A 57671-nucleotide genomic window follows, 5' to 3' on the forward strand; every position below is an offset into this window, starting at 1 on the left:
CCCCTGGCTTCACCACAGCCCGTTACCGGACTGAATGCAAGGTTCAGTTCTGAGGTGGTGGCTAACCGTTCCTCAGGTTGGACTTTCACCAAACTGGATAGCATGGTCTTTCTCGGCGCACCTATGTTGAGGTTTTCAAAGACGTCTCCTTCGGGATCGCACCGCTGAGCGCCAGGGATGCGATGGCCATGTTCAAGGCGGTGAAGGCATACCGGATATTAAGGGGCACGAGAGGCGAGCGCGCTGCCGACATCGGTTCGCTGGTTGACCTGCTCCTGCGGTTCTCGCAGCTCAGCATCGAGTTCCCGGCGATACTCGAGGCCGACCTCAACCCGGTCAAGGTCTTCGCAAAGGGGAAGGGCTGCTGCGCGATCGATTTCAAGCTGGTGCTAGAAGAAAGGAAAAGAGAAGATGAAAAGCTTACTGGTTTCCTCGATTGAGGAGTATTCGGGCAAAAGCGCGGTGATCATCGCACTGGGACAGATACTCAAGGAGCGCGGATTTAGCGTGGGTTACTTCAAGCCATTCGGCATCGGCATCACGCGGATCGGTGATCGATTCGTTGACGAAGATGTGTACAACACCGCCACCGTTCTTCAGACGGGCGATGCGCTCGATGATATCTGTCCGGTCACCCTTGACAAGCCGTACGTGGAATTCGCGCGCTCTGCAGATCTTCCAGAACTGAAGCAGCGCGTACGGGAGTCGTACACACGCGTGGCCGCGGGCAAGGACATCGTGCTTGTGGAAAGTGCCGGCGAGTACAAATTCGGGAAAGCACTGGAACTCTGTGACTTTAACATCGCGTCCATGCTCGATCTAAACATCCTCCTCGTCGTGAAATATACGAGCGATTTCGTCCTCGATAAGATCCTGGCGGCACGCGAACTCCTCGGCGACCGGCTCAGGTTCATCATCTTCAATCAGCTCTCGGGCTATAAGACCGCATACGTCGAGGAGCTCAACGAGCGTTTCTTTAAGCAGAATGGGATAACGCTCCTGGGAACACTGCCCTACAGCCCGCTGCTCGCCGGGCTCTCTGTTCGCGAGATCGCAGACGCCTTGCACGGTGAATGGCTGATCAGGGGCAAGCGGGGAGAAGAGGTAATCATTGAGGAGTTGTTGATCGGAGCGATGTCTCCGCCCGCCGCGCTGAAGTACTTCCGGCGGGTGCGGCACGCGGCACTGATCACGGGCGGCGATCGCGCGGATTTGCAGAATCTCGCACTGGAATCGGGCACTATCGAGTGCTTGCTGCTGACCGGTAATCTGGAACCAGCGGCCACGATCATCGGGCGAGCAGAGGAACTGGGCGTTCCGATCATCCTTGTCGCGGATGATACGCTCACGACGATCGAGCGATTGGATGAAGCGCTGGGTAAAGCGCGAATCCGAGGCGCGGCGAAGGTGAAGAAGGTGAAAGAGCTCGTCGAGCAGTTTGTTGATCTGGACCTACTCATCGCACATGCTGACTGAACGAGTGCGCGCGCGCCTGTGCGGAACCAGCCACAGATTTTTTTATGACTATGACTTTTAATAGAATTGTGCGGGCTAGCCTGGAGGGTTAGGCGTCCTCTGTCACTCGAAATCGCCGATATGCGAGGGGCGAAGCCTGAGGAAGGCTCTGTAGTTGTCAGCTTCAGCTCATGGTTGGACGAGGAAGCACCGCCCTGCGGGGTTGACGGTGGCCTGGCATCAGGCTGGAGGGCCTGGTGCCTTGCCTTTGCCACGGATACCGGTTTAGGCCCGGAAGGGAGCGGACTCACTGTGGGCGTTGGCGCTCGGAGGATAGCGGTGTGGAGAAAGACCATGAGGGTCTGGTTGGCGGCTTAGGGGTCGACCAAGGGCGTGCCCGCACAAACCTTTTCTTTCCAAGAAAAGGTTTATCAAAAGAACGTATTTACCGTTACTGGATCGTTGATTCAAAGAAACGTTTAGATTTTCTTCCTTGTGTTTGCAGAGAAAGTTCAAACCGCTTTTTCCCCGTATAGCCAGACACAAAAACAGTTTCTGGTAAAATGATGTTACAACGATTTTCCAGGGCGATTCTTAGAGCGGTGATGTCTTTGCAACCCCTATTTCCTGATTACAGCTGTGCTAAGTAAGGCCGAGTAATCTCCTTCGCACTTAAAATGGCTCGAAACCTTTGGTGAGCACGCGAACGAGCATCAAAACCGGAATGATCTCCAGACGACCAATCCACATGTTCATGATCAACATTACTTTTCCTGCATATGGCAGCCCCGTGCTGGTGATGCCCGTGGAGAGTCCGACATTGCTCTGCGCCGAGACCACCTCGAAGATCACCTCGTTGAGCGTGTAGCCTGGGATACCCGCAACGGTCAAGACACTCACGCCAACGAGGAGGAAAAGGATCCAGAGAATGATGATCAATTGGCCTCTGCGCCGATGCTATTTATCTCCTCGTCATTGAGCAAGCGCTCACCAAAGCGGAAGGGCTTGATCGCGTTTTTGGGTAACAACGCCTTGACCAGCGACCAGTTGAGCCCTTTCCAGACGATCACTGCTCTGATGAGCTTTATTTCGCCCGCGGTCGAACCTGCTCCACCGCCGATGAGCATCGCCATCCAGACCATGCTGAGCGCTTGACCGGACCACAGATGCACGTTCGCGGTCTGGAAGCCCGTGCAGGTGAGTCCTGAGACGATTTGGAACGGCGAGAAGCGGAGCGCCGCGAACGCCGAGCTATAAAAACCGGTATAGTTCACAATGAATAAGAGGGTGAGTAATACCAGCAAAAGCATGAAAAGAGCACGAATCTGCAGATCTCTGAAAAACGCGCGTACGTCACCTTTGAGCAACTTGTAGTGAACGATAAAGGGAATTGCGCCGAGTATCATCATGGGTATGACGGCGAGTTCGATAAGCGGGCTATCATAAAACGCCATGCTGGTCTCGGTGATGGTGAACCCACCGGTGCCCAGAGCGGTCATGCTGTGGTTTATCGCCTCCCAGAAGCTCATCCCGGCGAAGTAAAAGAGAACGATCGCAACAGCGGTAAGCAGCAGGTAGATCCACCAGATGATCCGCACGGTGGAGATAATACTCGGCCGAATCTTCTCTTCGCGCGCTTCCGCGCGATATAACCGGAAGGCACCCGTTCCGGGGCGTGCTAAGATCGTCACCATCAGCACAATCACCCCGACGCCGCCCACCCACTGCATCGTACTTCGCCAGAACTGCATCGTATGGGTAAGTGATGATGGATGCGCGACCATAGTCAAGCCGGTACCCGTCCACCCGGACATTGCTTCGAAGAAAGAATCGAGCGGGCTCATGCCTTCAATGAAGATAAACAGGCCTGAACTAACTGCGGGAACGATGAGCCATGCTATTGCTGCCGTAATCATCGCATGCTTCCGCTGTGGCTCTTTCTGCCCTCTGCAGGTTAATCTCAGCAGTGCGCCGATGCCGATGGTAACCATGGCCGTGAGCAGCAGGACCGAGACAACGAAGAGCTCCCTGAACGCGGCGGAGACAATGAGCAGTACCGTCATGAGTACACCAACCAGCATCAAGATACTGCCGAGATCCACAAGCACAATTCTCACATTGGTAAACACGTTACCCCTCCGATCACTCCACAGTCTAGACCTGCATACGTAAACGAAGCGCCCTCAGCACAACCGATTTCGTTGATCTCGATTACGGGTCTCTGTGCTTTATATCATTCATTTTTTATCGATGTATCTTCTGGTTTTTTCTGTATGCACGGATTCTCTTCTGTAACGGGAGAATCGAGGGAGATGGACAAGCGGATTATCTACGGCGGTATTGGGAGCATCGTGAAATACCTCGGCATCTTAATGGTTATTCCGCTCCTCGTAGCGGTCTGGTACGGTGACCGCACCATATCGCCGTTTATTGTGACGACCTGGCTGATCCCGCTCGGGATCACCATCACCTGTGGCATCATCCTGGAGAAACGGCTCGGCACGGTGGGCGTGATCAAGCGTCGCGAGGGTTTTGCGATCGTGGGCCTGGGCTGGCTCGCGGTGGCCTTATTCGGCTCGCTCCCCTACATCTTCTCCGCTACACTCGGACCGATCGACGCCTTTTTTGAATCAATGTCTGGATTCACCACCACGGGCGCCACGGTGATGCTTGAGCTTGAACAGATCGACCGGAGCATACTATTCTGGCGCAGCTTCTCGCAGTGGATCGGCGGCATGGGCGTCATTATCCTCTTCATTGCGATCCTTCCCACCTTCGGCATCGCCGGGAGTCAGCTCTTCGACCGCGAGTTCCCGGGGCCCATGGCCGAACGAATTCGACCGCGCGTTCAGGTGACCGCCCGTATGCTCTGGTCCATTTACGTCGTGTTGACCGGCGCGGAGATAATCTTGCTCTATTTCCTCGCGCAGATGACGCCCTTCCACGCCTTCTGCACCGCGTTCAGCACCATGCCGACCGGCGGCTTCTCACCGCTCTCCGCCAATATCGCCGGGTATAACAACCAAACCGCGGAGTTCATCATCATGCTCTTCATGTTCCTCGGCGGCATGAACTTCATTCTGCACTACTCGTTGATCCGAAAACCCCAGCGGGTCATCGCAAACAAGGAGTTTCAGGTCTATTGCGCCTTCATCTTCGCCGCGATCGCGATCATCGTCACGGATCTCTACAGTCATGGCTATTATGCGTCCTTCCTCGAGGCATTTCGGTATGGCGGCTTTCAGGCTATCTCCTTTATGACCACCACGGGCTTCACCACGGCCAACTTCGATGCCTGGACGCATTTGTCGAAGATCATCCTCCTGAGCCTGATGTTCGTCGGCGGCTGCGGCGGGTCAACAGGCGGGAGCATCAAGGTTATCCGCGTCTATGTGCTGCTCAAATACATCGGGCAGCGAATTCGCCATATCCTTTATCCACACGCGATCTTCGTGCTGAAGAGCGGCAGGAAGCCGATCTCCGACGATATCATCCAGGGGATTGCCGCGTTCATCTTCTCCTATTTCTTGCTCTTCGTTATCTGCTCCATCCTCATGACCGCGATAGGGTTTGATATCCTGAGCGCAGCATCTGCAGTAGCTGCGACACTCGGTAACGTGGGTCCCGGTTTGGGGCTCGTAGCTGCTAATTATGCCGCTGTTCCGGTGACCGGTAAGATCATACTCTCGTTTTGTATGTGGATCGGGCGGCTGGAGCTCTTCACCGTTCTGGTGCTGTTCACCCCCGCGTTCTGGAAAGGGTGAACCGCAGCCCACTCGTTGCGCCGTGTGGTAACGTTGCCAGATAACGTTCAGAAAGCGAAAGCCGTTACGCTACACGTAAACGGGGATCTTACCTCTAAATCTGTTGTTTAGTTCAGGGCGAAAAGAGCGCGTTAATTTTATCTGCTTCTTTTGCCTTCGCAAAGACCGTGACGTGATCGCCCGCCTGAAGCGGTATGTCGCCACTCGGCAGGATGAGCTCGTCATTCCGCTCGATTGCCACCACCGTCCCGCCCTTCATGTTCAGCTCTGAGAGCTCCTTGCCCACGGCACGTGAATTTTCCGAGACCACGACCTCGAAGATGTCCGCTTTGCCGCGACCGATGGTGATGAAATCCTTTATCCGTGGCCGCTTCGCCGAGATATACAGGTGACGAGCAACGGTCATATCGGGGTTCTCGAGCATTACCACGTCCGCTTTCTTGAACATCTCCACATGCTCTTCCTGATTCACGATCGCAACAGTGTTCTTCGTACCCAATTCCTTGGCCGTGAGCGCCATCATCAAGTTATCCGCGTCGTCCGAGGTTGTAGCAATGAGCGCGTCCGCCCGCTGCGCGTTCGCTTCCTCCAGGGTTGACTTCTGCGTGGCGTCGCCGACGATCGTGAGTACGTCATACTGCTCTGCGATCTCCTTGCAGCGTTTCTCGTTCTCGTCGATGACCACGACGTCGTTCTTGTCTCTGGTGGCGATATTCACCAGATTCTTGCCGATTCCGCCCAGTCCCACGATTATCAGATACACGCCACGCATCCTCAGTAACTCTTCATCATGGAGTATAATATCACTTTCTATTTTTCCCGTAGCAGGGCCTCGAGAAATCGTAATCCTGCCTCACGTGCTTCATCCACGAGCTCCACGTGCTCGCCGCCACCCTGTGCGAGCTCCGCTTTGCCACCGCCACTGCCGCCGAGCGCGCCAGATACGTTCTTGATGAGTTCGCCCGCATGCAGTTTATCACTGAGTGTTCGGGGCACAGCGGCAACAGCCGATACACGAGCCTCGCCCCTGTTGAGCAAGATCGCCACGTAGTTATCATCAGCGAGCTGAGACGCGATCTTCAGCATCCCCTTGGCATCGGCCCCGGGCAGCACCGCGGCAATTACGTTCACTCCGCTGATCACCTGCACATTGCCCTTCAATCGCTCCAGCTCCAGATCCGCTAGCTCGCCGCGCAATCGCTCGGTCTCTTTCCGTAACTCTTTCCACTCCTCGAAGAACCGCGCAACGACCCCGGGCAGCTTCTCCAGCGGCACTTTGAGCACCGCGGCGGACTCCTTTATCAGCTCTTCCTGTGCCTGGATTGCCTCAATTGCTGCTTCTCCTGCCGCGTACTCCAACCGCTCAACGCCGTCCTGGATACGATCGATGCGCAGGAGTTTTATCGGGCCGACTTCGCCCGTCTTCGCGAGATGCGTGCCCGCACAGGCCTGCACATCCAGATCATCACCGATCCGCACGATTCGTATCTGCTCACCAACAGGCACGCCGCCCTGGTAAATACGCGAGCCATAGCGCTGCTCCGCCTCGCTCCGGTCCACAAAGCCCGTCGTGATGGGGAGATCGTCCATAACGATTTTATTGGCGAGCATCTCGATCGCCCGCCGCTCATCATCGGAAATCCGTTTGAAGTGCGCGATATCAATTCTTGCCCGCTTTTCTGTCTTCTGCGCACCCGCTTGCCACACGTGCTCGCCCAATATTTTACGTGCCGCAGAGACAACGATATGCGTTGCTGTATGGTGCTTCTTATGCGCCATTCGCCGGGTAAGATCTAGTTTACCCGTTACGGTAGCGCCCTTCGGTATGTTCCGAGCTCGCATATCTGCCAGTTTATGGAGAATAACACCCTCAATGCTCTGCACATCAACGACGCTGAATCGTTCTTGCTCCAGGATCAGGTAACCTGTATCGGCCGGTTGACCGCCACCTTCGGGGAAGAAGAGCGTCTGATCCAGAATGACCGAATCGTCGAGTGTCTCCAGGACCGTAGCCGTGAATTCCACCGCGTGCGGCGTTTCGTAATAGAGCTTCTTCGTCGCCGGTATGCCTTTCGTCTCTTCTTGCAGGTGCTCCACAAACGGCGTCAGCTCCTCCTTCTGTTCCTCGCTGTGCAGCTTTGCCACCAGCGTATAGAAGTTCTCGGGGATATTCACCGCCAGACCTTTGCTCTGCGGGCCCAATGCAGTGACCACTTCCTTCACAAATTCCGGCGGGAGCCCGTGGGTATCGTATAAATTGATGAGATGATCAACGGGAACTTCTCGCTCAGCCTTCCCGGTAAAGTCCTTAGCGAGCTGCTTGACGATTCGCTCGCCCTTCACGAGGGTCTCATCGTACCGCTGCTTCTCGAGGGAGACGATCTCGATGATTCGCTCTACTGACCGCTCCAACTCAGGGAACGAATGCCTGAGCGTCTTTATCTGCAGGAGAATGAGCTCTTCCAGGGGCGTCTCGATCCCCAATGATTTCACCATCCGAAAGGCCCGTCGCAGGACGAGCCGTGCGAGATAGCCCTCCTTCGCATTCGAGGGAACGATCCCGTCAGCGAGCATGAAGGTCAGACATTTCGTGTGGTCGGCAATTGCATACACGGTCTCGATCGGCTCCAGAATGCGCGTCAGCTCGTCAAAGGGTAGCCCGACCCGCTGCGCGATCTCGCGTCGGTTCAGAGCACCGGAGAGGCTCGCCTGCGTGCGTATAAGCTCAGGATATAGCTCCAGCGGGTGCTCGATCCCCGCGGCATTCACCAATTCGGTAATTACCGTCGGAAACAGGGCGTCATAGACCGTCGGTGTGCCCGTGGACGCCCAGACGAAACGTTCCAGACCGTAACCGGTATCCACGATATACGTGTCCATCTTCCCATAGCGCTGTCCGGCGATCTCGATCTCGCCGTGTGGTGAGAGCTCGAGATCCATGAAGACGAGCGTTGCGAGCTCCAGACCGCCCGTAATGACTTCGAGGCATGGACCTGCATTCCCACCGCCATACCAGGGCGCCTCTTTATAGGTTATGCTCTCACGCGCCACACCAAGCTGTTGCAGGAACGCATCGCAATACGCCACCGTCTCATTCTTCCAGTAAATCTCCTCACGGCCTCGCTTGTTGAACGCATGATGTCCCATCATCTCGAAGGTGGTGAGATGGCGACCGGTTCGCCCGATAGACTCAAGATCCTCGAGTCGTATACAGGGCTGCGAGATGGCGAGTGGATTCGCCGGTGGCGGGACTTTGCCGGAGGTTACAAAGGGTTGAAAATCAGCAATGGAGGCGATCGTGAGATAGATATCATCACGCCAGCGCGCAACCACGGGATACCTGCTCAGTCGCGTATGAGAGCGCGCTTCAAAGAATGAGAGGAACAATTCGCGCATCTCGTCCGGACTCCGCTCACTGAAGATCGGCGCGCCAATAAAGGAGTAAGTCGCACAGGGTGCATCACCACAGATCGCCTGGTTGGGATCGCGAGTCCAGAAAAAGGACCCACACTTCTTGCACTGACACCTCACGAAATCGTGCTCCCTGAAGTACTCTAAATCGTATTCCTGGTTCCCCATTTTGTCTTATGCACATGGGAAATCGAGGCATAAATAGTTATGTGGTTTCACGTCGGCGCTGCGCTGCATGATGTACCAAAAAACTATTCTACTAAGAGAACATTTATCACGTAGAGATGAATGGTGTACTTTCGGGCGATCGGATCGTACTGGCCGCCGCCGACGCGGAGGGTCATGAGCAGAAAGGCTTCAAAGAGCCGCGGAGCCACAGCGGGCGACGAGCGACCCCTGAAAGAACGATCTCACTCTCACTGGAAGAGGCAGCGTATCTACTCGAAACAGGCAAGCTTCAGATCATGGCGAACGAAGCCGAGGGAGTTGCGTTAACGCTTGAGGAGTTCTTTCTGTATGCACGGGAAATCCAGCCGAACTTCAGCGCCCGATACATCGTCTTCAGGGATTTACGTGAGCGTGGCTATGTGGTGCAGCCCGGCGAGCGCGAATTTTTGCTCTTTCCGCGTGGCACCAAACCGGGAGTGAAAGCCGCGAGGCACTTCATTCGCATCTTCTCGGAACGTGAGTGCTTAGCGGCAAAGGAGATTCTGCAGCTCCTGCAACGAGCGCAGAACATGCGAAAAGAGCCTATAATTGCGGTGGTCGATGACGAGAGCGATGTGACGTACTACGAAGTGCGGGAATTGCCGCTCGAGTGGGGTGAGAAACGCGAAGCGCGCGAAGGAATTGCGGGTCCTGAAAAGGAAGGAGGAGCCATCTCGCTGCTCGAGGACAAGGTCGTTGTCTGGGACACTCAGCTAGCTGAGCACCTTCACGTGACAGCGTTCTACGGTAACTTGACGAAGGAAAAGCGGCTTCTACTCTCGCTGATTGAGGCGGCGTATTTGATAAGAACGGGCGTGCTGGCCGCGGATAGCGAGCAGTTCGGAGCTCATGCAGCTCTGGTAGACCGCGAGTTCCAGTCGAAATACCAGATCTATGCTGATTTACGTGACCGGGGACTGGTGCCGAAGACGGGCTATAAATTCGGGACCCACTTCCGGGTCTACCGGGGAGCACAGCAGACGCATTCCACGGAATTGATCCACGTGCTGCCCGAAACCCATGTGTTCTCGCTACCGGCGCTGGCACGCGCAGTTCGATTAGCGCACGGCGTGAAGAAACGGATGATCTTCGCCTTCATCGCGGGAGAACGTCGGCTGTATGTGGGTGTGGGACGGAAAAAGCTGTAAGCGCTGGCTGCTTCACGGACTCACCACGGGCGCGGCTGCGATCGCCGTGATTCTTGCGCTCATTTTTCCGCTTAGCATATTCGATTCGATGTAGACTTTGCCGTCTTCTTTTGCGGCTGCTGTACGGGCCGCGGGTTCATGGAGTCGCGTGGGTCTGGAAAGGGGGATTTCCATAACGCTCATCCTTTTTCGCTGCGTCTCACCCAACAGCCGATTTGCATCGGATAGTGCTTTTATATAAATAGACTCAGGGGCAATGTAGTGGCGAAGACGTACAAGTGCTCTGCGACGTACGGGTAACGACGATGAAGACGGTAGTAACGGGTGGTGCGGGCTTTATTGGCGCCAATCTTGTCGCCGCATTGCTCCAGGATGGACACGAGGTTCACATTATCGATAATCTCTCGACCGGTAAGCGCGAGAACCTCGTTGAGCTCGTTTCACAACCTGATTGCACCTTCATTGATGGTACCGTCACCAATTTGGACCTGTTACGAGCGGTTTTCCGGGATATCGACTGCGTCTTCCATCAAGCGGCGATACCCTCGGTGCAGCGCTCGGTCGAAGATCCCCGTGCTACAAACGAGGCAAATGTGAACGGGACGCTGGCAGTCTTAATCGCAGCACGTGATTGCGGCGTGAAGAAGGTCGTGTATGCATCCTCATCTTCCATCTACGGCGATACTCCCACCCTCCCGAAAACGGAAGAGATGATACCCAATCCGAAATCGCCCTATGCGGTCACGAAGCTGACGGGCGAATATTATTGCCGGGTCTTCTCCGAGGTGTACGGCTTGAAGACGGTCTCTTTGCGCTACTTCAATGTCTACGGCCCGAAACAGGATCCTTCTTCCGATTATGCCGCAGTGATACCGCGATTCATCACACGGGCGCTCGAGCAGAGACCACCCATTATCTATGGTGACGGCGCCCAGACGCGGGACTTCACGTTTGTCAGGGATGTTGCGCACGCCAATATCCAGTCTATGAAGCAGGAGGTAGAGGGTGTCTTCAATATCGCCTGCGGTGAGCGAATCAGTGTCAACAAGCTCGCAAGGATCATTATGGAGCTGGTCGGCGTGGACCTCGGGATAATCTACGATGAGCCGCGCTCAGGCGATATCAAGGATTCGCTGGCAGACATCTCGCGGGCGCGGAAAGAACTCGTGTATAATCCGGAGTACTCACTGACCGCGGGTCTGGAGGAAACGATACGCTGGTTCCGAACCGCTCAGACCTGAGAGGCGGTTTTGAGCTTGCTTTGCGGTAGCCGTCGAAGAGCAAATCCGTTAATTAAGAGTCCATGACGAGACCCTGTCTGACTTCTCGCGCTTTCTGCTTGCCCACCAGGAGCTCCACCAGGCTGATCGCGAATTCGAGCGCGGTTCCTGGACCCCTGCTCGTGACGACGTTACCATCGACGACCACCGGATCGCTGACTGGTTCAGCCCCAATGAGATTCGCCTCCATCCCGGGAAAGATCGTCGCTCTCTTTCCGCGCACGATACCCAGCTTTCCCAAAATCGAGGGGGCGCCGCAAATGGCAGCTACGAGCTTACCCGATTCGTAGGCCTTCGTTACCATCTTCAATACCCGCGCATCTGCTCCGAGGTTGATATAGCCCGGGGAGCCACCGGGTAAGATAACGGCATCGAAATCCTCGACCGTGAGCTCATCGAGCTGGCGGTCAGGAATCATTTGAACGCCGCGTGAACCGGCGATAGGGCCCTTCTGCAGGCCTGCAAGAACAGTCGTTACCCCGGCCCTTCGCAGGGTGTCCACCACACACATTGACTCAATCTCCTCGAATCCGGTCGCTAAAAACAGCAAGGCTTTCACCATCTCAAAAGACTCACCTACCTACCTACCTTCGCCTTTAGGTATAACCAACGAACCGGAACTAGATATAGATTTAAAGTGAGCGGGGTGTATTGTATATAGCACGCGCCCGTAAGGGCCTATAAGAAGCCGCAGATTGCGCTCATCGTGCATCCCTTTCAGGTGTATGCTGGTTTGGAGCAGCATAGTACCCGCGACTGTGGAAAAAGAGGCGATAACTGGATAGAGAGAAAGAGATGAGAGCATTATATGTGGGACGATTCCAGCCTTACCATCGTGGCCATCACGCGGTAATAGCCGCGGTGGCGGCTGAGGTCGAGGAGCTCATTATCTGCATCGGTTCGTCACAGCGGAGTCATGAACTGGATAACCCCTTTACGGCTGGTGAACGCTATCTCATGATCTCGAAGTCCTTACGCGATGCGGGTATTCTCACCGTTTATATCGTGCCCGTGCTGGACGTGAACCGGAATGCCGTGTGGGTCTCGCACGTGGAGTCACTGATCCCGCCTGTGGACGTTGTTTATGCGCACAACCCGCTGACTGAGCGTTTGTTCAAGGAACGAGGCTATGAGACACGCGTTCCTCCGCTCTTCAACCGCTCAGAATACTCGGGCAGTGAAATTCGCCGCCGGATCTTGAAGAACAAGGACTGGGAGCATTTAGTGCCAGATGCCGTTGTCGCGGTCATCAATGAGATAGAAGGGGTAAAGCGGCTGAAAGATCTGGCACGAACCGATACTGAGTGAAGCAGCTACAGGTGGTCAGAGACAGCTAAAACGCCCAAATCAGCCTCCGAATACCAGATGTCTGTTACTTTCACCGTCTTTCAACCGGCGTGCCAGGCCAGATAGCCGTCTTTAGGGTGAGCTTCTCGCCGCATTCCGCCAGCAGCCGTATCAGCTTCCTGCAGCCCGAAGTAACCTGGACACCGGTGCTATTGCTTGGTAGTTCAGCCATGTTTATCACGGTAAAACGGTAATGCGTGGATGCATAATGAGCATTTACTGTATCCGAAGCATGGGACTGCATCAAAACCACTGTGTGAGTCTCTTCTGCGCCGTTTCCGTCACCGGGGGTGTATGGAACCCTTCCAGCGTACGCTGTGCACCCTCTTCGAACGATGAGCGCTCGTATCCGAAGAGCTGCAGCACGCGATGCGCAACCGGGATAATCTGATGCCGGATATAATATTCGCTATCGATCTGATAGTCCTGTCCATCTGCGTAGAGCTCAATCCCGTTGCTGCGCTCAATGATATCAACGGGAAACGCGCGATCACTCGTCTTTCCCGATCCTTTTATGATGACATAGGGTATCTTCGAGCCCACTTCATAGACGATGCGGGCAGAAGAAGCCGCTGCTCGCGTGGCCGCTACGACGTGGGCCTGCTTCGTTTCGTAGCCATCAATTCGCCGTGTAAGCGTCTTATGTATGACCAACTCATCTAACGGTATGCTCCCAGCTTTTAACTGCTGGATGATGCCTTTCACGCATTTCATCGCCTGCTCATGGTCTTTCTCGACCAGGATGAGTTGAATCACCTCGGTCTGTACCGCCTTCGCTAATTCGCACCAGTCGCCACGGCGCACTTCCAGGCCACGCACGACGATTTCGCCTTTGTCGGTTAGTGCGGCATAGCGCTTCTTCTTACCCGTGAAGAAGATCGTCCTGAAGAAATCCTGGAGTTCGAGCTCGAGCGGAAGCTCCTTTGAGATTCGTAATGAAAGCTCGTTCGCCTTCTTCAGCGTCGCTTCACGTCTGGCTGAAGCAGCAGTCGCAGCATTGGTGCCTGCGTTTGCGAGTTTTGCGAAGATGCTATCCGTATCGCTGTAGATAACCTGGAAGCCCTGCTCTTCTGCCATCTGGATCGCCTGCTTGATGAAGTATCTGCCCCATGCGGTCGTCGCCTCCGCGCATTCGCGCTTGTAGAACTTCGCGGCACTCCAGCCGGTATAGCCGTAGAAGCTATTGGTGAGTATCTTGATCGTCTGCTGTTGAATATCGAGGATCCGATACTCGGTGCTCGTCCTTTCATGGTGTTTCATCGCCTGCTTAAGTGCTCGTCTTCGGGTGATCAGGTCGCTCATGATGCTCTTGAAGAAGCCCTCCGGTTCCTTTTTGAAGGCATGACCTACCTCAGGTGCGCGATAGAGTTCTTCGTCTTCCGCAGGAACAGCCACGTAGGTGTCTGGCGAGACGTTAAAGGAGATCATTATGGTTGGATACATCGAGGAGAAGTCGAGCGCGATGACATCTTCATGCAAGCCTTGCTCGGGTTGAAAGACAAACGCGCCCTCGAAGGTCTTCTCCGTTCCACCCTTGGCCGGCACGAGTTCGTTCCGTTTGAACGCCTCTGCGGTCAGAAATGCTTCCACCTGACGACCCCGACCCATTTTGGCGACGTCATCCAGCGGATAGCCGACCATCCGGGCAAGCTCGATCTGCAGCGGGAGCATCTGTTCTGCGATACCAAGGGTGCTCACCACATCTGCTTTCGCGTACTCGTAGAGCCGCTCGCGTACTGCTGCAGCGAACCAGCATTCGTTAATTTCGCGTGGTGACAAGTCCACACGCTCGCTCTTCAGCATCACGCCGAGGAAGTCCGCGACATTCTCCAGCGTCTTCACCTTTACGCTCCCCAGGTCGCGTTTGGCGAGCTTAAAAAGATCTACGTTCAGTCTGCCCGCGATATTGAGACCCGGCAACATCCCGCCTCGATCGAACTGGATCGTGCTGCCATCAGCGCCCACGGTTAATCGAATGCCGTGCATTCTAGCCCGTTCATGGATATACGGCCAATCAAAGGCGTCAGAATTGTAGCCCACGATGATCTCTGGCGCACGGTCACGGATATAGTCCAGAAATTCGCGGAGTACCCGCGCATCGTCCCCTGCCTCGAATTCATCGTCACGCAACACGAATAACTGCGACGTGCAGGTCTCGACGTCAGAACAGGCAACGGCGATAATGACGATCGGATCACGGCTCGGTGAAGGCATACCGTGTCCACCTCTTGTCACCATCTCGCAGTCGAATGCGAGCACCTTAAGCGCGGGCAGCTCGGTGCCGCTCATTGCTTTATACTCAACGTGATCAGCACGAATTGCCGTTCTCCCACCGGTGTTCTGGTGATCTGTCTCGATCACTTCACCGGTCACGTGCACGCCGTCAAAGGGTCTGAGACCTTTATCGATCAGGTAACGAATGGCGAAGAGGATGTCGGCCTCTAGAGCAATAAGCCCACATTTGCGCACTTCCTCGCGGAGCACTGGCACGTCGCGCGGCAGTGCGGTCACGATTTTATAGCAGTTCCTGGTAGCCCCCAGCAACTTCTTCTGACAGTACTCTACACGTTTAACGCGAATCTCCTCATCGTTTCTGAACGCTACAAGCCCCTCTACCAGGCTCTTTGACTCTTCCAGATCTACCTGGCGACCGTACACGGACGGGTAGTTGTGCGAGAGCGCATAGAAATACGGCTCGAACGTGCCATCGAGGATCACGAAATCTTCAGCGTCCGTGCTCTTGCACCACAGCCGAATCACCGGCTTTTCAACGCCTGCTGCGTCCTTTTCCACGAGATAATCAGCGTCCAGTAAAAAACCCTCTTTCTCCATGCTCGTTCGGTTTGCGGAAGCTCTAAGCGCAAATGAGTGATCGTTGCCGCTGTTTGTTTGTATCTTACCACTGCACTCACTTAAATTAAATGGTTCAAGCGCATCGTTCACGCAATATGCGCGCGCGGTGCGTCACGAGGGATGACGGCGTCCTGAAGCTCCGCAGCGCTAAAACTTCTTTTGCCTGCAGCCGTTATGTACAGTACGTAATCAGTATCTGTCAGACAGACTGTGGCAGATAGTGTACGGGGAGAACTCGACGAGGATGGCTGAGAAGACCATATACATCATTGACGTGACCAATAGAGACGGGGTGCAGACCTCGCGATTGGGGTTAGCGAAGCTGGAGAAGACCATGCTGAACCTCTACCTGGACGAGATGGGTGTGTTCCAGAGTGAGTTCGGCTTCCCGACCACACGGCACGAGACGAACTATCTGAATGCGAATCTCGATCTTGCAGAGATCGGTGCGCTGAAGCGTATTTGGCTGAGTGGGTGGCTCCGGGCAGTGCGAGAGGACGTAGAGGAAGCGTTCAGGCTGGTACCGGAGCTGAAGCACGTCAACTTGAGCATCTCGACCTCACCGCAGATGATCGAAGGCAAGTTCAGGGGCAAATATGGATGGCAGGACATCGTGGCACTGATGTGTGATGCGGTGGACGCAGCCAAAGAGCACGGTGCACAAACTATAGGGGTCAATGCCGAGGACGCATCGCGAACCGAGCTCGCGCAGTTGCTCGAATTTGCCGTAGCGGCACGGGAGCACGGCGCGGACCGGATACGCTACTGCGATACGCTCGGGTATGATGATCCCTTTACCATCTATGTGAAGATCAGAGCGCTCGCCGAGGCGGTCAAGATCCCCATCGAAGTGCACTGCCATAACGATCTGGGCATGGCGGTCGCTTGCTCCATTGCAGGCGCAAAGGGCGCGATCGATGCGGGTGTCGATGCGTATGTCACGACGACCGTGAATGGATTGGGGGAACGAGCGGGTAATGCGGACCTTGTTTCAACGATCCTCGCGGTGCAGAAATCCAGCGGGTTTGCCCGCACATACTATTTGGACGAGCATATCGATTTGAGCCACGCGTGGAAGATCTGCAACTATGCCTCGCTCTCTTTCCGTGTACCGATCCCCGTGAATCAACCGGCCATCGGTGCGAATGCGTTCGCGCATGAATCGGGTATTCACGCGGACGGTGCGCTGAAGGACAGCAGAAACTATGAGTTGTACGATTTCACGGAGGTTGGCCGAGGCCACATTGAGCTGATCGAGACTGGCCGGCTGATAACGACCGGCGAATACTCCGGCATTACGGGGTTCCAGAACGTTGCGGGTAAGTGTGAATTGCGATTCCGGAACGAAGATGAGGCGCGGGAGATCCTCGAACTCGTCCGGTACGCAAACGTGCACACCCAGAAGCCGGTGACGGAGGACGAGATGAAGTTCATCGCGAAGTATCCACGGCATGCAAAGCTGATCATGTCCGTGCAGCCATAACACCGGTGTGTCTGCTCGCGGAAAATATCGAAAATTTGATATAGGCGGGCCCAGTTATTTACAACGGGATTACCATGTCAGGAACCGTTACGGAAAAAATACTCGACACACATATTGTCGAGGGCACACGAGCCCCGGGTGAAGAGGTTGCGCTGAAGATCGATCAGACGCTTACTCAGGACGCAACTGGCACGATGGCGTACTTACAGTTCGAGGCCATCGGGATCCCGCGCGTGAAAACGGAGCTCAGTGTGAGTTACGTGGATCACAACACGCTACAGACGGACTTCAAGAACCCTGATGACCACCGGTACCTCCAATCCGTAGCCATGAAGTACGGTTTGTTCTTCTCACGGCCCGGAAACGGCATCTGTCATCAACTCCATCTTGAGCGGTTCGCACGACCCGGTAAGACGCTCATTGGGTCAGACAGCCACACACCAACGGCCGGTGGGATCGGCTCGTTCGCGCTCGGTGCCGGCGGGCTGGACGTCGCGGTGGCGATGGCCGGTCTGCCGTATCGGATCAAGTATCCGGAGATCGTGGGCGTGAAGCTCACCGGAAAGCTTGCGGACTGGGTTTCGGCCAAGGATGTCATCCTGGAAGTGCTCCGCAGGATCGACGTGAAGGGTGGCGTCGGCAAGGTGCTGGAGTACTTCGGGCCGGGGGTGAAGACACTGAGCGTCCCGGAACGCGCGACGATAACGAATATGGGCACCGAAACAGGCGCGACCACCAGCGTCTTCCCTAGCGACGTGGAGACCAAATCCTTTATGGACGCACAGGCACGCGGAGATCAGTGGATTCCGCTCGTTGCCGATGCCGATGCGGCATACGATGAGCTCATAGAACTTGATTTGAGCGATGTGGAGCCGCTGGTTGCCCTTCCGCACAGCCCGGGCAACGTGAAACCGGTACGAGAAGTCGCGGGGTTAGAGGTGCAGCAGGTCGCGATAGGCTCCTGCACGAACTCGTCACTGCGCGATCTGAAAATCGTCGCGAATATTCTGATGGGAAAGACCCTCGCCCAGAATCTACACCTCACCATCAATCCCGGCTCACGGCAGGTAGTCGAGCACCTGATAGCGAGCAACGAGCTGCAGTATCTCGTCGCGGCCGGTGCGCGCATGCTGGAGAACGCTTGCGGGCCCTGCATCGGCATGGGTGCCGCACCGTCCTCGCACGGCACGTCGGTGCGCACCTTTAACCGTAACTTTGAAGGGCGGAGCGGTACGAAGGACGCGGACGTGCTCCTGGTGAGCCCTGAGGTAGCCGCGGCCACGGCGATCACGGGCGTACTCACCGATCCGCGCGATCTTGGCGCATATCCACGCATAGAGATGCCGCAGCGGTTTATTATTAATGATAACCTATTCATCTCACCGCTCCCGCCTGATGAGGCAGCCCGGGTTGAAATTATTCGAGGTCCGAACATCAAGCCGCTGCCGGATTTCCCACCGCTACCCGAGACGCTCCACGGCGAGGTGCTCATCAAGGTCGGCGATAATATCACCACAGACCACATCATGCCTGCGGGGGCGAAGATCCTCCCGCTCCGAAGCAACATCCCTGCGATCTCGCAGTATGTCTTTGAAGTGATCGATCCCGAGTTCCCGGTACGGGCACTGGAGAGGGGCGGAGGATTCATCATAGGCGGCGAGAACTACGGCCAGGGCTCGAGCAGGGAGCACGCGGCGCTTGCACCTAAATACCTGGGTATTAAGGCTGTGATCGTCAAATCGTTTGCACGCATTCATTTAGCGAATCTCATTAACTTCGGCATCGTGCCGTTGACCTTTGCGGATCCTAGGGACTATGAGTCCATCGCGCAGGGCGATGCAGTAGAGGTACTCATCGGGGATCTACGGAGCAACGTGCGGCTCAGGAATCTAACGAAAGGTACTGAGATTGGGCTTACACATACGCTCTCGCAGGGTGATGCTGAGATCTTGAAGTCCGGGGGAAAACTGCCCTGGGTCAAGACGAAGCTCTGAAAGAGGAGAGAAGAGGAGGGAGTAAAAGATGGCGCAACGTGGTATTAGAGAGTATGACGCGAAGCGGATTTTGGCCCGTCATATAGAGCGGTTTTCGGGCGGAACGGTCATTTACCAGGGAAAAGTCGCTCTGGTGACACCGGAGCAGAGCATCGAAGCACTGAGTAAAGAGCAGCCCTGGCTAAAGACAGAAAAACTGACGGTGAAGCCCGACCAGCTCTTTGGTAAACGTGGCAAACACGGGCTCCTGCTGGTGGAAGTAGACTATGACGAGGCGAAGCGATGGCTCGCGGAGAAGATGAACACTGAAGTGACGGTGGGTAACTCCCGGGGTAAGCTGACGCATTTCCTCGTCCAGCCCTACATTGAGCTGGCGAAGGAGTATTACCTGGCATTCGCCGGTCATCGTGGCGGCGACTACATCCATTTCTCGACTGCCGGTGGCATGGACATCGAAGCGAACTGGGATAAAGTTACCACCGTCACGGTGCCCATTGCTGCGACGATTGAGGACGTTGATCTCACCCCAATCCTTGAGTTCGTGCGCGATGAGGACAGAGCTGCACTCAGGAACGTCGTAGCCGCGCTCTTCCGGTTCTATCGCGAGCTGCACTTCGGGTTTCTAGAGTACAATCCGTTCACCTGTACGGGCAGCGAGTTCCGGCCGGTTGATACCGTGGCGCGATTGGACGATACCGCGCAGTTCCTCTGCTCCGAGGACTGGGGCGAGGTTGAGTTCCCTGTTCCTTTCGGCCGCGAATTGCGCGCGGAGGAGCAGTACATAAAGCAACTGGATGAGAAGAGCGGATCGTCACTGAAACTGACGATACTCAACCCTCAGGGGCGCGTATGGACGATGGTCGCCGGTGGCGGCGCCAGCGTGATTTACGCAGACACCGTTGTTGATCTGGGGCTTGGCGATGAGCTGGCAAACTATGGCGAATACAGCGGCAATCCCACGACGGACGAGACTTACGAGTACGCGAAGACGCTGCTCGATCTCATGACGCGTGAGAAATCGGAGACCGGGAAGGTTCTGATCATCGGTGGTGGGATAGCGAACTTCACGGACGTGGCGAAGACCTTTGACGGAATCATCATGGCGCTGGAGCAGTACGCGGCGAAGCTCAAGGAGCATGGCATCAAGATCTACATTCGGCGTGGCGGGCCGAACTACGAGGCGGGCCTGGCGAAGATTCGCGCGGCCGGCGAGCGGCTGGAGCTCGATATGGCAGTGCACGGTCCTGACATGCACATGACGAAAGTGGTGAGTATCGCCTTGGCTGATTTAAAGGAGGTTGCTTAGCATGGCCAAGCCGGATTATGTGTTGTTTGATAGGAATACGACCGCAATCGTATTTGGCAACCAGCAAGCGGCGGTGCAGCGGATGCTCGACTTCGACTATCTCGCGGGGCGCGAGAAGCCCTCTGTTGCGGCCGTTATCAATCCCAGTGGCGGGCGCCGGGAGTACATGAAAGTCTTCTTTGGCAGTCAGGAGATCATGATCCCCGTGTACAATACGCTCGAGGCGGCCGTCGCGGAATACCCTGATGCGGACGTGGTTGTCAATTTTGCCTCATCCCGCTCGGCGTACACCGTCTCACGTGAGGTGCTCATGTGCCCGACGATCAAGACGCTCGCTATCATTGCCGAAGGTGTACCCGAACGGCAAACCCGGGAGCTCATTGCGCTAGCACAGCAGCAGGGCAAATGGATCATCGGACCGGCGACCGTGGGCGGGTTTGTCCCCGGCGCGTTCAAGATCGGTAATGCCGGTGGCGCGCTCTCCAACCTCATCATGTCGAAACTGTACCGACCAGGGAGTGTTGGCTTCGTCTCCAAGTCGGGCGGTATGCTGAACGAGATGGCGAATATGATCTCGCTGAACTCGGACGGTGTGTATGAAGGCATAGCAATTGGCGGCGATAAGTACCCCGGTTCAACGCTGATAGAGCACCTGCTGCGGTATGAGGCGAATCCGAAGATCAAGCTGATGGTCGTGCTCGGCGAAGTCGGTGGCCGGGACGAGTACGAGATCGTAGCTGCTTTGAAGGCCAGTAAAATAACGAAACCCGTGATCGCCTGGGTTACCGGAACGTCGGCGAAGATCTTCCCCACCGAGGTGCAGTTCGGCCATGCGGGCGCGATGGCACGCGGCGCTGCTGAAACAGCGGATGCGAAGAACGCGGCACTGAAGGAGGCAGGCGCGTTGGTGCCGAACTCCTATGATGATTTCGATGACCTGATTCGAACGGTCTATGAGGATCTTAAGGCCAGCGGCGTGATAGAGGAGCGGGCTGATGTGGAGCCGCGCGCAATACCGGAGGATTACGACCCGAAGAGCATGCGGCGGCCGACCAATATCGTGAGCACCATCTCGGACGATCGAGGCGAGGAGCTGGTCTACGCGGGCGTGCCCATAAGCAAAGTCATTCGTGAAGGCTTCAGCCTGGGCGATGTGATCTCGCTGCTGTGGTTCAAGAGGCGTTTGCCGAAGTACGTCACCGACTTCTTAGAGCTGGCGTTACGAATAACGGCGGATCACGGGCCCTGTGTGAGCGCAGCGCATAACGCGATAGTTACCGCGAGCGCAGGCAGGGACCTGACCGCTGCGGTAGCATCCGGTGTGCTGACCATTGGGCCGCGATTCGGGGGCGCAATCGATGATGCAGCCCGGTACTTCAAGGACGCGCGTGAGCGGGGCTTAACCGCGCGACAATTCGTCGACGAGATGAAAGCCAGGAACATCAATATACCGGGGATCGGCCATCGCGTGAAGAGCGTGCAGAATCCTGATATGCGCGTCAAACTGCTCGAGGAGTGGGCGTTTACGAACCTTCCGAAGCACGAGCTGCTCGACTTCGCGCTCGACGTGGAGCAGATAACGACCGCGAAGCGGAACAATCTCATCTTGAACGTGGACGGGTGTGTCGGGATCGTCTTCGTCGATATTTTGCACTCGACCGGTATTTACAGCGAGGAGGAGATCGATGAGATCATCAGCATCGGCACACTCAACGGCATCTTCGTCCTGGGCCGTACGATCGGGATGATCGGGCATTATTTGGACCAGAAGCGGCTCCACTCACGTTTGTACCGGCATCCCTGGGACGACGTGCTGTATATGCTGCCCGAGGAGGAGGATGTGCTGAAATACCGGGGATCTGACTGATTGATACCGTGGAGGCATGAACATGGCAAGAAAGATAGAGATGAAGACGCCGCTCGTGGATATCGACGGCGACGAGATGACGAGAGTCATCTGGGCGATGGTGAAGGAGCAGCTTCTCATGCCCTATATCGAGCTCAAAACCGAGTACTACGACCTCGGGCTGAAGAAGCGTGACGAGACCGAAGATCAGATAACTATAGAAGCCGCGGAGGCGATCAAGAAGTACGGCGTGGGCGTGAAGTGCGCGACGATCACGCCAAATGCCGCGCGCGTAAATGAATACAACTTGAAGCAGCAGTGGAAGAGCCCCAACGGCACGATCAGAGCGATCCTGGACGGCACGGTATTCCGCGCGCCAATTATGGTCAAGAACATCAAGCCGGCGGTACGGAACTGGACAAAGCCGATACATATCGGCAGGCACGCCTATGGCGATGTGTACAAGAACGCAGAGTACCGTGTGCCGGGCCCGGGCACGGCCGAACTCGTCTTTACCGACGCGCAGGGCACGGCGGTACGGGAAACGATCGAGACGTTCGATGGCCCCGGCATCATCCAGGGCATCCACAATACCGACGCTTCGATAACGAGCTTTGCCGAGGCCTGTTTCGCCTACGCGCTCGATCAGAAGGTGGATCTGTGGTTCGGTGCGAAAGATACGATATCCAAGACCTACGACAGCAATTTCAAGCGTATCTTTGACGAAGTTTACGAAGCGGAATACAGAGCAAAGTTCGACGCGGCGGGTATCGAGTATTTCTATACGCTTATTGACGATGCCGTGGCGCGGATCATGCGGTCCGGGGGCGGTATGCTCTGGGCATTGAAGAACTATGACGGCGACGTAATGTCCGATATGCTCGCCTCGGCGTACGGCAGTCTCGCAATGATGACCTCCGTGCTGGTCTCGCCACACGGGCACTTCGAGTATGAGGCCGCGCACGGCACCGTGCAGAAACATTACTACAAGTACCTCAAGGGCGAGAAGACCTCGACCAATTCAGTGGCGTTGATATTCGCGTGGACGGGCGCGTTACGGAAGCGTGGTGAGCTCGATGGTATACCCGAGCTGGTACGATTTGCGGATATGCTGGAGGCAGCGACGCTCCAGACGATTGAGGACGGCGTGATGACCGGCGACCTGGCAAAGCTGGCTGAGCCCGCAGCAAAGCGAATAGTATACACGGAGGAGTTTATTGCTGAGGTGCGGCAGAGGCATGAAGGGCGCGTTCAGTAACGCTTTTTTTTGATCGGTTACGTAGTGAAGTGAGCGAACGGCACAGTTCCGTGTATGCGTGGAGTGCAACCCTGATTTCTGGCATATGGCCCTCCACTAAAAGACCTATTCGGATACAAAAATTCGCGTACTTCCTTTCCTCATTGATCCCGATTTTTCCGCGCGGATCTCCGTACCCGTTTTCATCAGTAACTCGTTCTAACGCAGCACTTACGGTGACTTCTGTTGTTCCTGCTGCACCTTTTCAACGGCCAGGGCTTTAGCAATCCTATCGCCGTTCTTGGCGAGGAGCGAACCGATGATGGGGAGGAGGATCACGTAGACCACGATGGTTACTATCCATCTTAGTACTCCGCGGGAAAATATAAGGATTGGGAACGACCGAGCGATGAAACGGCCGGCTAAGGTCACGGGCTAGAAAAAGAGTATATATGACCGAAATGCAGGTAACTAACTACTGTGCAGGAGCAGAGCTCTCTCTGAGTGGCAGGCGAAGAAGATCATGGAGATCGAGCAGTTAAGCGCGCGTGGAAAAGAACGGACGAGCAGATTCGGGGATGATGGTCTCAGTGACAACTGCTCTTGGCGTGATTTTGCAGCACGGGGCGTGCGCGCTCGACTCGAGCGGGCACGCGAGCACTATAAAAATTTAAGTACTGAAATCACTGATATCTTTAAAGCACTGGCAAAACGGGAGATACTGAAATGGGCTTAAGTGACTTCAGTGAAGAACTCAGATCCACATTAAAATCGCTTTTACCAGCAATAGCGCTGATATTTATCTTTCAGATTTTGTTCATAAGAATGCCACTTCGAGAGTTTAGCCAGATAGTTCTGGGATTACTCTTTGCGGTAGTCGGTTTTGTACTATTTCTACAAGGTGCAAAAATAGGACTCTTACCGATGGGTGAACGCGTTGGTACTTCGCTAATAGAGCGGCATGCGCTCTCCCTGATCTTGCTATTCGGCTTTCTATTAGGGATAATGCTCACCATAGCAGAGCCAGATGTACGGTTATTAGCCTATCAGATAGAAACAGTGATGGTATCTGATATCTCACGTACTGAGATCATCTCTGTCTCAGCACTGGGACTGGGAATATTTGCACTCATCGCCCTGCTCAGGATCGTGTATGATACCCCGATCGAGTATATCCTCGTTCCGGGCTACCTCATCTGCCTGGTTCTGGCGCTCATAGCGCCTGAGGAGTTTCTGGTCAATGCTTTTGATATGGGCGCGGTGACCACAGGTCCCTTGACTGTTCCCTTTCTGATCGCCCTTGGAGTAGGCATGGCCTCCGTTCTTGGCGGCAGGACTCGGCTCAAGGCCGGGTTCGGGATTCTCGCTGCGGGCTCTATAGGGCCGATCATGGCGATCTTACTCTGGGGCATCATCCGGGGGTGGCTATGATCGACCAAGCACTTGACGTTCTGCTCGAAGTAGGTGGTGCTATACTACCGGTACTGGGTTTAATCCTCTTCTTTCAGCTCGTGGTGCTGCGAAAGATACCTCCGGACATCAGAAGTATGCTGGTTGGCGTGGTGATAGCGGTTTTCGGCTTCTTCCTGTTCCTGCTGGGTGCGAAGATGAGTCTTTTACCTATGGGCGCGCGGATAGGAGCTTTTCTCTCCGGGTGTGCTCTGCGGTGGGTGGTTCTCTTCACCCTGGTCTTCGGGATCATCGTTATTTTGGCGGAGCCGGCCGTAAAAATTCTTGCATACGAGATAGAGGAGGCCTCGTCAGGCTCTATACGCAAGAATTTCGTTCTCCCGCCCATTTCACTCGGGGTGGGATTTGCTCTGGTCTTCGGGACGTTACGGATTTTCCATGAACTCCCGTTTGTGTATATCCTGATACCCGGGTACCTGCTCGTGCTCCTGCTAACCATTTTAACACCCGCGGATTTTGTGCCGATCGCCTACGATGCCGGTGCGGTGGCTACCGGACCTATTGCTACCACCTTTGCCCTTCCGATGATGACCGGTATGGCGATCGGGTTAAAAGGCAGCGGTGCGGGCATTCTGGGGCTGGGAACGGTGGGCTTGATAGCGATGTGTCCCATAATCTTTATGTTAATCCTGGGTATTATCATAGATCTGAGGACGAAAAAGAGGAATGCATAGCGAGTGCACGTTTCAGGTAATCGTAGCTGTTGTCGAAACAGGGCGCGCGAGTGCTCTTATGGAAGTGGCGAGAGCAGCAGGTGCTGAAGGCGGTACGGTACTTCACGGTAGGGGCACCGGCGTGCATGAACATAGTAAGTTCCTGGGCATTCCAATCGAGCCGGAAAAAGAGATACTTATGATCCTGATCGAATCTACCACTACCGAATCAGTGCTTAACGCATTGGTGGTGGCTGGTGAATTGAATGAACCGGGCAAAGGAATGGCATTTGTGCTGGATGTCTCCAAGGTCGCGGGAATTTGTCACCGGGGGGATAAAGTATCTTCGTTCAGCGATTTGTTGTCATCTCGCTTCAGGGATTGGTTGTCCTCTCGCGGCCACCATCAGGACACCGACCAGCACGAGCAGCACTAGATCGGTACAGCACCAGCACTAAGGGGGAGCATCATCACGTTGTTATGCGTGGTCTACCGTGTGCCTCATCAGAATGATCTCCGATGATACTCGTCTTGCAACCCTTCAAATGGTGGAGTTGAATACCCCTAAAACAATCAGTTAACTGTTGCAGGTGTTTTTCAGGCTCCTGCAGCCCTTCTTCAAGCTCCTCAGGGGCCAGCCAGGTGATAGCATAAGTAACCAGGAGCGTTCGCGGGCTGGTCGTGACGCTCGTCGCGTCCTCGTCACTGTAGACGTAGATGCACAGTACCCCTGCCGAATCGATCAGGACGAGCACGCGCACCACCACTGTTTCCATCGCCGCTGTTTCCGTATCGAGTGCTTTTTTCACGCTCTGCAGCACGCCACGTAGCTCCGCGAGACGAGGCCGAGCACGAAATTCTGCCGTATCGCCGCATTGATGACGACACAAATCATTCTCCCTGCTTCAGCATAATGGTATGCTTGATCAGGTCGATTTCGGCTATTCGCCCCGTGACCTCGCGCGTCTCGCCCAATATCCCGGTGAGCCTGATACGGTCGCCCTCGACAACAACGCGCACGACCTCCTCCATCACTAATTCTCGGGTCTCCGTCCCCGCGCATTCTATAAAGACATTTGATTCACACATCGTTGACACCCCTCGCAATTTGTCGGTTATGAACTCTTCTCACGCCATCCAAGATATAGCTTACCGGGGGGAGGGGGTTTGCGGAAGTTTATTATATAAAAAATTATAATAATTATGCGGCTCCTACAGGAGGATTACCATCCATGAAAAATTACCAGCAGAAATTGGAAGAGGCGAAGACGCTCGCTGACGTCTTCGAGATTGTTAAGGACGGCGTTCGGAAGGTACTGCATACCGGGAGGGCGGGATTGACGCTCGGGCTCGCGGATCTCGGCAGCGATGCCAGTACCTGGGTTGGGGCATTCTATCCCATCGGCTCGAACACGATTGTGATGAACCGAACGCCCTTACAATGGATCACAAGGATGCATCCGCAGTTGTTCACCGCCTACGCCTTTCACGTTCTACTCCACGAGTATATTCATGCATTGGGGTACCCCGAGGAGGTACACACCCGCAAAATCGTCTTCTGGATCTCCCGTGAGCTCTTTGGCGAGGAGCACGTAGTCACGCAGATGTCGCGCGATATGAGCGCTTTTATTCCCCCGGTTGCGTATTCCACGGAAGAACCCATTCAGGAGAATCTCGAAGGAGTAGAACTTGAGATGGTGCCCGATTTCGATCGCTCAAGTGTCACGTATATCAGGTGATCACTTCGCTGCAGGCCCGCCCGCGCCTCCCGAGTAGGCGCGGGACGCGCTATTGCTGAGCGCTGTACGTAACGATGGCGAGTCACATCTTCTTGAGCTCGCCAATCACCTCGTTCACCTTATCAGTCACCCAGTACCGCTTCAGCGCCTTGCCCTTTGACTTCGGCTGCTCTGAGATCTCGTACTTGCTCTTCACGAATCCGTGATCTTCCAGGATACCCAAATGATAGGAGACCAGCTTCTTCTTCTTCTCCTCAAGCGCTTTACTGATCGCATTGATGTGCATCGGCTGCTCCTCAAGCAGTTCCACGATCCGAAAGCGGATGGGGTGCAAAAGGACATGCGCTTCCTTCACCAGCTCGTCATCCAGTTTCATCGTCTATCCTTAGTAACTAAAAGTATAAAAACATTTTATATCACATTCTCATTTGTCATGGGGGTCACTCATTAGTATACCTGCCCGAATTGGGGCAACAACTATAATATGGGTCGCCACCAAAGGGGAATGTGGATCTGAAAGTGGAACAGGAAAGAAGCGAACGCATGAAAGTCGTTATCTCGCTGGGAGGCCTATTCTTCTCTGAGGTCGAGAAACTCAAGGACGTGGCGGCGATTCTAGATGAACTTGCTCGCTCGTGCACGCTCTGCGTCGTTACGGGTGGCGGCGCTCATGCCCGAGAGTATATCGCTCGCGCGCGGGCGCTGGGCGCGAACGAAGCATTCTGCGATTATCTCGGGATCGCGGTCACCCGGATCAATGCGAAGTTGCTCATTGCCGCGCTGCACGATGCTTATCCCGAACCGTTCCGTGATTATAAAGCGGCTGCCATGGCGCACCGGAGTGGCCCGGAGCGGCGAATAGTAGTGATGGGCGGTGTAAGCCCCGGTTACACCACCGATGCGGTCGCGGCGCTCCTCGCCGACTATCTTCATGCCGAGTTACTCCTCATTGTAACCTCGGTCGATGGCGTTTATGATAGTGACCCGCAGGTCAATCCGACCGCGCGGAAATACGATAAACTCAGCCCGACCGAGCTCGTGGCACTCACGATGAAAGCAGAACTAAAGGCCGGCTCACGCATCGTGATCGACCCGGTTGCCGCGAAGCTTATAGAGCGGAGCGGGATACGGACGATCGTGATCGACGGTCGCAATCCCGGCGCGATCATCGATGCTGTGCACGGCACGCATCATGGCACGGAGATCTCGGAATCTCGGTGAGCTTACGTCCGTGACGGATTGAGCACGTGGAGGCCACGCTCTGCCGCAGCCGTTTCGATATCGCCGCGCTTGCGCTTACCCACCGTCGCGGCAATTCGGACGGCAGTGCCCGCTGCCGCCGCCTGGAGCTCTTCGGCGTTATGAACGAGCAGTTCCCGAACGCCAGAAGGATGCAAACCGCGATCTTCCTTCTTTCGCCGATAGCCCACTGTCACGCGCGGACCCTTCGCCGCGATGTGCTCCCGCATCTTGTTATCATGCCCGCGGGGCCTTCGCCAGCTCTTGCTCAGCTTCTTCTTCGTGCGCCATCCATAACGCTCAAATTTGATCCTTCTTCGCTTCGTCATCGCGCCGCTTCCTTCTCATAAACAGGAGGTTATACAAAAAGAACTTTTCATCTCTGAGGACGACCCTGCACCGTCACACACGCAAACTCACAGCCGCACGAGCGTGATGTCCGCGATGTGGTTCACGTGCTTTATCTCGTCTATAATCGCCTCACTGACCATACTGTCCACATTGATCACCATAACCGCGTCGCCACCGATCTTCTCTCTTCCCACCTGCATCCCCGCGATGTTGATGCCGTTATCACCGAGAATCGTGCATACCGGGCCGATCACCCGTGGTTTGTCGATAAAGGAGCAGATGAGCATGTAGCCGGAGGGCACTGCATCCACCCGGTGTCCGTTAAGCTGTACGATGCGTGGATCATCCTTTCCGAAGAGTGTGCCGGCCACCGTCCGCTTCAGTTCCTGGTCTTTCGTCCGCGTGGTCGTGATTAGACTGATCAATGAGCAAAAATTCACAATCTCTTTCGTCTTGCTCTCGATTACTTTGATTCCGAACTTCTTCGCGATCACCTCAGCGTTGAGGTAATTCACGCCATCGGTGAAGAGCGAGAGAAAGCTCTTCAGGATCGCCAGGGTCAGGAACCGTGTGTTCTTCCCGATGCCCGTTTCCGCAGTTCCCAACTCGCCCTCATAAGCGATCTCAAATTGCTCGATACGTCCCGCTGGGGGGACCAGTTGCGCCGCGAGCAGGCCCAGCTTCTCGCCCAGGTGTAAATAGGGCTTTAAGGCGTCCATGATCGCCTCGTCGACATAGATCATGTTCACCGCGTTCCGGACCGGTTTGTTCTGCAACGCCGCGATAACCTCATCTGCAATGACGAGAGCTGCGGTCCTCTGCGCTTCCGTCGTTGACGCGCCCAGATGCGGCGTCACCACCACTTCCTCCAGCTCCAACAATTCACGCTCCTCCGGTGGCTCCTGCTCGAAGACGTCGAGCGCCGCGCCGGCTACCTTGCCGCTCTTGATCGCCTCTTTCAAGGCCTTCTCATCAATAACGCCACCGCGTGCACAGTTCACAATGCGGACACCGTCCTTCATCATCGCGAATGCCTCGGCGCCGATGAGGTGACGGGTATCTTTGTTCAGGGGCGTATGAAGGCTGATGAAATCCGCAGCCTTGAGGACTTCGGATAAACTGGCGAGCGTGATACCGAGCTCCTTCGCCCGCTCCTCGGTTATGAACGGATCATAAGCGAGCACCTTCATCGCAAGACCGGTAGCGCGCTTCGCCACTTCACCCCCCACGCGGCCCAGCCCGATGACGCCCAGCACTTTGCCGTTGACCTCGGTGCCCATATACTGCTTCCGGTCCCACTTCCCGGACTTGAGCGATAGATTCGCGGCCGGGATCTTCCGTGCGAGACTGAGCATCATGGCAATCGTGTGCTCAGCCGCGGAGATCGTATTAGCTTCCGGTGAGTTCACCACCAGAATGCCCTTCTCCGTCGCTGTCTCCACAGCGATGTTATCAACGCCGACGCCCGCTCGCCCGATCACCTTCAACCGGCCAGCGCTTCCTGCATCCACGATCTCCTGCGTCACCTTCGTGCCGCTCCGGATAACGATCGCGTCATAGTTAGGGATACGTTCTTTCAATTCCTCTTTGCTTAATCCTAATGCTACATCAACATCGGCAAACTCTTGCAGCTTGGTAACTCCCTCTTTTGAGAGATTATCGGTTATAATCACCCTTTTGGGTTCCTGCTCTTTTCCTTCCATCTACCCTCACCCGCTCGTTGCTCTCACGATCTAACACCAGATAAGAGACCGAGTAAGATATAAGTTCGCGGAAGAAGATTCTTACGCTGCGGGAAGACAATGCCCTGGAGCTGTTCTCAGGTGCGTCCGCGAGTGACTGGAAGGGTAAACCTAAAGGCAAGTAGTAATAAGTACCTAACTACAGTACAGACTGGACGGCGAGGTTGGTATGATGACGGTAATTGAGATAAGAGATCTTAAGGCGCGGGAAATTCTGGATTCGCGGGGGAACCCGACCGTAGAGGTGGATGTGCGCACGGCGAGCGGTTTTGGCCGGGCGAGCGTGCCTTCAGGAGCATCAACGGGTAGTAAAGAGGCGGTAGAGAAGCGAGACGGCGATAAGAAGCGCTACAACGGTAAGGGCGTGCTCAAGGCGGTGGAAGCCGTGAATACCGTGATCAAAAATGCGCTCACGGGCGAGAACGCGCTCGATCAGCGCGGAATCGATATGCTGCTGCTCGAACTGGATGGCACGGAGAATAAAGCGAAACTCGGTGCCAACGCGATAATAGGCACCTCGATGGCGGTCTGCAAAGCCGCGGCAGATTCCGTACAGAAACCGCTCTTCACGTACATCGCGGAAGATGTTGCGGGCATGCACCTCACGCATGAGCTTCCGGTGCCGATGATGAATGTGATCAATGGCGGTCAGCACGCGGGTAACGAGCTGAGCATCCAGGAGTTTCTCATCCTGCCCATGGGCTTCGAGCGCTTCCGGGACAGCTTACGGGCAGGTGTAGAGACCTATCATGCGCTGAAACGGGTGTTGGGCGAGCGGCACGGTAAAATCGCGACGAACGTGGGTGATGAGGGCGGCTATGCACCGCCGATGCGTGAGACGCGGCAGCCACTCGATGCGATAACGGACGCCATAGCCGAAGCGGGCTATGCTGAGCATGAGATACGGTTGGGCATGGACGCGGCCGCATCGTCGTTCTTCGACGCAGGAACGGGGAAGTACCAGATCGATGGCGTTCTGAAGGAGGGCACGGAACTCCTTGACGTTTATAAAGAGCTGGTGGCGAGCTATCCGATCGCGCTGCTCGAAGACCCGTTTGAAGAGGAATCCTTCGCGCTCTTTGCCAAGCTCACCGCGCAGCTCCCCGGGACCATCATCGTCGGCGATGACCTCTTCGTAACGAACGTCAAGCGGCTGGCGCAGGGGGTACAGCAGCATGCCGCGAACGCCGTTCTCCTGAAATTGAATCAAATCGGAACGATCTCGGAGACGCTGGATACGATCCGATTGGCAAATCAAAACGGCTACAAGAAAGTGGTGAGCCATCGCTCGGGCGAGACAGAGGACTCAATGATCGCGGACTTCTCGGTCGCGATCAATGCGGAGATCATCAAGACCGGCGCGCCAGCACGCAGCGAGCGAACGAGCAAATATAATCAATTACTGCGCATCGAGGAGGCGATGGGCGAGGCAGCACGGAGTAAAGGGCCATCTTTACGTCACTGAACGAGGCACGTCACACGTCACAACAAGTAAGCAAACAACTATGCGTGTAAGCTATCCCTTCGATGGTGCGCGATACGAAGCGGCATCGCACTGTCAGCGTGAATGGGGCATTGAGCTCGTCCAGGAGTTACCGCTGAGCGGGGACGAAGCTATTCTTGACCTTGGCTGCGGAAATGGTATAATTACACGAGCACTTGCCGATCGCGTTCCGCACGGCCGCGTGGTCGGTGTTGACAGCTCGCCATCAATGCTGAAAGCGGCGGAGGCGCATAAAACAGCCAATATGGAGCTCAAGCTACTCGACATTGCTGATATCGCCTTTGCTGCGGAATTTAACGTGATATTCTCAAATGCGGCACTACACTGGGTTCTGGACCATGGGAAACTGCTGAGGCGGATCTGCGAGGCGCTCAAACCCCGCGGCTTCGTGCGCGTGCAATTTGGCGGCGCGGGCAACATTGTTCATCTCATCGCAATAGTGAGAGAAGTTCTGAGCGATCCCGAGTACGCTCCGTGGTTTGTGCTGTTTCGCTGGCCGTGGTATATGCCGTTTGTTGAGGATTACGAAGCGCTGCTGGCGCAGACCGAGTTCCGGCAGTATCGCGTGTGGATGGCGAACAGGGACCGGCAGTTTACCGACGAGCAGGAACTGATTCATATGGTGGAGGAGGCGGGGCTCGTTCCGTTTCTCGCGGCGCTGCCAGATGAGAAGAAGCCGCGTTTCCGGGACACGGTCATCGAGCGCCTGATCGCGCGGACAAGACAGCCGGATGGGCGTTGTTTTGAAACGTTTCGGCGGATAAATGTATATGCAGAGAAATGAGGTCTGTCGAAGCGAAGAGACCGGGAACTAGGGCTGGATGCTCTTAAAGACGCTCACACTGCGGAACTATCGGAAGTACAAGGATGCTTCGGTTGAGTTCCCGGATGGCGTTATCGGCATTATTGGATTGAACGGCGTGGGGAAGACCACGCTGGTAGAAGCGATCGGTTGGGCGCTATTCGGCCATCATGCGGCGCGAACGACGAAAGAGCTGATCAAGCGCGAGGGGGCGTCACCGCACGAGCCCTGCCGTGTGACTTTGGAGTTTGAACTCGAAAGCGATCGGTATGCCGTTGTCCGTGAGATGGCGGGCAAGACGCTGGTGCCGAAGGCGAGCCTGAAGATTAACGGCAAGCTCGTTACGAGTAATGCCGATGAGGTCACCGCGGTACTCCGGGATAAGATCGGCATGGATTATCTGGCCTTCTTCACCTCGGTCTTCGCGCGGCAGAAGGAGTTGAATGCGCTCTCGGTAATGAAAGCGGCGGAGCGGAAGAAGCTCGTGCTGCGTATGCTCGGCATTGAACGGATCGAGCAGGGCATCCAGAAGATACGGGAGGAGAAACGCGGCAAGGAGAAGCGGATCGAGGGCATCAGATCGGCATTACTTGATAAAGAAGGTCGGAAGAAGCTCGACGTGCTCACCGGCAAGCAGGAGGATCTGGTGCAGGAGCATGAGCGGCTCATGCCGATTATCGCCGAACTTGAAGCGGCGACGCGCAGGAAAGAAGCGGAAGTAGCGGACGCGAAGAAGATCTTAGAGATCGCAACGAAGACCTACGAGGAGTATATCGAGCTGAGCACGAAGTTACGTGCGTGTGAGATGGAACTGAGGACTATTAGGAAACAGCGTGCGGAGAAGGCGCGTGAGCTCGCCGAGTTGAACCTGAAGCAGAACCGGCTGGAGACGATAGCCGGTAAAGAAGCGCATTATTTCCAGATCCGCGATCAGAAGGCGCAGCTGGAGACGCAGCGTGAGCAGTATCAGCGGAAGCAGGAATTAGAAGCGCGAGATCGGAAGACGGCGCACGAGCTTCAGAACCGCACTGAGAAGCTCAAAGGACTGCAGGAGCAGGTAACCACATTTCACGGTGTTGAGGATGAGCTGAGATCGGTCAAAGCCGAATTGGAGACGCTCCAGAAGCAGAAAGCGCGGCTTCACACGGCGCTTGGCGCGCTTAAATCGCAGCTACTCCAGGTGAAGAAGGAGATCGAAGAGCAGACGAAGAAGCAGCAGCGGATTGCTGATTTAGGTCCGGAGAGCGACTGCCCGCTCTGCGAGCGTACTCTGGGCACGCACTATGAAGCTTTACTCACCAAACTCGAAGGCGAGCTGGAAATCAAGCGTAACGCCTTGAAATCGCTCTTTACGGCGTACAAGCGCGAGAAAGTAGAGCTCGCGGTGACGGAACGAGCAGAGGAGACTCAGACGAAGGAGTTGAGCGCGCAAGAGCACCGCATGACTGAGCTGCGTGCTCTGGAGATGCATATCGCCCATGAAGCGCGCGAAGTAACAAGATGGCAGGCAGAGCTGGCATCGATCCAGAGCGATTTGAGCCCGTTAAAAATGCTCCAATTCGATGCCGCTGCGTATACGGATGTCCTTACGAGATTAACCGAGCTCGAAGTGGTGTACCGCGAACTACTGGGGTTGCGAGCTGAGACAAAACGGATCGCGGGGGTGGAACAGGCCATTCACGAACTCGCGGAGCTGGAAGAAACGACTGAGCGAGCTCAGGCAGCAGTACAGCAGCAGATAGCTGATTTGGGCTTCGACAAGCGTGATTATGAGGTGAAGAAGGCTGATTACGAACGTACAAGGGACGAACTGAGCGACTCAAAGCTCGCGTTATTAGCAAAGCGGAATGAGCTTGAGAACGTGCGTCGCGAAGCGAACCGTGTCTCGGAAGAGATCGCGGAGCAGCAGCGGCTCATGGCCGAGCAGGAGCAGGAAGCGACCGAGGTGAGTTATCTCAGCGTGCTGGAGCAGCTCATGAGCGAGTTCAAGCTCTTCATGGTCGGGCGAATCCGGCCGATGCTCTCTGATTACGCGTCCGATATGCTGCGACGGTTGACAGACGGCAAGTACAGTACGATGGAGCTGGATGAGAACTACGATATTTACCTGTACGACGAAGGCACGGCATACGAACTCAATCGGTTCTCAGGCGGTGAGGAGGATCTGGCGAACCTCAGTCTCCGGTTAGCGATCTCCGCGGTCGTTACCGAACGCAGCGCGATTCAGACCAATTTCATCATTCTGGACGAGATCTTTGGCTCGCAGGACGCATTCCGTAAGCGGAACATCATCCAGGCGCTGAACGCGCTCTCGAAGAAGTTCCGCCAGATCTTCCTGATTACGCATATCGAGGACGTGCGGGATTATATGGAGCACGTGCTGCGGGTGACGGAGGATGAAGACGGGGTGAGCTGGGTGAGCTGGGGCGAATGAGCTATGTATGAGCTTTTGAGCTTTTTGCACGTACTGCCATCAGAGTACGATGAGCCGCGCGCATCACCACGGCCCGTACTCAGTTCTTGCTGAATTCCGCAGCGATCGCGTCTCTGAAGAGCTTTGCAAAACGATCGAGCCGTTCTTCTTTCTCTTTCCGGCTCTTCTCCCCTAAGTCCTGGCGCGACTTCTCCACGATCTCATCAAAAACTGCCTGATCGCGAATATCAACGCCTTCTCGGTCGTAATAGAGCAGAAGCGTTTTCAGGTGGATCTCCGGAAACTGCCGGCAGCCCGCATAATACGCGATGAAACGCACCTCGAGGATATGGTGCACGGGATCGATATTCACCACCTCGAGATTCTCATGGCCCAATTCCTGGAGCAGCTCACTCAATTTCTGCTTGTAGCGCTTCAAGAACTCCTTATCGGTTTCGATCTGCTCGATGAGCTCAGGAGGCAATTGAGAGGGCTCATAGCGGAGCCTATACCCGATCTTGACCGCTTTATACACTTCCTTCGAGATCACGCTATCGAGCAGCTCATCCAGTTGCATTCGCTCTTCTCTATAGTGCTGGTATTACGAAAGGAGTACTATCCTCAAGTAACAGAACCGCAACATCTCAACTACAGCTGGTCTGTTTTACCCGTTTAAATAATTTTCCTTTGCCTTCAGTTTCAGATATAAGAGTTCTCCACGGCCACGCGTCTTGATGATCATCGTCTGCACCCAAAGCGCGTTCTTAATATGCGGATTCCAGAGTAAGGAAAAGAGCAAAGTGTTTTTGCCGCACCTTCATAGCTTTGCGTTCATTCCCGTGAAATCGTAGGTATCCCGTCTTCGTGCCGCTTGCCTGAAAAAGTATCTCTCGGATGTACCAAAACGAGTTCGCCACCGCTTCAATCGCATAGACCGCTTCGTTCTTCACCTTCCCGAACTCGCGCCTTAGGCGTCAACCGGGAAAAACGCTGAAGAGGCGTAAAAAACAGTTAATAGATCAGAAAGAGACAAAAGGCCATAGGACAAAAAAATTTAGGTCGTATTTATAAAAGATTAAGTCGTAAAGCGTAACACGGAAAAAGCGGAGGCGATGAAAAGTGGCAGAAGAAGTGGATGAAAAAGGTGAAAGAGGCGCGGATTCCGCGGTCGTTTTGATAGGGCACGGTAGCACGCTGCCGTACAATAAAGAAGTCCTTGAAGAGCTAGGGAAGCGGATAGAGATGCGAGAGATATATAAAACGGTCAGGGTGGCCTTCATGCAGTTGAACTCCCCGAACATTGAAGACGTGCTGAGAGACCTCGCGGAAGAAGGAACTAAGAAAATAGTGGCCCAACCCGTTTTTTTAGCCGACGGGGTCCATACAACGGAGGACATTCCGGAAAAGTTGAAAATAGCCTTTGAAGGTCCATGGGCGAATTTGGGCAGAGATGTTAAGCTCGTTTACGCAAAGCCAATAGGTGCGGATGAGCGGATCGTGGATATCTTGCTGGATCGTCTGAAAGCAGCTATGGGCGAGTGAAGGGGTGACGATTAACCGTTAAAGACCAAATCATTCAGCTACGAAGTTGATAAGACACCCCGTTTCCTTTTATTCTATTTTTTGCTCTTCTCCAACTGTAGTAACGAACAGAGGAGATAAAACTACAGCGGGAGAAGTTATTTTTGAGGGAAGATACCTCGACTGAAGCTCTCTCCCTTATTCAGAAACCTCTTTAATTTTCGCGGTTTCACGCTCTGCCACCTCCGCGAAGACAAGCATCGGGTGCCAAGTTTGGATCATACACGTACGACTGCCGATTGCCCCGTCTGTGATAAGTAAGCGCTGCGCTTCCCGTGCGGATACTCCATCCGGTGGATCAGCGACCTCGATCTCAGCCCGAAGCCGTGCTTCCTCCTCTTCACTGCGCTGAACGGAAGATCCGGTGCCGTCCGGCTCCGACTACGCGGCGTCGAGCACCTCGACTTCGTGGGACAGGTGCAGACCCTCTACCAAGCCCTTTGAGGACCACCTGAGCGTGCTCTGCGAGGAGACCTGGACATCAGACGCGACGTCTGGGTCGGCGAGACGCGGCGGACGGAAGCGCTCGCTCGACACCCATTCCCTAAAATCGGCGTAGTAAGAAAAAAATAGAAAAGCTTATATGTATCCTCGACATTCTGAAAATTACGTGACACTTTTAGAGCGAAAATATAAAAAGTGTCGGATAGATGCGATACGAAAAACAAAAGGAGGTGAAAAAGAAGATGAGCATCCGGTGGTTCCGCGACCTCGATCTCGGCCCGAAGCCGTGCTTCCTCCTCTTCACTGCGCTGAACGAAAGATCAGGTGCCGTCCGGCTCCGACTACGCGGCGTGGAGCACCTCGACTTCGTGGACAGGTGCAAACCCTCTACCAAGCCCTTTGAGGATTACCTGAGCGTGCTCTGCGAGGAGACCGGGACATCAGACGCGGCGGACGGAAGCGCTCGCTCGACACCCACTCCCTAAAATCGGCGTTGTAAGAAAAAAATAGAAAATTTTATATGTACCCTCGACATTTTAAAAATAATGTGACACTTTAGTCATAAGATATAAAAAAATGTATAAAGGAGGTAAATAGATGCATATACCTGACGGATTTTTGGATCTTTGGATATGCGCTGTGATGTATATCATCTCAGCGACGGTGATTGGATATTCAGTCAAGAAACTGAAAGATAAGTTGGAGGCCCCACAAGTCCCGTTGATCGGTATAGTAGGGGCGGGAATTTTCGCAGCACAGATGCTCAACTGGCCAATTCCTGGAGGGACAAGTGCGCATTTCGTTGGAGGAGCGATTGCGGGGATACTCCTTGGACCCTATGCGGGGTGCTTATCAATGGTTTCGGTCCTGACTATTCAATGCCTGGTGTTTGGAGATGGCGGGATTACTGCACTTGGAGCGAACATTTTCAACATGGCGATAGTGGATGTATTCGTCGGCTACGGGATCTTTAAAGCGCTACGGCGATACAACCAGGATGTATCACTATTTTTGGCTGGTTGGATCGGGATTTGGCTTGGTGCACTTGCTGCTGGCGTTGAGATAGGAGTATCTTCGATCTTCGCATATGGACTAATGACCACTGTACCAGTGATGGGCATCTGGCATGGCGCTCTGGGAATCATCGAAGGAATCATCACCATGCTGGCGGTCAGATATGTCCTCGTTAAACAACCAGACTTTGTCCCCTTACCAAAGGAGGTGAGGGGATAGGCATGGAAGTAAAAGAAGGGCTGCGCAAATGGAGGAAGGTGCTCATCGTTATCGCAGTGATGATCTTGTTATCGCCATTTTTTGCATGGGCAGCGGAGGTTGTAGGATACGCAGAACCGCTTGAAAGTGCTGCAGAACACTTGGGGGCGATGGAACACGAATCCGCAATAATATCGGGGCTAATCCCGGATTACACAATCCCGGGGGGTAACCCTTATGCCTCAGCGATAGTAGCGGGCATAGTGGGTTGTCTCATTGTTCTGGGTCTGGGTTTGGTGCTGGGCAAAGTGCTCGAAAGGAGGGAAAATGGTCGAACTCGCTGGCACGATTAAAGTAATCTCGAAATTGCTCAGGGATTTCCTGGTTGCGGAGGAATATGCATACAGAGAGGGATTCCTCCAAGGTGTGGATCAAAAAGTGAAATTAATGGCGATACTTCTGCTGATCGTGCTGGCAGTTTCGACACAAGACATCTTTTTCCTCCTTCTTCTTTTTTTATTCTCGCTTGCAATGGTTTTACGCTCAAATATATCGTTGAAGATGTATCTTCCGCGGTTTGGGTTTATTCCACTCTTTGCGTTCATCATCGTTCTTCCCTGGATTTTTTTGATACCCGATCAGCCGATCTTCACATTGCTTGGACTTAACGTCACGATGCCAGGCATCATGTATGTGATAACATTCACGCTCCGGGTGACGGCATGCGTATCCTGTGTATCTCTTCTGTTATTCACCACCAGGGTATCAGATTTGCTCCATACATTAAAATCGCTGAAAATTCCTGATCCGTTGGTGGATATGTTTGGACTGGTATATCGCTATCTCTTCACTTTTCTATCTGAATTAGAGAGAATGCTTCTGGGAAGGGAATGTAGGGTAGTTTCTGATCAAAGGCTGCTCAAGAATTGGAGGGACGGTGGTAACGTGGTTGGCAACTTCTTATCTCGGACGTTTTCTCGTGGTGAGAACGTTTATAAGGCGATGAGGGCGAGGGGATATGACGGGAGTTTCAAAACATATCCGCGAAATGATAAAATCGGAAAAAAAAGTATAGTTTTTATGGCTTTGGTGGGGATAATGGTGGGAATATGGCTCGTGACAAGGTTATAGAAGCAAGGAACCTGAAGTATCGGTACCCGGATGGGACTATTGGCATAGAGAAAGTGGATTTTGAGTTGTGGAGTGGCGAGAAAGTAGCGATTATCGGTCCAAATGGCTCGGGGAAGAGCACCCTTTTAGAAGTCCTCGCGGGTTTGATAGAGCCTACCGAAGGATATGTGAAGTTCTTTGGAAAGGAATCAATAGACCAGTACGAATTGAGAAGGCGTGTGGGTGTAATGCTCCAAAATCCTGACGACGTTTTATTCAATCCAACGGTGAGAGAAGATCTGGAGTTTGGGCCGGCGCAACTCCAGATACCAAAAGAAGAGTTTAATAAGATACTTGAGGAGATCTCGCAACTCCTGGACTTGAAGCCTTATCTAAATAAGCCGCCATTCAGACTGAGCAAGGGTGAGAAACAGAAAGCTGCGCTCGGAAGTGTTTTAGCACTAAAGCCTGAAGTTCTTCTCTTGGACGAGCCGTTCTCCGCTGTGGACATCGGCAGTAAGCAATCCATGATACGATATCTGAACCGCTTGAATGAGGGCGGAGTTACCATCGTAGTGACCGCACACGATCTTACGACAGTTCCATTAATAGCGGACCGCGTTTACCTCCTGAACAAGCGCGTAATGGCAATGGGTTCCACCAGAGATACCCTGACCAATGCAGAATTGCTAAAAAATAACGGGCTTGAGGTTCCCCCGCTTGTGGAACTCGGGCTAAGGCTCGGCATAAATACGATGCCGTTAACCGTTGACGAAGCCGTGAAAAGGTTGCAGGAGGAATTTGATAAGAGCTAACCGTGTAACCACCGCCTCTTTGGAATAAGAGTTGAATGAATCAAAAGCTGCTTTAGTAAGAAAAATAGAAAAACATATATATATATCGTTATATAAAAAATATTAAATAGCATCTATGGTATGGAAATGATGGAGAAAAGTATGAGAACCCTTGCAAGGTTAGAAGTCTTGAAGGAAAAAAGAGAGGTGAAAAATGAAAGAGCAAGGTGAAAAGATACTATTTAGAGAAGAGATAGAGGATTTAATAGAAAACGGGGATCTAAAGGGCTTGCTTGAGAAAAGCGGTGAATTGCATGGCCATTTGTGTAGCTATTCAGCATACGGAGTCAAGGCGGGCTATATTGCCATGTGCGAGTTGGGGTTCAGAAATAGAGGCATGGAAGAACTTGTGGCAATTGTCGAAACCAATAATTGCTTCAGTGATGGCATTCAACTCGTAACCGGCTGCACTTTCGGAAATAACGGGCTTATATTCAGAGATTATGGGAAAACCGCCGTAACCGTAGCGAAACGGGACGGGACTGCGATAAGAATCGTTTTAAGCCCTGATGTTGACGCTCGTCGTGCACAAGAGTATCCAGAAGCACATGAGCTGTTCGATAAGATCGTGGCTAAGCGCGAAAAGGCAACACCCGAGGAGCATAAAAGGTTGATGCAGCTATTTGCAGAAATCTCAATCGCGGAATTGGAAAAACCCGCGGATGAAATTTTTCTCATAAAGCGCCTGAACATTAGAGTGCCTGAGTACGCCCCAATATTTGATTCGGTGACGTGTTCGATTTGTGGCGAGAGCTTGATGAAAACGCGTGCTGTAATCGAGAATGGGAAATATTTTTGTATCCCGTGCTCCAACCGTGAATTCTATCAGATGGACGGGTCTGGCATTTCCTTCATGGACAAGGGGGGTCGGCAACGATGAAGAATAAAGCCATTCCATTTTTAACGCTAGTATCAGTTTCAATTCTCCTGATCTCTTCAGTACCGGGCTTGTCCGTCGCCAGCGCAGGTCCTGAAGATGCAAAGGCTGGTGAAGTGAGCTACACAATTGCGGATCCCACGGGTGATTACGGCTATCCCTCTCCTTATGGACACTATCCACGGGGTCCGGGGTACGTAAGAATGAGTTTCATCTTCGACACCTTATTATGGAAGAATGCAGAAGGCTTTGTGCCTGCTTTAGCTGAAGATTGGAACTACATCGCAGCCGAGAATGCGTATGTTTTCCATTTACGTAAAGGCGTTACCTGGCACGATGGGGAGAAGTTTTCGGCAGAGGATGTCGCTTTCACCTTTAATTATGTTAAGGAACACCCCAGTTGGTGGGTGGACATTCCCTATGTAAAGCAGGTAGAGGTACTTGACGAATATACGGTAAAAATTTACTTGACGGAGCAAATCGCTTCCTTTCTGAACGATGACGCAGGCCAATTAGCCATTCTTCCACAACATATATGGCAGGACGTCAAGAATCCTAGCAAATTCATGGAACCGGAAGCGCTGATAGGGACAGGGCCCTTCAAGCTTGTTGATTACAGCAAAACTCATGGTTCCTACCTCTTTGAAGCTTACGAAGATTACTATCTGGGAAAACCTGAAATAGAGCGATTGATGTTTGTCAAAATCAGTGAGGAGATGGCTTCTACTGCATTAATAAGAGGAGTAGTCAACGCTACTGCAATACCACCGGAAACCGTGGAAAAGGTTAAAGGGAAGGACTTCACGTTAATAAGCCAATCAGGGGATTGGAATGTCAAGCTCATGATAAACCACGAAAAGGAGCCAATGTCTTCTAAAGAGTTCAGACACGCCCTCGCCTATGCAATAAACAGGAGTGAACTGGTGGAAATCGCACAACGAGGTCAAGCTATTCGAGGAAGCCCCGGCTTACTCTCTCCTACCAGTCCGTACTACAACCCGGACATCGTAACGTATGACTACAATCCAGAGCGTGCAAAAGACCTTTTGGAAAGCATGGGGTACCAATTGAAAGACGACGGCTACTACTGGAAAGATGAAGAAATGCTTGAACTCGAACTCATAACGACCCCGCAAATGGGTTTTGAACGTGTTGCCGAGATAATGGCGCAGCAGTTGGAGGAAGTAGGCATAAAAGTCAATATCAGGAGCCTTGAATCGAAAACACTTGATAGCAGGGTCATAAACCGGCAATTCGATGTGGCTATAAACGGACATGGCGGGATCGGCGGCGATCCGTCAATCCTGAACAAAGTCATTCTTGGCACGTTTGGCTACAGTGCGAATTACACGAAAAATGAGACCTTGAACCAGTTGCTCGAAGCACATTTGCATGAGATGGACGAGGAAAAGAGGAAGGAGATAGTGCGTGAAATTCAGGCGATTTACGCAGAGGAACTCCCTGCTTTGACGCTTTACTATCCGACGTGGTACTGGGGACATGACGGCAGCGTTGACATTTATTACACCAGGGGCGGTATTGCAAGGGGAATACCCATCCCTCTGAACAAGCTGGCTCTTATGGACTACAAAGCAACGGCGAATACTCCGGCATCCACAGCCACGAAAGCACCAGTACCGGGATTTGAACTCGCGCTTTCGCTACTTGTACTCATTACAGTGGCGTTTCTGAAAAGAAGACGGTGATAGCGTTGCCCGTAAAAATAGGAGCACCAAAAATTGGTAACTATGTTATAGCCTTCCTCACAATACTGGCTCTCAATTTTTTACTCCCGAGGATGATGCCAAGTGACCCGCTTACCGCCATCTGCGGCGAAGAAGTTTTTGTGGAGATGACGCCGGGAACTGAGAACCGAACTCATGCACCGTTTTGCTTTGGATGAACCACTCTGGAGACAGTTCTTCGTTTATCTCACAAGCATTCTACGTGGCGATTTTGGATATTCCTACTACTATAACGCACCGGTATTGGACGTGATCCTTGAAGCTCTCCCCTGGACCTTACTGCTTCTTGGCTCATCGCTCGTTCTTTCCACGTTACTGAGCATAATTATGGGGATAGAATCCGGCTGGCGACGAGGCAGAAACAGTGATAAATTCTTGCTCACCGCAACCATGATTATGAATGGTTTTCCGAATTTCTTCATTGGCATTATTCTGCTGCTCTTGTTTGGCGTTTATCTTGGCATTCTACCGCTTCAGGGCGCCCAAACCCCTTATTCCGATCTATCAGGTCTCACGCTCCTGCTTAATAGAGCCACGCACCTTGTCTTACCTCTTACGGCATTGACCTTAGCCCAGATCCCTAGCTCTTATCTCCTAATGCGGAATACGATGATTACAACGCTAAAAGAGCCTTTTATCCTGACCGCAAAAGCAAAAGGTCTATCAGAGGCGTCAGTGCGGTATAGACACGCGGGTAGAAATGCAATGCTTCCGATTGTCACCACGACGGGCGTAAGAGTGGAAGTGATTGTTACGGGTGCGCTTTTCATCGAAACGATCTTCTCCTATCCTGGTGTGGGACTGTTGATATACAACTCGCTGCTTATGCGGGATTATCCGATTCTGCAAGGCGCGTTCTTCATTGTAACGGTTTTTGTTATAGCTGCCAACTTCTTCGTTGATTCGCTCTATACAAAGATCGATCCGCGAATAGGGATAGGAGATAGCGTAGAACATGCACATTAACTACTGGAAAGAGCTGAAAAAGAGCACCTTTGGAATGATCGGGTTAGCTCTGCTTATCTTAATCGTCATTATTGCGGTATTGTCGCCTCTTCTTGCTCGATATGACCCGGGTGAGCCAAGCCACGCAGCCCTTAAACCCCCGTCCAACGAGCATTGGTTGGGAACAAACGATGTGGGACAGGATATTTGGAGTCGTCTACTTTACGGGGCGAAAAACACGCTCTTAGTGGCTCTAGGTGTGGGCGTGCTAACAACCCTTATCGGTACCGTCATCGGAGCATCGACTGCGCTCGTCGGTGGCTTATACGAAAGAATAATGATGAGAGCGGTAGATGCCCTCATTGCGATTCCCGCGGTTATTGTTATCATTTTAGTCGCAGCCTATGTCCTGCCGAATGTCTGGATACTTATTCTTCTCATTTCTGTCCTAACCTGGCAGGGCGGGGCGAGACTGGTAAGAGCTCAAACACTGTCAGTTAAGGAACGAATGCATGTTTACGCAGCGAGAACGTTTGGAGCAAATAGGTGGTACATCTCAACACGCCATATAATACCTGACCTCAGTCCAATTCTGTTCGCCGTATTTATCCACAGCGCAACGAGGGGGATATTCATGGAAGCGGGTTTGGCGTTCCTCGGCATAGCAGACATCTCAACGGTGAGTTGGGGGCTCATGATGCATCACGCACTCAGATTCTACTACCTTGACGTTTGGATGTGGTGGCTCCTTCCGACTGGACTTGCTCTTTCGGTTACGATAATGGCTTTCGTTTTCATTGGATACGCCCTTGAAACAGCCATGGATCCCCGCCTAAAGGAGGGAAGTAATGCTTGAACTAGAAAATCTGGAAGTCGGCTATAATCAAAAAAAGGTTCTCTGTGGGATAAATCTCACGGTGAAACGAGGCGAATCTCTATCAATTGTAGGCGAATCGGGCGGTGGTAAAACCACTCTTGGGCTTAGCATCATGGGACTCGTTAAAGGCGCTGTTACCGGTAAGATCTTATTGGATGGTAAGGATTTGGCTTCACTCCCAGAACAGGAGCTGAGAAAGATAAGATGGAACAAGGTCTCCCTGGTCTTTCAGGATGTAGAAGGCGCGTTAAACCCTCTATACACAGCATTGGACCAAGTTTCAGAGCCAATAATAGAGCATAAACTGAAGAAGAAGGAAGAGGCTAGGAGGCATGCTCTACAGCTCTTAAAGGCAGTCGGTCTTCCACAGGAGCGTTCTTCCGCTTACCCACACCAATTGAGTGGCGGGGAGCGGCAACGCGTCTTGATAGCAATGGCAATAGCAAACAACCCCGATCTGATTATTCTGGACGAACCCACCGCAGCATTGGACGCCATCACCAAAGCAGAGATAATCAATTTGATTCGCGATGCATGTAAGGGGCGGACAATACTTCTATTAACTCATGACCTCTCCACACCCCCAAAGCTCTCAGATAGAATCGCGGTACTCTATGCCGGTAGAATTTTGGAATTAGGTTCGACAACCAATATCCTCTCCAATCCGAGACACCCATATACACGAGGACTTCTTCGTTGCTATCCGAGCATGACCAGAACGAAGGATTTGCAGGGGATAAAGGGCAGAATGAGCTTCTCTGAGCGGGGATGCCCATTTTATCCTCGCTGCACTCAATCAATTGAAATCTGTCGAGACGAGGTGCCTCGGTTGGAAGAGAGGGGGGATCGCCTCATAGCCTGCCATAGAGGTGGGATCATACCGCTCTTGGAGGTGAAAAAGCTAAGCAAGTTTTTTAGCTCATTGAAGGCGGTTGATTCTGTTGATCTAACCCTCTATGAAGGGGAGACCTTAGGACTAGTAGGAGAAACGGGCTCTGGAAAGACAACGCTAGCCAAAACAATCATGGGGATTTTTGAAGCAACGGAAGGAGAGATATTGCTCGAGGGTTCGAGAATTCGCAATAGAGACCTGTCCTTCTATATGCGAGTTCAAATGGTCTTTCAAAACCCAAGGGAGTCCTTAAGCCACCGCCTCTCAGTTCTTGAAGCTGTAAAAGAGCCTTTGGAAATACAGAAGCTGGGAGATGAGGATCAAAGGGAAAGCAGAGTGCGCGACATTTTGGAGGAGGTTGAATTGTTTTGCACAGAGTACTTGAACAAATATCCACATCAACTGAGCGGTGGAGAAGCGCAAAGAGTTGCAATAGCAAGAGCGCTTATATTAGATCCGAAGCTGCTCATTGCAGATGAACCAACTTCAGCCTTGGATGCCAGTATCCAAGCAAAAATTGTAAAGCTCCTGCTCAATCTTCAGGAGAAGAGGGGCATAAGCATACTCTTCATCACCCATAACTTGCCCCTGGCAAGGAAGATAAGTGATAGGATCGCGGTGATGTTAGCGGGTAAAATCGTGGAAATAGGCAATACAAACGAGATACTGGGTTATGAAAGCCATCCATATACGAATGAACTGATTTCTCTGGTATCTGAAGACCATGTAATCTCAGCGGGTAATATAAAAAACGGGAGCAATTATCCGTCAGGGTGCGTGTTTTATCCGAGATGCCCTTTTGCGGCAGAAATTTGTAAGAAAAAAGAGCCGGAGATGGTTGAACTTGGAAAGGGGCATTTGGTAGCCTGTCATTTTGTTTAAAACTTTATAAACAACAAAAAGTTATTAAAGAGCACATGAAATGGAACTAAAAGAAGCATCCAAGATATTAGTTTTAGATCCCATTCATGGGGCTGAAGTTATTGCGGAAGAGCTGGAAAAAATGGGAAAAGAAGCAGAGATATTCAATCCTTACAGGGAATCGTCCTATACCAATAGGATGGATCACGATGTGATTATATCGCCTGTTCATCTGAATCCGAACTTTGAAATCGTCAAGCAAGCGTTAACCAATGATATACCGTTTATGACCCATCACGAGGCTGTGAACGAGATTGCTACCATAAAAAACCTCTTCGAGGGTATTGAAGTAATAGAAGTAACAGGGACAATTGGAAAAACTTCGACCTGTGAGCTGATCTACCAGTTGGTAAGAAACAAACGTGTTCTTCTGCATACCAGTTCTTCTACAAGGTTCGTATCTCCCGACGGTACCCAGATATTCCCGCGATTGGGCGGAACACCCGCAAATGTGTTAAAAGTGATGGAACTCATGCGGCAATGGAATTTGACCGCTGATACGGCGGTGTTTGAAATTTCACTCGGGCTTACCGGGATAGGCTCGGTCGGCGTGATAACAAGCCTAACGGAAGATTATATGATTGCAGGCGGCACGAAAGCGGCTGCTGCTGTTAAAATAGCGTCAATTCAGAACTTTAACGGGTCGGGCATTATCGTTCATCCGGGCGCACCGCTGACCGTCACACCGGGCGGCATACCGGCCAGCGAGAATGTCTTTGGGTGTGAGGGTGCGAACCTGTGGGTAGATGGCACGGAAAACAAGGTCGTTTACAACAACCTCAGAACGCTGACCCGCGGGGTTATCAATGGCGAACTGCCGTTTTACCCGCGTGAGTCTTATGTGTCTATTATCAGGGATTTTTACAGAGTACCGTTGGAAGCCGCGTTTTGCGCTGTTTTGAGTCTTGGAATCGCTCCTGATGACATCACTACGGAGGTGTCCCCGGTCGCGGGCAGAATGAAACTGGAGATGCTAAAAGGGCGCTTTTTGATCGATAATTCCAATTCGGGCACGAAATTGAAGTTCCTCGGTGAGATAACGGAGAGCGCAAGTAGACTATCAGAGAAGATGATCCTGATTGCTGGGGAAGACTCATCCTATGTGTGCGAAGGTGTGCCGGTGGAAGAACTGAAGAAAGTGGTTGAAAAGCGATCAGCAGATTTCGTGTCGATAATACTGGTAGGAGAGCAGTTTAGAGGAAAGATCAGCGGAGAGAACATCTCCTTTTCGCCTCATTTGGATACCGCTCTGGAAAAAGCAGTCCGTGAATCAGAAGAGGGGTTTGTGATTCTATCCAACGTGAAGACGTGGAGGTAACTCTGGTCAGGTGGCGGGTGATTGATATGAGCATGGACGAAGAACGGGAGATGATATTGCATCCACGGCCGAGCGCGATTGTAGCTGCTCTTTACACGCTTCGTGATTTAGACGTGGACGTTGCGATTTTACACGGACCCGCAGGATGCAGCTTCAAACACAGCAGACTGCTTGAAGAGGATGGTATGCATGTATTGACCTCGGCGATGAACGAGAGCAATTTTGTGTTCGGCGGGCATGACTCGCTCGTCACGGTGCTCAGAAAAGCCGTGGAGCTGTTTCAGCCGGGCTTGATCGGCGTGGTAGGCACCTGCTCAAGTATGATCATCGGTGAGGATTTGCAGCAGGCGGTAGAGGAGAGTGGAATACGCGCGAAGTGTAAGGTGATCGTGGTAAACGTACATGCCGGATACCGGGACAACACCGTTGGCGTTATCTTAACCCTCGAGTCGGCTTATAAATCAGGTTTAATCAGTGGTGATGAGTTCGAGCGCCAGAAGAGGATGCTTGAAGCGGCAACGAGGCTGGAGAAGGACGTCGGAGCTGCATGCAAAAGTTATATCCCGCCCTCTAAAGGTGATTCTAAGATAGACGTTGCCACCAGGCTGCTTGAGCTCATACGAACCGGAAAAAAGGGGATATGCGTTTTAAATGCGAAAAAGGAGACTGCTTTTATGTTCGCTGATATTTTAAGAGCGGTTAATACCGTCGCAAGGCCCGCGCACATCATTAATATTGCCAATCTCGACAGAGCGGTGGGGTTGAGGAAAGTGAAAGGTTATGCGGGCAAAATTCTGGACGAATTAGCGGCTGACGGGTGTGCAATAGACCATTTAACCGGCGGCCTGGATGAATACCCTGTCGCTGGCGAGCGAGCCGCCGCTCTAATCAGGGACCATTATTCTTCGTACGATTTCGCCGTTTTACTCGGTATCCCGCATGCACTGCCGCTAGATACGTATAATATCACCATGGAGATATTCTCGGTAACTAATGGCCCACGAACGATCGAGCCGCTCAAATGGCTTGGGCATGACCATGCTGTGCTGGAGGTGGATCTTCATCCAAAGACCATGGGTGCAACGGGCATTATAGCTTCGGAATTCGGTGACACGGTCTTGAAGCTTAGCGCTTTATGACGCCAGGTTGGGTTGTATGACAAGAATGACGAAAATAGCCCTCTAAAAAGGAGATTATCGTTTGCTGAGGGATGTTTACTCCCTCATCTTTTTCCCCAAAAAACCCGAAACAAACTCCGGTATCTCTTCGAAGCAGCGATCCTTACCAAGAACAGCCGTCTGCAAGATGTAGCGATCAGCAGAAGAGCCGATATAAACGCTTAATTCCACTTCACTACCCCTGCAAGATGCGTGGACCCCGACCGGACGCGAACAACCGCCACCAGTTGCTTGTAATACTTCCCGCTCGAGTTCAGACTCCCTTCTAGTATCCGCATCGTCCATCTCCCGTAAAATTGCACTCTCCACTGACCCCTTCCGGGCTACCACGGCGATTATTCCCTGCCCCGGTGAGGGCACGAACGGGTAACGATCCAGTCGTTCATACTCGATCTCCATACCCAACCGCTCAACTCCCGCTTCCGCAAGAATAACCCCGTCATAATGGCCGCGCCTGAACTTCTGGAGCCGCGTATCCACATTACCCCTGATATCCTTTATCTCTACTTCTATGCCGCGCTCCCGTGTGTAATTCAAAAATTGATACCGCCGCCGCACACTTGACGTACCGATCACAGCACCGTTAGGCAGCTCGTCCAAGCGATACCGGGAGACCAGAATATCAAACGGAGAATCTCGCGGTAAAACCGCCGAGAGCTCGAGCAGTTCATCTCGTTCCAGGGGTATATCCTTCATACTATGTACCGCGAAGTCTATTTCACCGGCTAACAGCAGTTTATCCAGCTTCTTTACAAAGACGCCTTCCGTGGGCATATCATGTAGGGGCTTGTCTGTCATCATATCACCTAAACTACTCACTGTTCTCATCGTAAGCAGGTCGCCAAATCCAAGTGCTCGTAAACGCTCACATACTTGCTCGGTCTGCAAAATTGCCAGTCTGCTACCTCTTGTCCCTGCGATCATGTATCCATCCCATGGTTTGAGGGTATGTTTCAGATTGACGCTTAAAAAGAGCGTGGCGTTTGCGGCTCTGAGGTGGCATACGAGCTGATACCTGAGGCTATTCATCGTAAATAAAGTCTGCGTAGCGTGAAAGCACCGTGCTCAAGGATGGCAGGATAGATAATGACTGAAGCGGCGTAAAAAGCGGTCTGGAGCATATGGAGATCGCTCTGGGGTAACTTCGCGAGGGATTCAAAACGCGGCTAAAGACCGAGCTGCGGCGGATGAAGCGCACTCCTGGGGGGGGCGTGGTTTGATATCGCTTCTGATCGTTGGATAAGGAAACCGCAACCTTTAAAAAGATGGATGCGCTATGAGAACATCATGCTCCCTCTTTACCTCGATCTTTCTGATAAAAGAATAATTGTATTCGGGGGCGGTAGTGTCGCGGAGAGGAAAATCGGTCAGATATTGGAGCTGAGTGGGGACACAAAGCAGGGGGCGTTGACTGTGGACATTTACAGTCTCGATTTTACAGCGCGTATCGAAGAGCTCTGTGCGGCGAGAACCGTTCACTGTTTTCAGTGCGATTTGTGGGATCAAGACTTGAGAGCGCTTGTGGAAGGCGCATTTTTAATTCTCATCTGCACCCATGACGAAACACTCAATAAGCATATCTTTCGCGAGGTGAGGACCTGCGACGCGCTCATCAATTACAGTGACCGAGGGGACACGTTTATGTCCTCAGTGATTAAACGAGGTGAACTGATTATCTCTATCTCAACAGGGGGTAAAGCCCCTGCAATGGCACGGTATATGCGAGAGAAGATTTCAGCATTACTGCGTGATGAAGAGGAAAAGATGCTGTATGTCCAGAACTATCTCAGAGAGCAGTTTAAAGATAAGCTGAGCGATAGCGAGAGCAGGAGAGCGATTTTAACCGATGTTTTGAACGATTCCGATTGCTGGGCTGCACTTGCTGCGCCTCCTGATGTGGCCAAAGAGCGTATTTTAAAGATAATAGAGGAGAGATATGCATAGAATCGGTGCCCTCAGTCTTTCGCATAAAACGTGTACTGTCGAAGAACTCGAAGTAGCATCTGATCGATTGACTCCGGAAACATTCGTTGAGGATTCGCGCGTGGATGGCTATGCGGTTATAACGACGTGCAATCGCGTGGAGGCTTATATAGCCACCGAGTATCCGCGCGCGATTCTGGAGGATGTGGCTAACCAGTTGCATTTGAAAAAGGGCGCAATTTTCGTGGGTAAAGATGCCGTGAAGCATCTCATGCGGGTATCTTGCGGTCTCGAGGCGCTAATCGTGGGTGAAGATCAGATCCTGGGACAGATAAGGAAATGCTATCATGATAGCCGGAAAGCAGGGAAAACCGACTTTCTTCTCGATATGACGTTTGAACGCGCGATAAAAGCTGCGAAACGGGCGAGGAGCGAGACAAGGATAAACGAAGGCTCGGTTTCTATCGGCTCTGCCGCGGTGGAATTGGCAGAGGTTGTCAGTGGTGGCTTGAACGGGAAGCGCATCCTGGTTATTGGTGCAGGCGATATGGGCACGCTCGTGGCAAAATCAATCCATGAAAAAGCCCTGAAAGCCATGTTCATTGCGAATCGCACCTATGAAAAGGCTAAGAAGCTTTCAGAAGAACTCGGCTGTGACGCAGTTAAACTGAGTGAAAAAGAGAAGCACCTCGCTGCTTGTGATATCGCTATCTGCACCACCTCAGCACCACATTATATCCTGGATTACGCATCGATGGCGCGAGTAATGGCGTTTCGGAAAAGCGGTAACGAGCTGACTATTATAGATATTGCCAATCCAAGGGATGTGGAGGAACGAGTTGGCGAACTCGAGGGAATTAAGCTGTATTGTCTTGACAATTTATACGAGGTAAGCGAAGAAAACCTGAAGAGAAGGCTTTCTGAGGTGGGTAACGTTGAACGCATTATTGAAGACGAGATGGAAAACTTTCAATATATGCTGAATCGCCAGAACGCCGAAATACTTATCGCCATGCTGTATAAACAGGGCCATCAAATACGGGAGGAAGAAGAGAAGAGAGCACGTCGGTATTTAGAATTGGGAAGAGATCAGAACGAGGTCTTGGAACGGTTCTCGCATGCTCTTTTAGCCAAAACGCTTCACACCACGACCAAACTATTGCGTAATTGTACGGATGTTAATTTCATCAATGCGTTTACCGTGCAGCTCGAGCGGGAGTTTGCAAGACCGGGACGAACTCATGCCGATGAGAACAAAAGGGTGCAAAAGAAAGAGATCGATGACGAGTTCAACCGTGGATGGGCGTGAAGATGATCGAGATGTTTCCAAACACAAGAATGAGACGTTTAAGAGAACTGAAATTGCTAAGAGAGACGCGGATTTCTAAAGATGACCTCATTCTCCCACTGTTTATTGACGAGAACCTGGAAGGGACAAGTAAAAGACTAATTCATACTATGCCAGGTCAATATAGATACTCACTAGAAGGTGCAGTAGAGGAAGTTTTTGAGGCTCGTTCGCTGGGGATTAAATCAGTATTATTGTTTGGTCTCCCCAAAAGAAAGGATTCGATTGGTAGTGAAGCGTACAACAAGGACGGCGTTATACCGAGAGCTGTAACGGCGATAAAACAGGTGGTTGAGGATGTCATTGTTATCACCGATTTGTGTCTCTGTGAGTATACCAGTCACGGACATTGTGGCCTTATAGAGCATGCACGAGTAATGAACGACCCAACCCTGGAGCTCTTAGGTAAAATCGCCGTGAGTCAAGCAGAAGCAGGTGCGGATATGGTTGCACCATCAGGGATGATGGATGGGATGGTCAAGGCGATACGGGAGCAGCTTGACCGCGAGGGCTTCTTGGACACCACCATCATGTCGTATGCGGCAAAGTACAATTCCGCGTTATACGGCCCCTTCAGAGAGGCTGCGGACTCCGGCTATCAATTCGGTGACCGGAGCGGCTATCAGATGCACTTCTCTAATGCGCGAGAAGCTTTGAGGGAAGTGGAACTCGACATAGGCGAGGGCGCTGACATCGTGATGGTGAAGCCAGCACTCTTTTATCTGGACATAATTGCTCGGGTGCGTGCACGATTCGATGTTCCCCTTGCGGCATACAATGTTAGTGGCGAGTATTCGATGCTCGCGGCGGCATCAGAGCTGGGGTATTTGAACCGTGAAGACGTGATCATGGAATGCTTAACCGCGATAAAAAGAGCGGGAGCGGATTTGATCATCACGTATTTCGCAAAGGATGCCGCTCAATCATTACCGCGCTAGGGGGGGATTTACAACGCGCTCTTTAGCGGAATCTGTAATCCGTGCAGAAGATCTTCTAAAGTGCTCTTTTCCGCGACCAAATCGACTTGTAAGCCTTTACCAGCAATGGTCTCGGCGGTTAGTTCACCAATAGCGGCTATTTTAGCGTGTTCAAAGAGCATCGCTATTAAATGCAGCTCCTCGGCAATTTCAAAGAAGATTTCGAAGGTCATTGAACTTGTAAATATAATATAATCGGGCTTATAGTTGACCAATTCATCAAAATATACCTTTAGATCCTCTATAGCCTTCTTCTTCGGCGCATAAACAACTATATCCGTAACAATAGCTCCTGCGCGTCTCAAATAGTCTGTTATCTCCTTATTTCCCGCGGAACTCCGGAGGAATACGACCCTTGTACCCTTTACACCACGTGCATTAAATAACTCTTTGAGCCCTTCGGTGCTGTAAGCTGCGGGCATTAAATGCACGTGCAAGCCTATCTTAACCAGCTCGTCGCGCGTGACGGGCCCGATAGCACAGAGATCTGCATTGGCAGCCTCCAGGCTTTGCTTTAAATCAAATTTATCCGCGCAGAGTTCGAACGATCTTCTGACGCCGTTCACACTGGTGAAGACGAGAATGTCAAACCCGTCTTTGAAGACGGCTTCTAGCTCATCCAGCGCTTCTTCCCTGCCCACGAGCTCGAATAGGGGGAACCCGAAGAAGTCGAAGTCGTGCTGCGCTGCGAGTTCGGTTGTGCGCGAGAGTAAATTTTCAGGCCGAAAAGCTGCGAGCTTCGCTTTTTTCACTCTGATACACCGCCTTCGAGTCTCTACAGTGGTATCTTTACGTTCTCATCTTTAAAAAACGATCGCAGGAGTGGGGCGCGTATCAAAGAAGCGAACGAGTCTCTCTCCAGGTAGCTAAACCGTAGCCAGATGTGCCTTATACGCCTCTATCGTGCTCTCAATGTCCTCATCGGTATGCGCGCCACTGATGAAATTCGTCTCGAATTGCGAGGGGGGCAAAAAAATACCAGAAGAGAGCATCGCATGGAATAGGTCCATATATCTATTCCTGTCACAACCTAAAGCATCGGTATAATTCCTCACAGGGCGCCCTTCCGAGCTGAAGTATATCTTGAACATCGAGCCCACACCAGATACATATCCCTTAACGCCCAAATCACGCACTATCTCGCGTAACGCCGCACGTATCTGTTCTCCCTGTGCATTTATTCGACCCAGCACTGCTGCCTGCTCGAGTATTTCGATCGTTTTTAAACCCGCGGTAAGGGAGACAGGATTGCCATTGAACGTTCCCGCCTGATATACTAGCCCTGAAGGAGCTATAAGCTCCATGATCTCTCGTGTACTTCCGAAGAGGCCGATCGGGAACCCGCCGCCAACAATCTTGCCTAAAATGGTTATATCCGCATCTACCCCATAGAATTCCTGGGCACCGCCCAATGCGAGCCTGAACCCGGTGATCACCTCGTCAAGAATGAGTAAGATGTCGTTCTCCTTCGTTATCTTCCGCATCTCGCGCAAATACCCCTTTTCCGGTGGGATTGGTCCCACATTGCCCATCACGGGCTCGAGAATGACCGCAGCGATCTCGTCGGAATTCTGCGCCAGCAGCGTAATGAGCGCCGTGGAATCATTGAACGGAACTTGAAGCGTGTTTCGTACGGACTCCTTCGGAATGCCTTTCGAATCAGGAATGCCCAAGGTGGTTGCTCCCGAACCCGCTTTGACCAGAACGGCGTCATGAGCACCATGGAACCCGCCCTCGATTTTGACGATTTTATCGCGGCCCGTAAAGGCTCGTGCTAGCCGTATCCCGGCCATCGTCGCTTCGCTTCCCGTATTGACAAATCTGACCTGTTCAATTGAAGGAAAATGGGCTTTTATCTTCCTCGCAAGCGCTATCTCCTTCTCGTGCGGCGTACCGTACAACCAGCCGCTTTGGAGCTGTTCGTTCACGGCAGTCCTTACTAGTTCGTTGCCATGGCCCAAAATGAGCGGCCCGTAGGCTAAGCAGTAGTCGATGTAATCCTTGCCGTCCACATCATAGATCCGTGAGCCCCGTGCATGCCGTGTAAAAAACGGATACGGATCATAAGCCCGCACAGGACTGCTAACACCACCGGGCATACAATCCCGGGCCAGTACAAAAAGCCTCTCCGAGTTCATCGTCCCTGAAGACCGTTGTATTTTAATTTTTATAGGAATTAATTACATATGAAATGGGCAAAGTATATCTGGTTGGCTCAGGGCCTGGAGATCCCGAACTGCTGAGTTTGAAGGCTTACCGGCTCATACAAGAAGCTGATGTGATCTTGGTTGATCGTCTCGTGCTCGGTGTGAAAGAGCTGATACCTCTGGGTAAACGGGTTATTGATATTGGTAAAACTGCGAGTGCGCACAAATACACGCAGGATGCGATAAACGACCTTCTCGTGGATCTATCAAAGCAATACGAGATGATTGTGCGATTGAAAGGTGGTGATCCGTACATCTTTGGCAGGGGTGGCGAAGAGGCCACGTATCTCACAGAAAAGGGTGTTGAGTTTGAAGTAGTGCCGGGAATAACATCCGCAATCGCTGTTCCAGGCCTGTTCTCCATCCCACTCACGTACCGCGGTGTCTCTTCTTCTGTGACTATGATCACAGGACATGAAATGGAAGAGAAGAACGAGGAGCTTGATTGGCAGGCTTTAGCGAAGTTAAAGGGTACGCTGGTTATATTGATGGGCGTAGGAACCATGGATACCAATGTTGAGAAACTCTTACGATACGGGATGCCGGTAGAGACGCCCGTAGCGATTATGGAGAAGGGCTTCACCGAAGATGCGCGGATCGTTCGCGGAACGCTGGGCACGATCGCAGAAGTCGCTGCGAAAGCGGGAGTGAAGCCACCGGCCGTTACTGTGATTGGCGATGTGGTTCGCATCAGAGAGAAGCTGATCCTGCATCCTGGGAAATGAGGAAAAAACCTGTTTGATTAAGCCCCACAAAACGCCACCTATCTCGTTCCTAACCGTTCGTCTTTACGGTTCTATTGCGGGCTTGTTATGCGCGGTGCGTGCGATACTCACCAGATTTTTAGCGAATTCGGTATATGATGCGGCATGGAGATGAACAAAAGAAGCGAGGCAGTTCTTTGATATAATACCATCCATGCCATCCCGTATACCCTCGCCCCTGAGCAATTTATATGCAAACTCACTCGAGTCGTCAAGCTCTAGTTCTGCATGGTGGAATTCATGCCCTTTAAACCTGCAGCCTTTCACGCCAAGGATACAATCTTTCTGAATCTCACCGACCACATAGTTAACGACTCGCTTATCTCCGAATGTAACCGAGCCGTTTAAAACACCGCAGAGCTTAAAGCGGTCTCCCTGGTACTCGAGTTCTTCCATCAGATACATCAAGCCCCCACATTCGGCGTAAAGAACACCATAATGCTCGTAAAAGCTTTTTACAGACTCGAGCATCTGTGTGTTCGCGGATAGCTGCTTTGCATACAACTCAGGGAAACCGCCGCCAATATAAAGGGCATCCACACCCTCTGGAAGCTTACTATCACTGATAGGGCTAAAATAAACGAGGTCTGCACCTGCCAGCGCGAGTAAATCCAGATTATCCTGATAATAAAAATTGAACGCCTCGTCAAAAGCTACCGCAATCTTAACACCTGTGCCTTCACGTCCATCCACCGTAAAGATCGTTGACTCCTGCACCGTTAGGGGACGTGCTGATGCGGCAATCGCGAGAAGCGTGTTAAGATCTACGTTCTGCTCTACTGATACTTTAATGTTATCCAAAATACTGCTGAAATCGCTCCATCTTGCTTTGCATTCCGTAGCGGTAATCAATCCGAGATGGCGCATCGAGATCCTGAGTCCGCTATTACGCGGTATCTTACCGATAACCTGTGTACCACTATATCGCTCCACCGCTTTCTGCGCTTTGTCACCGTGTCTCGCGCTTCCAATATTGTTTAGAATAACTCCTGCGATCTGTACTTCAGGATCAAAGTTCTTATAACCGTTAACTACCGCTGCAACACTCCTCGTAATGCTGGCTGCATCAATCACGAGTATAACCGGGCAGTGTAGCGTCTTTGCTATCTGCGCAGTGCTTCCGACATCGTCGTTATAATTTAACCCTTCATACAGTCCCCGTACTCCTTCTATTATTGCTATATCCGCACCCCGACTGCTTCTCTCAACTATCTCTTTTAGCACCGAAGGCGTCATCAAAAACCCGTCCAGATT

51 protein-coding genes, 1 other RNA gene and 2 pseudogenes (1 of these 54 running past the window's edge) are annotated in these 57671 nt (G+C 52.6%); 38 read left to right on the forward strand and 16 right to left on the reverse strand.

Annotated features, from left to right (window positions below):
• The first annotated feature begins 122 nt into the window (after positions 1 to 122).
• The 3 genes and pseudogenes from ENN68_08755 to ffs all read left to right on the forward strand — a co-directional run bounded on the left by ENN68_08755 (position 123) and on the right by ffs (position 1858).
• Positions 123 to 440, forward strand: a pseudogene (locus tag ENN68_08755) (acetyl-CoA synthetase).
• Positions 412 to 1476, forward strand: a complete 1065-nt coding sequence (locus tag ENN68_08760; GenBank protein ID HDS46154.1) for a phosphotransacetylase family protein — start codon at positions 412 to 414, stop codon at positions 1474 to 1476. Before ENN68_08755 ends, ENN68_08760 begins: the two are co-directional and overlap by 29 nt.
• Positions 1477 to 1544: 68 nt before the next feature.
• Positions 1545 to 1858: signal recognition particle sRNA (ffs, locus tag ENN68_08765), an RNA gene on the forward strand.
• Positions 1859 to 2127: 269 nt separating this feature from the next.
• Here the strand turns inward: ffs and ENN68_08770 are convergent.
• Together ENN68_08770 and ENN68_08775 are read right to left on the reverse strand one after the other, a co-directional pair.
• Entirely contained in the window at positions 2128 to 2394 is a 267-nt protein-coding gene (locus ENN68_08770; GenBank protein HDS46155.1) for a hypothetical protein, read from the reverse strand.
• On the reverse strand, positions 2391 to 3584 hold the full coding sequence (locus tag ENN68_08775; protein ID HDS46156.1) for a TrkH family potassium uptake protein: 1194 nt from the start codon (positions 3582 to 3584) through the stop codon (positions 2391 to 2393). Before ENN68_08775 ends, ENN68_08770 begins: the two co-directional genes overlap by 4 nt.
• A 144-nt stretch (positions 3585 to 3728) precedes the next feature.
• Here ENN68_08775 and ENN68_08780 point away from each other — a divergent pair, with 144 nt between their 5' ends.
• Positions 3729 to 5219, forward strand: coding sequence for a TrkH family potassium uptake protein (locus ENN68_08780; protein HDS46157.1), 1491 nt, complete (start codon positions 3729 to 3731; stop codon positions 5217 to 5219).
• 112 nt (positions 5220 to 5331) lie between these two features.
• Here ENN68_08780 and ENN68_08785 read toward each other — a convergent pair whose 3' ends face one another.
• Positions 5332 to 5982: a TrkA family potassium uptake protein gene (locus ENN68_08785; GenBank protein ID HDS46158.1), complete on the reverse strand. Its 651-nt coding sequence runs from the start codon at positions 5980 to 5982 to the stop codon at positions 5332 to 5334.
• A gap of 47 nt (positions 5983 to 6029) precedes the next feature.
• Positions 6030 to 8798: an alanine--tRNA ligase gene (gene alaS / locus ENN68_08790; GenBank protein ID HDS46159.1), complete on the reverse strand. Its 2769-nt coding sequence runs from the start codon at positions 8796 to 8798 to the stop codon at positions 6030 to 6032.
• A 116-nt stretch (positions 8799 to 8914) separates the two neighbouring features.
• Between alaS and endA the strand changes: the two genes are divergently transcribed.
• Positions 8915 to 9985: a tRNA-intron lyase gene (endA, locus tag ENN68_08795; GenBank protein HDS46160.1), complete on the forward strand. Its 1071-nt coding sequence runs from the start codon at positions 8915 to 8917 to the stop codon at positions 9983 to 9985.
• Between the two features lie 305 nt (positions 9986 to 10290).
• Positions 10291 to 11226, forward strand: a complete 936-nt coding sequence (locus ENN68_08800; GenBank protein HDS46161.1) for an SDR family oxidoreductase — start codon at positions 10291 to 10293, stop codon at positions 11224 to 11226.
• 52 nt (positions 11227 to 11278) lie between these two features.
• Here the strand turns inward: ENN68_08800 and ENN68_08805 are convergent, their stop codons facing one another.
• Positions 11279 to 11824, reverse strand: coding sequence for a DJ-1/PfpI family protein (locus ENN68_08805; GenBank protein ID HDS46162.1), 546 nt, complete (start codon positions 11822 to 11824; stop codon positions 11279 to 11281).
• Positions 11825 to 12060: 236 nt separating this feature from the next.
• Between ENN68_08805 and ENN68_08810 the strand changes: the two genes are divergently transcribed.
• Positions 12061 to 12573, forward strand: a complete 513-nt coding sequence (locus tag ENN68_08810) for a nicotinamide-nucleotide adenylyltransferase (GenBank protein HDS46163.1) — start codon at positions 12061 to 12063, stop codon at positions 12571 to 12573.
• Positions 12574 to 12855: 282 nt separating this feature from the next.
• On the opposite strand, the gene ENN68_08815 is transcribed toward ENN68_08810, so the two are convergent.
• On the reverse strand, positions 12856 to 15444 hold the full coding sequence (locus ENN68_08815; GenBank protein ID HDS46164.1) for a DNA polymerase: 2589 nt from the start codon (positions 15442 to 15444) through the stop codon (positions 12856 to 12858).
• 265 nt (positions 15445 to 15709) lie between these two features.
• On the opposite strand from ENN68_08815, the gene ENN68_08820 reads away from it, so the two are divergent.
• The 9 genes from ENN68_08820 to ENN68_08860 all read left to right on the forward strand — a co-directional run bounded on the left by ENN68_08820 (position 15710) and on the right by ENN68_08860 (position 25890).
• Positions 15710 to 16948 carry a homocitrate synthase gene (locus tag ENN68_08820; protein ID HDS46165.1) on the forward strand — a complete coding sequence of 413 codons (1239 nt, stop codon included), beginning with the start codon at positions 15710 to 15712 and terminating at the stop codon, positions 16946 to 16948.
• Positions 16949 to 17022: 74 nt separating this feature from the next.
• Positions 17023 to 18942 (forward strand): aconitate hydratase, encoded by a 1920-nt coding sequence (locus tag ENN68_08825; GenBank protein HDS46166.1) that lies wholly within the window; start codon positions 17023 to 17025, stop codon positions 18940 to 18942.
• A gap of 28 nt (positions 18943 to 18970) precedes the next feature.
• Complete coding sequence (locus ENN68_08830) at positions 18971 to 20248, forward strand: ATPase (GenBank protein HDS46167.1); 1278 nt, start codon at positions 18971 to 18973, stop codon at positions 20246 to 20248.
• A 1-nt stretch (position 20249) separates the two neighbouring features.
• On the forward strand, positions 20250 to 22115 hold the full coding sequence (locus ENN68_08835) for an ATP citrate synthase (protein ID HDS46168.1): 1866 nt from the start codon (positions 20250 to 20252) through the stop codon (positions 22113 to 22115).
• A gap of 22 nt (positions 22116 to 22137) precedes the next feature.
• A complete protein-coding gene (locus ENN68_08840) occupies positions 22138 to 23352 on the forward strand; it encodes an NADP-dependent isocitrate dehydrogenase (protein ID HDS46169.1) in 1215 nt (404 codons plus the stop codon).
• Positions 23353 to 23854: 502 nt separating this feature from the next.
• Positions 23855 to 24067 (forward strand): hypothetical protein, encoded by a 213-nt coding sequence (locus ENN68_08845; protein HDS46170.1) that lies wholly within the window; start codon positions 23855 to 23857, stop codon positions 24065 to 24067.
• On the forward strand, positions 24058 to 24762 hold the full coding sequence (locus ENN68_08850; protein ID HDS46171.1) for a DUF1538 domain-containing protein: 705 nt from the start codon (positions 24058 to 24060) through the stop codon (positions 24760 to 24762). Before ENN68_08845 ends, ENN68_08850 begins: the two co-directional genes overlap by 10 nt.
• Positions 24759 to 25475 (forward strand): DUF1538 domain-containing protein, encoded by a 717-nt coding sequence (locus ENN68_08855; protein ID HDS46172.1) that lies wholly within the window; start codon positions 24759 to 24761, stop codon positions 25473 to 25475. Before ENN68_08850 ends, ENN68_08855 begins: the two co-directional genes overlap by 4 nt.
• Positions 25468 to 25890 carry a P-II family nitrogen regulator gene (locus ENN68_08860; protein ID HDS46173.1) on the forward strand — a complete coding sequence of 141 codons (423 nt, stop codon included), beginning with the start codon at positions 25468 to 25470 and terminating at the stop codon, positions 25888 to 25890. Before ENN68_08855 ends, ENN68_08860 begins: the two co-directional genes overlap by 8 nt.
• 34 nt (positions 25891 to 25924) lie before the next feature.
• On the opposite strand, the gene ENN68_08865 is transcribed toward ENN68_08860, so the two are convergent.
• Together ENN68_08865 and ENN68_08870 are read right to left on the reverse strand one after the other, a co-directional pair.
• Positions 25925 to 26230 carry a hypothetical protein gene (locus ENN68_08865; protein HDS46174.1) on the reverse strand — a complete coding sequence of 102 codons (306 nt, stop codon included), beginning with the start codon at positions 26228 to 26230 and terminating at the stop codon, positions 25925 to 25927.
• Between the two features lie 115 nt (positions 26231 to 26345).
• Complete coding sequence (locus ENN68_08870; GenBank protein ID HDS46175.1) at positions 26346 to 26543, reverse strand: CooT family nickel-binding protein; 198 nt, start codon at positions 26541 to 26543, stop codon at positions 26346 to 26348.
• 143 nt (positions 26544 to 26686) lie between these two features.
• Here ENN68_08870 and ENN68_08875 point away from each other — a divergent pair, with 143 nt between their 5' ends.
• Positions 26687 to 27193, forward strand: coding sequence for a hypothetical protein (locus tag ENN68_08875; GenBank protein HDS46176.1), 507 nt, complete (start codon positions 26687 to 26689; stop codon positions 27191 to 27193).
• 82 nt (positions 27194 to 27275) lie between these two features.
• Here ENN68_08875 and ENN68_08880 read toward each other — a convergent pair whose 3' ends face one another.
• Complete coding sequence (locus tag ENN68_08880) at positions 27276 to 27569, reverse strand: ArsR family transcriptional regulator (GenBank protein ID HDS46177.1); 294 nt, start codon at positions 27567 to 27569, stop codon at positions 27276 to 27278.
• Between the two features lie 167 nt (positions 27570 to 27736).
• Between ENN68_08880 and pyrH the strand changes: the two genes are divergently transcribed.
• Complete coding sequence (pyrH, locus tag ENN68_08885) at positions 27737 to 28414, forward strand: UMP kinase (GenBank protein HDS46178.1); 678 nt, start codon at positions 27737 to 27739, stop codon at positions 28412 to 28414.
• A 2-nt stretch (positions 28415 to 28416) separates the two neighbouring features.
• Here pyrH and ENN68_08890 read toward each other — a convergent pair whose 3' ends face one another.
• The gene (locus ENN68_08890) at positions 28417 to 28761 is read right to left on the reverse strand and encodes a 50S ribosomal protein L32e (protein HDS46179.1); all 345 of its coding nucleotides are present in this window, start codon (positions 28759 to 28761) and stop codon (positions 28417 to 28419) included.
• Between the two features lie 87 nt (positions 28762 to 28848).
• Positions 28849 to 30486 (reverse strand): phosphoglycerate dehydrogenase, encoded by a 1638-nt coding sequence (locus ENN68_08895; GenBank protein HDS46180.1) that lies wholly within the window; start codon positions 30484 to 30486, stop codon positions 28849 to 28851.
• 208 nt (positions 30487 to 30694) lie between these two features.
• Here ENN68_08895 and ENN68_08900 point away from each other — a divergent pair, with 208 nt between their 5' ends.
• Genes ENN68_08900 through ENN68_08910 form a run of 3 tightly spaced genes read left to right on the forward strand, consistent with a single transcriptional unit; the run spans position 30695 to position 35265 of the window.
• Positions 30695 to 31990: a phosphopyruvate hydratase gene (locus ENN68_08900; protein HDS46181.1), complete on the forward strand. Its 1296-nt coding sequence runs from the start codon at positions 30695 to 30697 to the stop codon at positions 31988 to 31990.
• Complete coding sequence (locus ENN68_08905) at positions 31863 to 32813, forward strand: methyltransferase domain-containing protein (GenBank protein ID HDS46182.1); 951 nt, start codon at positions 31863 to 31865, stop codon at positions 32811 to 32813. The genes ENN68_08900 and ENN68_08905 overlap by 128 nt, the downstream gene beginning before the upstream one ends.
• Positions 32814 to 32850: 37 nt before the next feature.
• Positions 32851 to 35265: an SMC family ATPase gene (locus ENN68_08910; GenBank protein ID HDS46183.1), complete on the forward strand. Its 2415-nt coding sequence runs from the start codon at positions 32851 to 32853 to the stop codon at positions 35263 to 35265.
• Between the two features lie 79 nt (positions 35266 to 35344).
• Here ENN68_08910 and ENN68_08915 read toward each other — a convergent pair whose 3' ends face one another.
• On the reverse strand, positions 35345 to 35821 hold the full coding sequence (locus tag ENN68_08915) for a hypothetical protein (protein ID HDS46184.1): 477 nt from the start codon (positions 35819 to 35821) through the stop codon (positions 35345 to 35347).
• A gap of 542 nt (positions 35822 to 36363) precedes the next feature.
• Between ENN68_08915 and cfbA the strand changes: the two genes are divergently transcribed.
• The 13 genes and pseudogenes from cfbA to ENN68_08980 all read left to right on the forward strand — a co-directional run bounded on the left by cfbA (position 36364) and on the right by ENN68_08980 (position 49159).
• The gene (gene cfbA / locus ENN68_08920) at positions 36364 to 36786 is read left to right on the forward strand and encodes a sirohydrochlorin nickelochelatase (protein HDS46185.1); all 423 of its coding nucleotides are present in this window, start codon (positions 36364 to 36366) and stop codon (positions 36784 to 36786) included.
• A gap of 689 nt (positions 36787 to 37475) precedes the next feature.
• A complete protein-coding gene (locus ENN68_08925) occupies positions 37476 to 37754 on the forward strand; it encodes a hypothetical protein (protein HDS46186.1) in 279 nt (92 codons plus the stop codon).
• A 112-nt stretch (positions 37755 to 37866) separates the two neighbouring features.
• On the forward strand, positions 37867 to 38502 hold the full coding sequence (locus tag ENN68_08930) for a metal transporter (GenBank protein HDS46187.1): 636 nt from the start codon (positions 37867 to 37869) through the stop codon (positions 38500 to 38502).
• Positions 38503 to 38504: 2 nt separating this feature from the next.
• Positions 38505 to 38834 (forward strand): metal transporter, encoded by a 330-nt coding sequence (locus tag ENN68_08935; protein HDS46188.1) that lies wholly within the window; start codon positions 38505 to 38507, stop codon positions 38832 to 38834.
• The gene (cbiQ, locus tag ENN68_08940) at positions 38809 to 39612 is read left to right on the forward strand and encodes a cobalt ECF transporter T component CbiQ (GenBank protein HDS46189.1); all 804 of its coding nucleotides are present in this window, start codon (positions 38809 to 38811) and stop codon (positions 39610 to 39612) included. Before ENN68_08935 ends, cbiQ begins: the two co-directional genes overlap by 26 nt.
• Positions 39591 to 40406: an ABC transporter ATP-binding protein gene (locus ENN68_08945; GenBank protein ID HDS46190.1), complete on the forward strand. Its 816-nt coding sequence runs from the start codon at positions 39591 to 39593 to the stop codon at positions 40404 to 40406. The genes cbiQ and ENN68_08945 overlap by 22 nt, the downstream gene beginning before the upstream one ends.
• A gap of 193 nt (positions 40407 to 40599) precedes the next feature.
• Entirely contained in the window at positions 40600 to 41325 is a 726-nt protein-coding gene (locus ENN68_08950; GenBank protein ID HDS46191.1) for a formylmethanofuran dehydrogenase, read from the forward strand.
• A complete protein-coding gene (locus tag ENN68_08955) occupies positions 41322 to 43028 on the forward strand; it encodes an ABC transporter substrate-binding protein (GenBank protein ID HDS46192.1) in 1707 nt (568 codons plus the stop codon). Before ENN68_08950 ends, ENN68_08955 begins: the two co-directional genes overlap by 4 nt.
• A gap of 92 nt (positions 43029 to 43120) precedes the next feature.
• Positions 43121 to 44033, forward strand: a pseudogene (locus ENN68_08960) (ABC transporter permease).
• Complete coding sequence (locus ENN68_08965) at positions 44023 to 44868, forward strand: ABC transporter permease (protein HDS46193.1); 846 nt, start codon at positions 44023 to 44025, stop codon at positions 44866 to 44868. The pseudogene ENN68_08960 and the gene ENN68_08965 overlap by 11 nt, the downstream one beginning before the upstream one ends.
• Positions 44861 to 46663, forward strand: a complete 1803-nt coding sequence (locus ENN68_08970; protein HDS46194.1) for an ABC transporter ATP-binding protein — start codon at positions 44861 to 44863, stop codon at positions 46661 to 46663. Before ENN68_08965 ends, ENN68_08970 begins: the two co-directional genes overlap by 8 nt.
• 40 nt (positions 46664 to 46703) lie before the next feature.
• Complete coding sequence (locus tag ENN68_08975) at positions 46704 to 48020, forward strand: hypothetical protein (protein ID HDS46195.1); 1317 nt, start codon at positions 46704 to 46706, stop codon at positions 48018 to 48020.
• 32 nt (positions 48021 to 48052) lie between these two features.
• On the forward strand, positions 48053 to 49159 hold the full coding sequence (locus ENN68_08980; GenBank protein HDS46196.1) for a Ni-sirohydrochlorin a,c-diamide reductive cyclase catalytic subunit: 1107 nt from the start codon (positions 48053 to 48055) through the stop codon (positions 49157 to 49159).
• 75 nt (positions 49160 to 49234) lie between these two features.
• On the opposite strand, the gene hemC is transcribed toward ENN68_08980, so the two are convergent.
• On the reverse strand, positions 49235 to 50227 hold the full coding sequence (hemC, locus tag ENN68_08985; protein HDS46197.1) for a hydroxymethylbilane synthase: 993 nt from the start codon (positions 50225 to 50227) through the stop codon (positions 49235 to 49237).
• Positions 50228 to 50467: 240 nt separating this feature from the next.
• Between hemC and ENN68_08990 the strand changes: the two genes are divergently transcribed.
• Genes ENN68_08990 through hemB form a run of 3 tightly spaced genes read left to right on the forward strand, consistent with a single transcriptional unit; the run spans position 50468 to position 53407 of the window.
• Positions 50468 to 51142, forward strand: a complete 675-nt coding sequence (locus ENN68_08990; protein ID HDS46198.1) for a bifunctional precorrin-2 dehydrogenase/sirohydrochlorin ferrochelatase — start codon at positions 50468 to 50470, stop codon at positions 51140 to 51142.
• Positions 51135 to 52430 carry a glutamyl-tRNA reductase gene (locus ENN68_08995; GenBank protein ID HDS46199.1) on the forward strand — a complete coding sequence of 432 codons (1296 nt, stop codon included), beginning with the start codon at positions 51135 to 51137 and terminating at the stop codon, positions 52428 to 52430. Before ENN68_08990 ends, ENN68_08995 begins: the two co-directional genes overlap by 8 nt.
• Positions 52431 to 52441: 11 nt before the next feature.
• The gene (gene hemB, locus ENN68_09000; GenBank protein HDS46200.1) at positions 52442 to 53407 is read left to right on the forward strand and encodes a porphobilinogen synthase; all 966 of its coding nucleotides are present in this window, start codon (positions 52442 to 52444) and stop codon (positions 53405 to 53407) included.
• An 8-nt stretch (positions 53408 to 53415) separates the two neighbouring features.
• Here the strand turns inward: hemB and ENN68_09005 are convergent, their stop codons facing one another.
• Together ENN68_09005 and hemL are read right to left on the reverse strand one after the other, a co-directional pair.
• Positions 53416 to 54204: a uroporphyrinogen-III synthase gene (locus tag ENN68_09005; protein HDS46201.1), complete on the reverse strand. Its 789-nt coding sequence runs from the start codon at positions 54202 to 54204 to the stop codon at positions 53416 to 53418.
• Positions 54205 to 54312: 108 nt separating this feature from the next.
• Positions 54313 to 55584: a glutamate-1-semialdehyde-2,1-aminomutase gene (gene hemL / locus ENN68_09010; protein HDS46202.1), complete on the reverse strand. Its 1272-nt coding sequence runs from the start codon at positions 55582 to 55584 to the stop codon at positions 54313 to 54315.
• Positions 55585 to 55625: 41 nt separating this feature from the next.
• Here hemL and cobA point away from each other — a divergent pair, with 41 nt between their 5' ends.
• Complete coding sequence (cobA, locus tag ENN68_09015; protein HDS46203.1) at positions 55626 to 56378, forward strand: uroporphyrinogen-III C-methyltransferase; 753 nt, start codon at positions 55626 to 55628, stop codon at positions 56376 to 56378.
• A gap of 63 nt (positions 56379 to 56441) precedes the next feature.
• On the opposite strand, the gene cfbB is transcribed toward cobA, so the two are convergent.
• Positions 56442 to 57671: the 3' portion of a Ni-sirohydrochlorin a,c-diamide synthase gene (gene cfbB, locus ENN68_09020; GenBank protein ID HDS46204.1), read on the reverse strand. It continues 177 nt past the right edge of the window; 1230 of the gene's 1407 nt are visible here — the last part of the coding sequence; its start codon lies beyond the right edge, outside the window — the gene reads right to left on this strand; its stop codon occupies positions 56442 to 56444.

This window comes from Methanomicrobia archaeon (assembly GCA_011049045.1).
GTDB lineage: Archaea > Halobacteriota > Syntropharchaeia > Alkanophagales > Methanospirareceae > JACGMN01.

Bases quoted from the DNA above. Each gene is read 5' to 3' on its own strand.
- ENN68_08760 (HDS46154.1), top strand. From the start codon at position 412: ATGAAAAGCTTACTGGTTTCCTCGATTGAGGAGTATTCGGGCAAAAGC.
- ENN68_08780 (HDS46157.1), top strand. From the start codon at position 3,729: ATGCACGGATTCTCTTCTGTAACGGGAGAATCGAGGGAGATGGACAAG.
- alaS (HDS46159.1), bottom strand. From the start codon at position 8,798: ATGGGGAACCAGGAATACGATTTAGAGTACTTCAGGGAGCACGATTTC.
- endA (HDS46160.1), top strand. From the start codon at position 8,915: ATGAATGGTGTACTTTCGGGCGATCGGATCGTACTGGCCGCCGCCGAC.
- ENN68_08800 (HDS46161.1), top strand. From the start codon at position 10,291: ATGAAGACGGTAGTAACGGGTGGTGCGGGCTTTATTGGCGCCAATCTT.
- ENN68_08810 (HDS46163.1), top strand. From the start codon at position 12,061: ATGAGAGCATTATATGTGGGACGATTCCAGCCTTACCATCGTGGCCAT.
- ENN68_08815 (HDS46164.1), bottom strand. From the start codon at position 15,444: ATGGAGAAAGAGGGTTTTTTACTGGACGCTGATTATCTCGTGGAAAAG.
- ENN68_08820 (HDS46165.1), top strand. From the start codon at position 15,710: ATGGCTGAGAAGACCATATACATCATTGACGTGACCAATAGAGACGGG.
- ENN68_08825 (HDS46166.1), top strand. From the start codon at position 17,023: ATGTCAGGAACCGTTACGGAAAAAATACTCGACACACATATTGTCGAG.
- ENN68_08830 (HDS46167.1), top strand. From the start codon at position 18,971: ATGGCGCAACGTGGTATTAGAGAGTATGACGCGAAGCGGATTTTGGCC.
- ENN68_08835 (HDS46168.1), top strand. From the start codon at position 20,250: ATGGCCAAGCCGGATTATGTGTTGTTTGATAGGAATACGACCGCAATC.
- ENN68_08840 (HDS46169.1), top strand. From the start codon at position 22,138: ATGGCAAGAAAGATAGAGATGAAGACGCCGCTCGTGGATATCGACGGC.
- ENN68_08845 (HDS46170.1), top strand. From the start codon at position 23,855: ATGGAGATCGAGCAGTTAAGCGCGCGTGGAAAAGAACGGACGAGCAGA.
- ENN68_08850 (HDS46171.1), top strand. From the start codon at position 24,058: ATGGGCTTAAGTGACTTCAGTGAAGAACTCAGATCCACATTAAAATCG.
- ENN68_08855 (HDS46172.1), top strand. From the start codon at position 24,759: ATGATCGACCAAGCACTTGACGTTCTGCTCGAAGTAGGTGGTGCTATA.
- ENN68_08860 (HDS46173.1), top strand. From the start codon at position 25,468: ATGCATAGCGAGTGCACGTTTCAGGTAATCGTAGCTGTTGTCGAAACA.
- ENN68_08865 (HDS46174.1), bottom strand. From the start codon at position 26,230: ATGGAAACAGTGGTGGTGCGCGTGCTCGTCCTGATCGATTCGGCAGGG.
- ENN68_08870 (HDS46175.1), bottom strand. From the start codon at position 26,543: ATGTGTGAATCAAATGTCTTTATAGAATGCGCGGGGACGGAGACCCGA.
- ENN68_08875 (HDS46176.1), top strand. From the start codon at position 26,687: ATGAAAAATTACCAGCAGAAATTGGAAGAGGCGAAGACGCTCGCTGAC.
- ENN68_08880 (HDS46177.1), bottom strand. From the start codon at position 27,569: ATGAAACTGGATGACGAGCTGGTGAAGGAAGCGCATGTCCTTTTGCAC.
- pyrH (HDS46178.1), top strand. From the start codon at position 27,737: ATGAAAGTCGTTATCTCGCTGGGAGGCCTATTCTTCTCTGAGGTCGAG.
- ENN68_08890 (HDS46179.1), bottom strand. From the start codon at position 28,761: ATGACGAAGCGAAGAAGGATCAAATTTGAGCGTTATGGATGGCGCACG.
- ENN68_08895 (HDS46180.1), bottom strand. From the start codon at position 30,486: ATGGAAGGAAAAGAGCAGGAACCCAAAAGGGTGATTATAACCGATAAT.
- ENN68_08900 (HDS46181.1), top strand. From the start codon at position 30,695: ATGATGACGGTAATTGAGATAAGAGATCTTAAGGCGCGGGAAATTCTG.
- ENN68_08905 (HDS46182.1), top strand. From the start codon at position 31,863: ATGCGGAGATCATCAAGACCGGCGCGCCAGCACGCAGCGAGCGAACGA.
- ENN68_08910 (HDS46183.1), top strand. From the start codon at position 32,851: ATGCTCTTAAAGACGCTCACACTGCGGAACTATCGGAAGTACAAGGAT.
- ENN68_08915 (HDS46184.1), bottom strand. From the start codon at position 35,821: ATGCAACTGGATGAGCTGCTCGATAGCGTGATCTCGAAGGAAGTGTAT.
- ENN68_08925 (HDS46186.1), top strand. From the start codon at position 37,476: ATGCGATACGAAAAACAAAAGGAGGTGAAAAAGAAGATGAGCATCCGG.
- ENN68_08930 (HDS46187.1), top strand. From the start codon at position 37,867: ATGCATATACCTGACGGATTTTTGGATCTTTGGATATGCGCTGTGATG.
- ENN68_08935 (HDS46188.1), top strand. From the start codon at position 38,505: ATGGAAGTAAAAGAAGGGCTGCGCAAATGGAGGAAGGTGCTCATCGTT.
- cbiQ (HDS46189.1), top strand. From the start codon at position 38,809: ATGGTCGAACTCGCTGGCACGATTAAAGTAATCTCGAAATTGCTCAGG.
- ENN68_08945 (HDS46190.1), top strand. From the start codon at position 39,591: ATGGCTCGTGACAAGGTTATAGAAGCAAGGAACCTGAAGTATCGGTAC.
- ENN68_08950 (HDS46191.1), top strand. From the start codon at position 40,600: ATGAAAGAGCAAGGTGAAAAGATACTATTTAGAGAAGAGATAGAGGAT.
- ENN68_08955 (HDS46192.1), top strand. From the start codon at position 41,322: ATGAAGAATAAAGCCATTCCATTTTTAACGCTAGTATCAGTTTCAATT.
- ENN68_08965 (HDS46193.1), top strand. From the start codon at position 44,023: ATGCACATTAACTACTGGAAAGAGCTGAAAAAGAGCACCTTTGGAATG.
- ENN68_08970 (HDS46194.1), top strand. From the start codon at position 44,861: ATGCTTGAACTAGAAAATCTGGAAGTCGGCTATAATCAAAAAAAGGTT.
- ENN68_08975 (HDS46195.1), top strand. From the start codon at position 46,704: ATGGAACTAAAAGAAGCATCCAAGATATTAGTTTTAGATCCCATTCAT.
- ENN68_08980 (HDS46196.1), top strand. From the start codon at position 48,053: ATGGACGAAGAACGGGAGATGATATTGCATCCACGGCCGAGCGCGATT.
- hemC (HDS46197.1), bottom strand. From the start codon at position 50,227: ATGAATAGCCTCAGGTATCAGCTCGTATGCCACCTCAGAGCCGCAAAC.
- ENN68_08990 (HDS46198.1), top strand. From the start codon at position 50,468: ATGCGCTATGAGAACATCATGCTCCCTCTTTACCTCGATCTTTCTGAT.
- ENN68_08995 (HDS46199.1), top strand. From the start codon at position 51,135: ATGCATAGAATCGGTGCCCTCAGTCTTTCGCATAAAACGTGTACTGTC.
- hemB (HDS46200.1), top strand. From the start codon at position 52,442: ATGTTTCCAAACACAAGAATGAGACGTTTAAGAGAACTGAAATTGCTA.
- hemL (HDS46202.1), bottom strand. From the start codon at position 55,584: ATGAACTCGGAGAGGCTTTTTGTACTGGCCCGGGATTGTATGCCCGGT.